The 57,671-nt window shown below is 62.2% G+C and carries 46 protein-coding genes (1 of these 46 running past the window's edge); 25 read left to right on the forward strand and 21 right to left on the reverse strand.

From position 1 onward, the window contains the following. Positions 1-312 precede the first annotated feature (312 nt). Positions 313-753, reverse strand: coding sequence for a hotdog fold domain-containing protein (locus tag HYE77_RS01110; protein WP_008435232.1), 441 nt, complete (start codon positions 751-753; stop codon positions 313-315). 145 nt (positions 754-898) lie between these two features. Here HYE77_RS01110 and HYE77_RS01115 point away from each other — a divergent pair, with 145 nt between their 5' ends. Further along, entirely contained in the window at positions 899-1,516 is a 618-nt protein-coding gene (locus tag HYE77_RS01115; RefSeq protein ID WP_032899370.1) for a TetR/AcrR family transcriptional regulator, read from the forward strand. A 13-nt stretch (positions 1,517-1,529) separates the two neighbouring features. Here HYE77_RS01115 and HYE77_RS01120 read toward each other — a convergent pair whose 3' ends face one another. Then, a complete protein-coding gene (locus tag HYE77_RS01120) occupies positions 1,530-1,979 on the reverse strand; it encodes an Rrf2 family transcriptional regulator (RefSeq protein WP_008435227.1) in 450 nt (149 codons plus the stop codon). Positions 1,980-2,123: 144 nt separating this feature from the next. Here HYE77_RS01120 and HYE77_RS01125 point away from each other — a divergent pair, with 144 nt between their 5' ends. Beyond that, the gene (locus HYE77_RS01125) at positions 2,124-3,011 is read left to right on the forward strand and encodes an NAD(P)/FAD-dependent oxidoreductase (protein ID WP_177068277.1); all 888 of its coding nucleotides are present in this window, start codon (positions 2,124-2,126) and stop codon (positions 3,009-3,011) included. 2 nt (positions 3,012-3,013) lie between these two features. Here HYE77_RS01125 and gudD read toward each other — a convergent pair whose 3' ends face one another. Both gudD and HYE77_RS01135 read right to left on the reverse strand, forming a co-directional pair. Next, positions 3,014-4,363 carry a glucarate dehydratase gene (gene gudD, locus HYE77_RS01130; RefSeq protein ID WP_003207434.1) on the reverse strand — a complete coding sequence of 450 codons (1,350 nt, stop codon included), beginning with the start codon at positions 4,361-4,363 and terminating at the stop codon, positions 3,014-3,016. Between the two features lie 10 nt (positions 4,364-4,373). After that, entirely contained in the window at positions 4,374-5,723 is a 1,350-nt protein-coding gene (locus HYE77_RS01135) for an MFS transporter (RefSeq protein WP_177068278.1), read from the reverse strand. A 287-nt stretch (positions 5,724-6,010) separates the two neighbouring features. On the opposite strand from HYE77_RS01135, the gene HYE77_RS01140 reads away from it, so the two are divergent. Continuing rightward, on the forward strand, positions 6,011-6,721 hold the full coding sequence (locus HYE77_RS01140) for a FadR/GntR family transcriptional regulator (RefSeq protein WP_008435219.1): 711 nt from the start codon (positions 6,011-6,013) through the stop codon (positions 6,719-6,721). A 6-nt stretch (positions 6,722-6,727) separates the two neighbouring features. Here HYE77_RS01140 and HYE77_RS01145 read toward each other — a convergent pair whose 3' ends face one another. Then, positions 6,728-7,570: an alpha/beta fold hydrolase gene (locus tag HYE77_RS01145; protein ID WP_177068279.1), complete on the reverse strand. Its 843-nt coding sequence runs from the start codon at positions 7,568-7,570 to the stop codon at positions 6,728-6,730. Positions 7,571-7,858: 288 nt separating this feature from the next. Here HYE77_RS01145 and HYE77_RS01150 point away from each other — a divergent pair, with 288 nt between their 5' ends. Next, complete coding sequence (locus HYE77_RS01150; RefSeq protein ID WP_177068280.1) at positions 7,859-8,446, forward strand: LysE family translocator; 588 nt, start codon at positions 7,859-7,861, stop codon at positions 8,444-8,446. 1 nt (position 8,447) lies between these two features. Here the strand turns inward: HYE77_RS01150 and HYE77_RS01155 are convergent, their stop codons facing one another. The 6 genes from HYE77_RS01155 to HYE77_RS01180 all read right to left on the reverse strand — a co-directional run bounded on the left by HYE77_RS01155 (position 8,448) and on the right by HYE77_RS01180 (position 17,995). After that, positions 8,448-9,272, reverse strand: coding sequence for an AraC family transcriptional regulator (locus HYE77_RS01155; RefSeq protein WP_177068310.1), 825 nt, complete (start codon positions 9,270-9,272; stop codon positions 8,448-8,450). Between the two features lie 63 nt (positions 9,273-9,335). Continuing rightward, positions 9,336-12,779 carry a hypothetical protein gene (locus tag HYE77_RS01160; RefSeq protein WP_177068281.1) on the reverse strand — a complete coding sequence of 1,148 codons (3,444 nt, stop codon included), beginning with the start codon at positions 12,777-12,779 and terminating at the stop codon, positions 9,336-9,338. Positions 12,780-12,935: 156 nt separating this feature from the next. After that, on the reverse strand, positions 12,936-15,404 hold the full coding sequence (locus HYE77_RS01165) for a TonB-dependent siderophore receptor (protein ID WP_371316560.1): 2,469 nt from the start codon (positions 15,402-15,404) through the stop codon (positions 12,936-12,938). Between the two features lie 96 nt (positions 15,405-15,500). Next, positions 15,501-16,460, reverse strand: coding sequence for a FecR domain-containing protein (locus tag HYE77_RS01170; RefSeq protein WP_177068282.1), 960 nt, complete (start codon positions 16,458-16,460; stop codon positions 15,501-15,503). After that, positions 16,457-16,987: a sigma-70 family RNA polymerase sigma factor gene (locus tag HYE77_RS01175; RefSeq protein WP_177068283.1), complete on the reverse strand. Its 531-nt coding sequence runs from the start codon at positions 16,985-16,987 to the stop codon at positions 16,457-16,459. The genes HYE77_RS01170 and HYE77_RS01175 overlap by 4 nt, the downstream gene beginning before the upstream one ends. Before the next feature lie 96 nt (positions 16,988-17,083). Next, positions 17,084-17,995, reverse strand: coding sequence for a LysR family transcriptional regulator (locus HYE77_RS01180; RefSeq protein ID WP_134326410.1), 912 nt, complete (start codon positions 17,993-17,995; stop codon positions 17,084-17,086). A gap of 110 nt (positions 17,996-18,105) precedes the next feature. Between HYE77_RS01180 and HYE77_RS01185 the strand changes: the two genes are divergently transcribed. Continuing rightward, complete coding sequence (locus HYE77_RS01185; RefSeq protein ID WP_177068284.1) at positions 18,106-18,951, forward strand: oxidoreductase; 846 nt, start codon at positions 18,106-18,108, stop codon at positions 18,949-18,951. A 71-nt stretch (positions 18,952-19,022) separates the two neighbouring features. Here HYE77_RS01185 and HYE77_RS01190 read toward each other — a convergent pair whose 3' ends face one another. From HYE77_RS01190 to gloB, 7 genes are all read right to left on the reverse strand, one after another. Further along, positions 19,023-20,627, reverse strand: a complete 1,605-nt coding sequence (locus HYE77_RS01190; protein ID WP_003207458.1) for an ABC transporter ATP-binding protein — start codon at positions 20,625-20,627, stop codon at positions 19,023-19,025. A gap of 1 nt (position 20,628) precedes the next feature. Then, positions 20,629-21,648, reverse strand: coding sequence for an ABC transporter permease (locus tag HYE77_RS01195; protein ID WP_003207460.1), 1,020 nt, complete (start codon positions 21,646-21,648; stop codon positions 20,629-20,631). Between the two features lies 1 nt (position 21,649). Next, positions 21,650-22,723 carry a microcin C ABC transporter permease YejB gene (locus HYE77_RS01200; RefSeq protein WP_008435207.1) on the reverse strand — a complete coding sequence of 358 codons (1,074 nt, stop codon included), beginning with the start codon at positions 22,721-22,723 and terminating at the stop codon, positions 21,650-21,652. A gap of 1 nt (position 22,724) precedes the next feature. Then, positions 22,725-24,563, reverse strand: coding sequence for an extracellular solute-binding protein (locus HYE77_RS01205; protein WP_134326414.1), 1,839 nt, complete (start codon positions 24,561-24,563; stop codon positions 22,725-22,727). After that, positions 24,560-26,389: an extracellular solute-binding protein gene (locus HYE77_RS01210; protein WP_008435204.1), complete on the reverse strand. Its 1,830-nt coding sequence runs from the start codon at positions 26,387-26,389 to the stop codon at positions 24,560-24,562. The genes HYE77_RS01205 and HYE77_RS01210 overlap by 4 nt, the downstream gene beginning before the upstream one ends. 168 nt (positions 26,390-26,557) lie before the next feature. Continuing rightward, positions 26,558-27,970, reverse strand: coding sequence for a lytic transglycosylase domain-containing protein (locus HYE77_RS01215; protein ID WP_008435202.1), 1,413 nt, complete (start codon positions 27,968-27,970; stop codon positions 26,558-26,560). 98 nt (positions 27,971-28,068) lie between these two features. Next, positions 28,069-28,836, reverse strand: a complete 768-nt coding sequence (gene gloB, locus HYE77_RS01220) for a hydroxyacylglutathione hydrolase (RefSeq protein ID WP_003207471.1) — start codon at positions 28,834-28,836, stop codon at positions 28,069-28,071. A 65-nt stretch (positions 28,837-28,901) separates the two neighbouring features. Here gloB and HYE77_RS01225 point away from each other — a divergent pair, with 65 nt between their 5' ends. The 3 genes from HYE77_RS01225 (at position 28,902) to dnaQ (ending at position 31,025) form a co-directional block, all read left to right on the forward strand. After that, complete coding sequence (locus HYE77_RS01225) at positions 28,902-29,660, forward strand: class I SAM-dependent methyltransferase (protein ID WP_003207473.1); 759 nt, start codon at positions 28,902-28,904, stop codon at positions 29,658-29,660. 101 nt (positions 29,661-29,761) lie between these two features. Continuing rightward, entirely contained in the window at positions 29,762-30,214 is a 453-nt protein-coding gene (rnhA, locus tag HYE77_RS01230; protein ID WP_003207474.1) for a ribonuclease HI, read from the forward strand. A 70-nt stretch (positions 30,215-30,284) separates the two neighbouring features. Next, complete coding sequence (gene dnaQ, locus HYE77_RS01235; protein ID WP_177068311.1) at positions 30,285-31,025, forward strand: DNA polymerase III subunit epsilon; 741 nt, start codon at positions 30,285-30,287, stop codon at positions 31,023-31,025. A gap of 3 nt (positions 31,026-31,028) precedes the next feature. Here dnaQ and HYE77_RS01240 read toward each other — a convergent pair whose 3' ends face one another. Then, positions 31,029-31,889 carry a LysR substrate-binding domain-containing protein gene (locus tag HYE77_RS01240; protein WP_003207477.1) on the reverse strand — a complete coding sequence of 287 codons (861 nt, stop codon included), beginning with the start codon at positions 31,887-31,889 and terminating at the stop codon, positions 31,029-31,031. 239 nt (positions 31,890-32,128) lie between these two features. Between HYE77_RS01240 and HYE77_RS01245 the strand changes: the two genes are divergently transcribed. The 17 genes from HYE77_RS01245 (at position 32,129) to HYE77_RS01325 (ending at position 55,771) form a co-directional block, all read left to right on the forward strand. Next, positions 32,129-32,965: a transporter substrate-binding domain-containing protein gene (locus tag HYE77_RS01245; RefSeq protein WP_177068285.1), complete on the forward strand. Its 837-nt coding sequence runs from the start codon at positions 32,129-32,131 to the stop codon at positions 32,963-32,965. A 3-nt stretch (positions 32,966-32,968) separates the two neighbouring features. Beyond that, positions 32,969-33,775 (forward strand): transporter substrate-binding domain-containing protein, encoded by an 807-nt coding sequence (locus HYE77_RS01250; protein ID WP_177068286.1) that lies wholly within the window; start codon positions 32,969-32,971, stop codon positions 33,773-33,775. Then, positions 33,768-35,189: an FAD-binding oxidoreductase gene (locus tag HYE77_RS01255; protein ID WP_177068287.1), complete on the forward strand. Its 1,422-nt coding sequence runs from the start codon at positions 33,768-33,770 to the stop codon at positions 35,187-35,189. The genes HYE77_RS01250 and HYE77_RS01255 overlap by 8 nt, the downstream gene beginning before the upstream one ends. Further along, positions 35,186-36,397 (forward strand): aminotransferase class I/II-fold pyridoxal phosphate-dependent enzyme, encoded by a 1,212-nt coding sequence (locus tag HYE77_RS01260; protein WP_177068288.1) that lies wholly within the window; start codon positions 35,186-35,188, stop codon positions 36,395-36,397. The genes HYE77_RS01255 and HYE77_RS01260 overlap by 4 nt, the downstream gene beginning before the upstream one ends. After that, positions 36,394-37,128 (forward strand): amino acid ABC transporter permease, encoded by a 735-nt coding sequence (locus tag HYE77_RS01265; RefSeq protein ID WP_177068289.1) that lies wholly within the window; start codon positions 36,394-36,396, stop codon positions 37,126-37,128. The genes HYE77_RS01260 and HYE77_RS01265 overlap by 4 nt, the downstream gene beginning before the upstream one ends. Continuing rightward, the gene (locus tag HYE77_RS01270) at positions 37,118-37,810 is read left to right on the forward strand and encodes an amino acid ABC transporter permease (RefSeq protein ID WP_003207487.1); all 693 of its coding nucleotides are present in this window, start codon (positions 37,118-37,120) and stop codon (positions 37,808-37,810) included. The genes HYE77_RS01265 and HYE77_RS01270 overlap by 11 nt, the downstream gene beginning before the upstream one ends. Further along, positions 37,797-38,621: an amino acid ABC transporter ATP-binding protein gene (locus tag HYE77_RS01275; protein ID WP_003207489.1), complete on the forward strand. Its 825-nt coding sequence runs from the start codon at positions 37,797-37,799 to the stop codon at positions 38,619-38,621. The genes HYE77_RS01270 and HYE77_RS01275 overlap by 14 nt, the downstream gene beginning before the upstream one ends. A 16-nt stretch (positions 38,622-38,637) precedes the next feature. After that, a complete protein-coding gene (locus tag HYE77_RS01280) occupies positions 38,638-39,234 on the forward strand; it encodes a cysteine dioxygenase (RefSeq protein WP_008435185.1) in 597 nt (198 codons plus the stop codon). Between the two features lie 135 nt (positions 39,235-39,369). Next, the gene (locus HYE77_RS01285; protein ID WP_032899376.1) at positions 39,370-40,017 is read left to right on the forward strand and encodes a glutathione S-transferase family protein; all 648 of its coding nucleotides are present in this window, start codon (positions 39,370-39,372) and stop codon (positions 40,015-40,017) included. A 25-nt stretch (positions 40,018-40,042) separates the two neighbouring features. After that, a complete protein-coding gene (gene metC / locus HYE77_RS01290; RefSeq protein WP_177068290.1) occupies positions 40,043-42,757 on the forward strand; it encodes a cystathionine beta-lyase in 2,715 nt (904 codons plus the stop codon). A 108-nt stretch (positions 42,758-42,865) separates the two neighbouring features. Continuing rightward, positions 42,866-43,366 carry a thiol peroxidase gene (gene tpx / locus HYE77_RS01295; protein WP_177068291.1) on the forward strand — a complete coding sequence of 167 codons (501 nt, stop codon included), beginning with the start codon at positions 42,866-42,868 and terminating at the stop codon, positions 43,364-43,366. 230 nt (positions 43,367-43,596) lie between these two features. Next, on the forward strand, positions 43,597-44,907 hold the full coding sequence (locus tag HYE77_RS01300; RefSeq protein ID WP_102605667.1) for an MdtA/MuxA family multidrug efflux RND transporter periplasmic adaptor subunit: 1,311 nt from the start codon (positions 43,597-43,599) through the stop codon (positions 44,905-44,907). Next, positions 44,904-48,005, forward strand: a complete 3,102-nt coding sequence (locus HYE77_RS01305) for an MdtB/MuxB family multidrug efflux RND transporter permease subunit (protein WP_177028185.1) — start codon at positions 44,904-44,906, stop codon at positions 48,003-48,005. Before HYE77_RS01300 ends, HYE77_RS01305 begins: the two co-directional genes overlap by 4 nt. Further along, positions 48,002-51,109, forward strand: a complete 3,108-nt coding sequence (locus HYE77_RS01310) for an efflux RND transporter permease subunit (protein WP_003207502.1) — start codon at positions 48,002-48,004, stop codon at positions 51,107-51,109. The genes HYE77_RS01305 and HYE77_RS01310 overlap by 4 nt, the downstream gene beginning before the upstream one ends. Beyond that, complete coding sequence (locus HYE77_RS01315) at positions 51,106-52,584, forward strand: efflux transporter outer membrane subunit (RefSeq protein WP_003207503.1); 1,479 nt, start codon at positions 51,106-51,108, stop codon at positions 52,582-52,584. The genes HYE77_RS01310 and HYE77_RS01315 overlap by 4 nt, the downstream gene beginning before the upstream one ends. Before the next feature lie 274 nt (positions 52,585-52,858). Further along, positions 52,859-54,952 (forward strand): bifunctional diguanylate cyclase/phosphodiesterase, encoded by a 2,094-nt coding sequence (locus tag HYE77_RS01320; RefSeq protein WP_003207505.1) that lies wholly within the window; start codon positions 52,859-52,861, stop codon positions 54,950-54,952. A gap of 72 nt (positions 54,953-55,024) precedes the next feature. Beyond that, entirely contained in the window at positions 55,025-55,771 is a 747-nt protein-coding gene (locus tag HYE77_RS01325) for an SDR family oxidoreductase (protein ID WP_177068292.1), read from the forward strand. Positions 55,772-55,820: 49 nt separating this feature from the next. Here the strand turns inward: HYE77_RS01325 and HYE77_RS01330 are convergent, their stop codons facing one another. Continuing rightward, complete coding sequence (locus HYE77_RS01330) at positions 55,821-56,192, reverse strand: hypothetical protein (RefSeq protein WP_008435173.1); 372 nt, start codon at positions 56,190-56,192, stop codon at positions 55,821-55,823. A gap of 188 nt (positions 56,193-56,380) precedes the next feature. After that, on the reverse strand, positions 56,381-57,671 hold the 3' portion of the coding sequence (gene mapR, locus HYE77_RS01335) for a GntR family transcriptional regulator MpaR (protein WP_003207510.1). Its footprint extends 119 nt past the window's final position; only the last 1,291 of its 1,410 coding nucleotides appear in the window; its start codon lies beyond the right edge, outside the window; it ends in the stop codon at positions 56,381-56,383.

Below are 57,671 nucleotides of genomic sequence, written 5' to 3' on the forward strand. Positions count from 1 at the left end.
GGTTTCGCTCTTACAGCGAGTCACTTTGCAAAAGCCGGAATGCCGGCCCAACCCAAAGTAAGTAAAGGGAGCTGCCTCCGCCGCTTTATGTGGGAGCGGGCTTGCTCGCGAAAAACCTGAGAGCGCCACGTTGAATCAGGATACCCACGTCATCGTTAACGACCTTCGCGAGCAAGCCCGCTCCCACATTTGGACCGTGTCCGCCTTTGATTTTGCGGTTGCTTCACCCCACTCAAGTCGGCTGGTAGGCCGCTGTGAGAGCGCAACCCGATAGCGGCCATAACCGCAGCAACGGATATGCCCCCAACCCCATCACCCCAATTTCACATTCATAATAATCCGCGCGGTAAACACCAATTTCCCCTCCGCATCCAGCATCTCCACCGGCACCACCTTGTCACCCGCCGTTTGCCAGTCGATACCTTCGCCATTGGCCGTCGCCGTCACGCTGCTCTTGGCCTTGGCCAGATACTCCACCGTCATCCCCTTGGGAATCCACCGCGCACCCGCCGGCACGGAAACGTCCGTCATGGTACCCGCCGCCAACTCCGCAGCGTTGCACATGGCAATGGCATGCACGGTGCCCAGGTGGTTGGTGATGGCCTTGCTGAACGGCACTTCCACCGAGGCAAACCCCGGACGCAACTGGGTCATCAACGGATTGATGGTGCTGAAGTAGGGCGCCATCTGGCACGCCAGTTTGCTGAACGCTTCGGGGCCAACGCTGTTGAACATGCTCAGGGCCTGACTCATGGTGCTGCCTCGCTGATTAAATGAATTTTACGGAATATTGTTCCGTTACAGAATAATTTTCTGTAACGGAACAGTATTCTGCCCATGGGAAATCTGTCAAGCTGCCCGGGCTTGTTCTTCTTCACTGACTGAGTTCCTGTTCAGCATGCAAACCCCGGATCTGCTTCAGCGTTGCTTCCCTGGCCGAAGGGCCGAATTGAAGCGCGATATCTTCAAGGCAGCCCTGGACCTGTTCAACGAGCAGGGCCTTGAAGCCACCACCATCGAGATGATCCGCGCGCGCTGCGATACCAGCGTCGGCGCCATTTATCATCACTTCGGCAACAAGGAAGGCCTGGTCGCCGCGCTGTTTTTTACCGCGCTGGAGGATCAGGCCGAATTGCGTGGGCGCTACCTTGAATCGGCCAAAACGGCGAAGGAGGGGGTGTACGCACTGGTCCACAGCTATGTCGATTGGGTAGACAGCGAACCGCAGTGGGCGCGCTTCCAGTACCACGCGCATTTCGCGGTGACCAAGGGCCCGTTCGCCGCTGAACTGGAAAGCCGCAATCAGGCGCGCAATGCGTTGCTGAAGGAGTGGATGGTGCTGCCTGGACGGGGTGATCAGCTCAGCCAGGTGCCCGCCGAACTCTTGCCATCACTGATCATCGGCCAGGCCGACAGCTACTGCCGTGCCTGGCTGGCCGGGCGCTCGGCCAGCAGCCCTCGGGTGTACCGGGAAACCCTGGCCGAGGCAGCGTGGCGCTCGGTGGGCGGCGCTTAGGGCGTCGCGTGCATCACGCACAGGGTGCGGGCGTTATCGCCACCCGATAGCGCTCGTCAAAATCATCCGCCAACTGTGCCAGCGTCACCTCTCCCAAACGCTGCAGCAGCAACGCCTGGGCATCGTCAAACGCCTGGTTCAGCGCCGCATTGACGGCCTGTTCCACCAGGCATTGCGGATGATCGGTGGACAGGCCGACGGCAAAGATCGACGACGTGCCAAGGGCATTGTGGATGTCCAGCAGGGTGATTTCACTCAGCGGCTTGCCCAGCATCCAGCCGCCCTGATGGCCTTTTTCCGAACGCACATAACCTTTCTCCTTGAGCAGGCCCAGAGTGCGGCGTACCACCACCGCGTTGGTACCAAGCATCTGCGCGATGGTCTCCGAGGTGGCGCGTTCCTCGTGGCGGCCCATGTGGATCAGCACATGGAGCATGCGCGAAAGCCGGGTGTCGTTTCTCATCTGCAAGCCTTTGGATTTCCTGCTCGAAAGTATCGTTCGTAACGATTGGAGTTGCGAGACGCTTGACGAGGTATTTTTATGTAACTTATGGTGTGTCGTGAGTGCCCGGCAACCGATGCAAGGGCCACCAGAGAGGTCATCTTCATGGTTTACGACGTGATTATCGTCGGCGGCAGCTACGCCGGAATGTCCGCCGGGCTGCAACTGGCGCGGGCTCGGCGCAAGGTGCTGGTGATTGACGCCGGGCAGCGGCGCAACCGGTTTGCGGCCACTTCCCACGGTTTCCTCAGCCAGGATGGCCAGCCGCCGGAGCTGATCGCTGCCGAAGGGCGAGGGCAGTTGATGGAATATCCGACGGTGACCTGGGTGCAGGACACCGCCGTTGAAGCGACTCGAAACCAGGATGGCTTCGTGGTGCAAACCCGTTGCAAGGGTGAGTTCAACGCTAAACGCTTGATTCTCGCTACCGGCGTGGTGGATGAGTTACCCGAGGTCGAGGGGTTGAAGGAGCGCTGGGGCAAGCATGTGTTCCATTGCCCGTATTGCCACGGCTATGAACTGGATCAAGGCCGCATCGGCGTGCTGGCGACGTCGCCACTGGCCATGCATCACGCGATGCTGCTGCCGGACTGGGGCACCACCACGCTGTTTACCAACGGCGCATTTGTGCCGGATGCCGAGCAGCAGGCGCAACTGGATCGGCGCGGGGTCAGCGTCGAAAGCTCGGCGGTGCGGCGGATTGTCGGTGAGCGGGCGGATGTGGAATTGGCAGACGGGCGGATGATCGTGCTGGACGGTATTTTCACCCTGTCCCGTACGCGCATGGCCAGCCCATTGGCCGAGCAGTTGGGCTGTGAGTTTGTCGACGGGCCGACCGGGCCCTACCTGCTGACCAACGAGACGCGCCAGACCACCGTGCCCGGTGTGTTTGCCTGCGGCGATGCCAACCTGGCCGGCGGCTCGGTGGCGCTGGCGGTCGGCGAGGGTGTGCGCGCCGGGGTGGGCGCGCACTTTTCGATGATCTTCAACTGAGGTCAGCGCACCAGGCACGGCCGCTTGTTATCGAACGTCCAGCCCGGAATCATGAACTGCATCGCCACGCTGTCATTGCGCGCACCCAGGCCCATGCCTTTGTACAGTTCATGGGCGTGGGCCACGGCGTCCATGTCGATGTCCACGCCCAGGCCCGGTTTGGCCGGCACCTTGATGTGGCCGTCGACAATCTTCAGCGGAGCCTTGGTCAACCGCTGGCCGTCCTGCCAGATCCAGTGGGTGTCGATGGCCGTGATTTCCCCCGGCGCGGCGGCGGCCACCTGGGTGAACATCGCCAGGGAAATGTCGAAGTGATTATTGGAGTGCGAGCCCCAGGTCAGGCCCCATTCGTGGCACATCTGCGCCACGCGCACCGAGCCCTGCATGGTCCAGAAGTGCGGGTCGGCCAGGGGAATATCCACGGATTGCAACTGGATCGCATGCCCCATTTCACGCCAGTCGGTGGCGATCATGTTGGTGGCGGTGGGCAGCCCGGTGGCACGGCGGAATTCGGCCATGACTTCGCGCCCGGAGTAACCGTTTTCCGCGCCGCAAGGATCTTCGGCATAGGCCAGCACATGATGCTGGTCGCGGCACAGGGCGATGGCTTCTTTCAGTGACCAGGCGCCGTTGGGGTCCAGGGTGATGCGCGCATCGGGGAAGCGTTCGGCCAGTGCAGTCACCGCCTCGATTTCGTCGCCGCCGCGCAGTACGCCGCCTTTGAGCTTGAAGTCATTGAAGCCGTATTGCGCCTTGGCCGCCTCTGCCAGACGCACGATGGCTTCGGGCGTCATGGCCTGTTCATGACGCAGGCGGAACCAGTCTTCGGCATCGTCTTCACTGCGATAGGCCAGGTCGGTTTGCTGGCGATCACCGATGTAGAACAGGTAGCCGAGCATCTTCACCGCGTCGCGCTGCTGGCCTTCGCCGAGAAGGGCCGCCACCGGGACTTCGAGGAATTGGCCGAGCAAATCCAGCAGTGCGGCTTCCATCGCCGTGACGGCATGGATGGTGATGCGCAGGTCAAACGTCTGCAAACCCCGGCCCGCCGAATCCCGCGCGGCGAAGGTCTGGCGCATGGCATTGAGAATGCTCTGGTACTGGCCGATGGGCTTGCCGATCACCAGGCTGCGGGCGTCTTCCAGGGTCTCGCGGATGCGTTCGCCGCCGGGTACCTCACCGACGCCGGTACGGCCGGCGCTGTCGGTAAGGATCACGATGTTGCGCGTAAAAAACGGCCCGTGGGCACCGCTGAGGTTGAGCAGCATGCTGTCGTGGCCGGCCACCGGGATGACTTGCAGGCCGGTAACGACCGGGGCGCTGTTGGCGTGGTGCTGGTGTTCTGTGTTCATCGTGTAGTCCTTATTTGCTCAAGACGGGGGCGGGTTGCAGCACGCTGCTGGTGGTCGGGCCGGGCAGTGTCCTGGCGAAAAACACCAGGATGGCCGCAAGGATCGAAGTGCCCGCCAAGCCATACAAACCGCCCTGGATCGAGCCGGTGGTCTGTTCCAGGAAACCAAAGGTGGTGGGCGCGACAAACCCGCCGAGGTTGCCGATGGAGTTGATCAATGCGATCACCGCCGCGGCGATGCGTGCATCCAGGTAACCCTGGGGAATCGGCCAGAACAGCGAGGACGCCGACTTGAAGCCGATCGCCGCGAAGCAGATGGCGATAAAGGCAAAGATCGGCCCGCCGGTAGTGGAAAGGAACATGCCGACGGCGGCGATCAACAGTGCCGCAGCGACCCAGGCTTGCTGGAACTTGAATTTGCCCGCCAGTGCCGCGAAGGCGTACATCGCGATGATCGAGATCAACCATGGGATGGAGTTGTAGAAACCCACCTGGATGTCGCTCAGGTCGCCCATCTTTTTAATGATGCTCGGCAACCAGAAAGTGGCGGCATAGATCGTCAGTTGGATGCAGAAATACAGGGCGCAGAACAGCATGATCTGACGGTCCTTGAGCAGCTTGCCCAGGGTCGGCTTGACCGTGGTGGCGGCGTCACGCTCGCGCTGTTCGCGGTCGATCTCGCCCACCAGCGCATCCTTTTCTTCAAGGCTGAGCCACTTGGCGTCGTGGGGCTTGGAGTCCAGCCAGAACCACACGAAAAAGCACAGCAGCACCGACGCCATGCCTTCGATGATGTACATCCACTGCCAGCCATGCAGGCCCAGCCCGGTGATTTGCAGCAGCACGCCGGACAAGGGGCCGGAGATCAGCGAGGCGAGGGCCGAGCCGCTGAGGAAGATTGCAATCGCCTTGCCGCGTTCGACGCCGGGCAGCCAGCGGGTGAAGTAGTAGATCACCCCGGGAAAGAAGCCCGCTTCGGCCACGCCCAGCAGAAAGCGCAGGATGTAGAAGTGGGTTTCGTTCTGGATGAAGGCCATCAATGTGGCGGTGATGCCCCAGGTGAACATGATGCGGGTCAGCCAGATGCGCGCGCCGACTTTTTGCAGGAGCATGTTGGACGGCACTTCGAACAGCGCGTAGCCGATGAAAAACAACCCGGCGCCGAAGCCGTAGGCGGCCGCACCAATGCCCAGGTCGTGCTCCATATGGGTACGCACAAAGCCGATGTTGACGCGGTCGATGTAGTTGACGATGAACATGATCACGAACAGTGGGAGCACATGGCTCTTCACCTTCTTGATCGCGCGGGTCAGGACCGGGTCGGTGGCAGGCGCAGCTGTCGCAGGGCTGGAAGGGGTCACGGGTCAAACTCCCACTGATTATTGTTGTGCGGGGACGTATTTGGGTTGTCAGAGATGTCTGACAACTTGATAGACATCATACAACTGCATTTTCAGAGATGGCAACCCTTTGTAGGAGCGAGCTTGCTCGCGAAAATCGTCAACGATTACGAGGTTTTGTGCAATGTTTGCGCTGCGACGGGTTTTTTCGCGAGCAGGCTCGCTCCTACAGGTATTTGTTTGTTGTCATACAAGTAAGGGCTTGCAAGAATGCTAGTATTGCCAGGCGCCCCTGAACGGAATTCCTGATGCAAAACCCCAGCTCGGCACCTCATCGCAAGCGCTCCCCGGGCCTTGCCCACGACATCGTCACCGCGCTGACCCAGCAGATTCTCCTGGGGCAGATGGCGCCGGGTGAAAAGCTGCCGTCGGAGTCGGCCATCGTGGGCGAGTACGGCGTCAGCCGCACGGTGGTGCGCGAAGCGCTTTCCAAATTGCAGGCCGCCGGGCTTGTGGAAACCCGCCACGGTGTCGGCACCTTTGTGCTGGAGCGCGACGAGCGCCACGGCCTGCACCTGACCCACGACACCGCCGCCAGCGTGCGCGGCATTCTTGAACTGCGCATGGGCCTGGAAACCCAGGCAGCCGCCCTGGCAGCCTTGCGCCGTACCGATGAACAACTGCAGCAGATGCGCCAGGCACTGGATGATTACCAGGACTCGCTGGCCAACAACGACAGTGCCGTTGAGCCTGACGTGCGCTTCCATCGCCTGATCGCCCAGGCCACTGGCAATACCTATTTTACCGACGTGATTTATCACCTGGGCCACTCGGTAATCCCACGCACCCGGATCAATGCCGAGGAACGCGGCGACGCGGACCTGATGGAACTGGGGCGCTTGGCGAACCTTGAGCACGAGGCGATCCTGAAAGCCATCCGCCGCCAGGACCCGGACGCGGCCCGGGCCGCCATGCTGTTGCACTTGAGCAACAGCCTGGAGCGGATGACCGGAGAGTAGGCGGGGCTATTTGCTGTCCAGGAAGTCCAGCAGCGCGGCATTGAACAGCGTCGGGTCCTGCAGGAATGCGAAGTGGCTGGTGTTCGGCAGAATCAGCAGGCCCGCTCCCGGAATAGTCGCCGCGATGTATTCGGTGTGTTCACGCTTGATCGCCTCATCGTGGTCGCCGTCGACAATCAGGATCGGAGTCTTGATGGACGCCAGTTGCGCGTCGGTCCAGTTGGGTTGGCTGGCCCACATATGGCTGATCTGCTCGACGAAGGCGTCGTACTCTTTTGGCGTCGGCGAGTGCCTGGCGTACTCCTGGCCGGCGCGTTCGATGAAGGCGGCGAAGGTCGGATTTTTCTCTACGCCATCCTTGACCCCGGAGGTCTGGGTGTTGGCGGCAAAGGCAAACACCTTGCCGATACGGTCGGGATGGCGCAGGGCAAGATCGATACCGATGATTGCGCCGTCGCTCCAGCCGACGATATCGGCGCGGGGGATTTTCAGGCTGTCGAGTACGGCGACCACATCATCGGCCATCAAGTCGTAACCGAAGGGGTTCTCGTCCCGGGAACTGCGCCCGTGGCCACGGCTGTCGAGGCTGATGACCGTGTGTTTGGCGGCCAGCGCCTTGACCTGGTTGCCCCAGTAATCGGAATTGGACAGGCCACCGTGCAGCAGGATGACCGGCGAACCATGCCCGGTCTTGGTGTAGTAGACCTTGATGCCATTGATGGCGGCATAGCCGGTCTTGGCCCCCGCAATCGGCGCCGGGGTGGGCGGAAGGGTTTCCCAGCGTTCCGCGGCCTGAACCCCGGAGAGGGACAGCAACAGGCAGGCAGCTGCCAATAAGCGACGTGACATGGCGATTCCTTTTTTGTGAGCAGGTTGAGGTCATCCGGCCAGATGTGCGCTCGACTCTAGCACCGTGCCTACCTTGGGAAACACGCATTTTTTCCTATCAAAAACGCCCTTTGGAAAGAGAAAAATACAGTTATATCAATGGAATAAATTTGTCTTTTGCAGCGGGTGGGCTAAGGGTTTCAACTGATGGTTTTTTCGGTCATTCCCGGCAGGGGCATTTTCTTCAATACCGCGATCCATCTTCTCCTTAAGGTTCAGCTCATACCCGCACAACAAAAAGGAATTGCAATGAGCTTGATCATTTCCATGGCCGCTTTCGCTTTGGCCACCTCCATCACGCCGGGACCGGTGAATGTGGTGGCCATCAGTTCGGGGGCGCGCTTTGGGTTTGCCGCCAGTCAAAAGCACGTGGCTGGAGCCGCGTTGGGATTCACCTTGCTACTGGTGCTGATTGGCCTGGGGCTGCATGAGGTGCTGGTGCGCTGGCCGCTGCTGACGCAGTTGATTCAATGGGGCGGGGTGGCCTTCCTGTTGTACATGGCCTGGAAACTGGCCGTGGACAATGGGCGCCTGGACGCTGAAGGCACGGCCGCGGCGCCGTCGATGCTCTATGGGGCGATCATGCAATGGCTCAACCCCAAGGCCTGGCTGGCGTGTGTGGCAGGCATGGGGCTGTTTGTCGCCGATGGCGATGCGCAGCAAGTCTGGCTGTTTGCGACGATCTACCTGGTGATTTGCTACTTGTCGGTGGCGTGCTGGGCGTACGCCGGGACGTTCCTGCGCCGCTACCTGAGCAATCCCCAGGGCATGCGCCTGTTCAATCGCTCGATGGCCGCCTTGTTGGTGGCCAGCGTGGGGTATCTGCTGCTGGCCTGAGTCAGCCGCGATATTGCCCGGGCGTCGCCGCCAGGTGCTGTTTGAACGTGCGCTGGAAATGCGCCTGATCAGAAAAGCCGGCCGCCAGTGCGACGTCGGCGATCAACTGGCCGCTGCGCAACTGGGTGCGGGCAAACTGAATGCGGCGATTGACCAGGAATGCGTGGGGCGTCATGCCGTAATACTGCTTGAACGCACGAATCAGGTACGACGGCGACAGTTCAGCCTCCTGGCAAATGTCTTCGAGCTTCAGGGCCTCGGTGCAATGTTCGCGGATATAGTCGGCGGCCCGCTCCAGCTTGTGATTGACCTCGCGCACCGGGGTCTCCGACGGGTTGAGGCGTTGTTGCACCTCGGTGAAAAAACTCACCACCGCACTCTGCTTGTGCAGGTGTTCGGCGTGGTTGTCCACCAGCACCTCATACAGCTCGTTCAGCCCGCGGTACAGCGCGACATCCGTGCTGTGGGTGGCGGTGAACGGACGAAAGTCCTGGTCCTTGCTGAAACCCAGCTGATGCTGCAGGTCGGTCAGCCAGGCCGTATCGATATACAGCATGTGATAGGACCAGGGCAGATCATCAATGGGGTTGCAGGCATGGACATCCCCGGGATTCATCAAGACCACGGTGCCGGTGCTGATCTTGAAGGTCGATGCCCCATGGATGTACAGGCTCTGCCCGGCCGTGATCGCGCCGATGGAAAAGTGCTCGTGGGCGTGGCGGGTGTAGCAGACCTTCCGCCCGTCGGCGATGGTGCGAGCCTCAATGAACGGCAGGCGTTCGTCGCGCCAGAAGGACGGGGCAGTCGGTTCGAGGGGCGGTCGCATCACTACAAGTCTCACCGGGAAACAATGCAGTGAATGATTACACAGAAACCGGCCTGCAACGTTTCATTTCATGGTTTCGGGTTCCATTCTGCGCAGGAAACCGATCCGCGGATCTACGCCGTTGATGGCGTCTGCCAGGGAAAGGGGTTGCTTCGCCGCCGCTCGCGCCTCATCGGCGCCTACCAGCAAGTGCTGGTCAATCACGATGCTGGCAATGGCCAGGCTGCGTGGCGAGGTGAAGGTGTTGGGTACCACAGGGCCCGGCCCATAGACGGCAGGCAGCTCGGCAAAACGTTGGGCAATGACCGTCGCGTGTTGCTGCCCGTTGGGAATGGTGCCGCGCGCGTACGCTGACCAATCGATCGGCAGCGGGCTGCCTTGGGTATTGCCGGTGCGCAGGGCCTGTTCGAATATTTGCAGGGTCAGGCCCGGTAATGGGGCAACCTTCAGTTGCTTTGGGAGAAATTCGTAGAAGCGCTTGTCGCCGGCGTACCTGCACAACACCAGCACCCCGAATCTCCCGATGCCCGATGTCTGCCCGCCAGCACTGGTGCGTGACGTTTGCAGGCGATGGAATTCCAGGCTGCCATATTCCATGCCTTTACGGCTAAGCAGGGGCAGTTGTGACATCCAATACACGATCGACTGTAGCAGCGCGGCGCGCACCGCCGTGTAGCGCTTCTCGAACTCGGCCGCGAAAGTGGAATGGATTGACCCCAACTCATCGAACCGTGACGCCATGCTGGCGAAATCAACGTCCTTGAGGGGCGAGCGCCATTGCGTTGTGCCTTTGGTCAGCTTGCCTGCCATGTGCAACTGAACCAGGGAAACGGCGGTATTGGCGGCGATATCCGGCTCCGAGCGGTTACCAGTCCTGGCCTGCCATTGTATGACCATTCGCTCCAGATCGGTGCTACCGGCAAACACCCGCTGAAGATCCTGCAAGGCTATCTCATACAGGCTGGTATGCCCGTTCTTCTTCAACTCGGAACTGATCTGCAACTGGTTGAGCTGCTCGTTCAACGCGGCAATGGCGCGATTCTTCTGCGTGGTACTGTGCCCATCAACGTTTTTGGCCAGTACTCCGTTGGCCACGGCCCAGTCGACGATCGGCAGACTGCCTCGGCGAACCCGGCGGGAGGGCATGATGAAGTAGATCACCGCCATGAAGTCGGTGAAGCGCATGGCCCGTGATGCACCCGGTGTTTCAGCTTCGATCAGGTCCACGTATTGCTTGAAATGTACCCAGGTATGGGAACTCATGTACGACACCTCATCAGGGATGTCCCGCACCAGGAATTCCGGGGCGATGCCCGCCAGCAACAGGTGCGCGGCCATGGGTACGGCGCTGGTGCGCAGGACCTTGAACTGGACCATGGCTTCTACGGCGTTACGGACTTCATGGAAGGTCAGGCCCCAGTTGTAGGAATCGGTCAGGTCATAGCCGGCGACAGTGGCCCGCTGCTTACCAGCATTCGCGTCCAGGCTGAGAATCAGTGCGGCAAACAACAGTGCGTTTCTGCTGGCACGGGTGTTTGCAGCGCTGGCGTGTTCACCGTACCAGCCCACGGTTTCCGATAGCCGCGCGGCCAGTGCCTGGGCCGGGGGCGATGCCAATAGTTGGTGCAGCAGCAGATCAGCCTCGGCGCGCACCTGGTCACGGTTTTTTTCGCCGACGATTGTTTCGCTCAGGTAGTCGAACAGTTTTACGTCCTGGTTGGGCAGGAAGGCGGCGACGGTCTGCAGCACCTGTTTGCGTTGCGCCGCCAGCAGTGGCATCACCTGCAATGCCCGCCAGTAGTTGCCGTGGCGTGGCTGTTTGGTTGTCGGGATGCGCAGGATGCGTGCCGTGGCATGGGCTTCGTCACGGGTAGCCGGTAGCGCCATCTGGTAGAGGTTGAGTAACTGGCGCAAGCTGACCTGGCCATTGGTGCTGATGCGCCCGCCGGATTGGCGGGCCAGTTCCAACAGGGGGTCGGCCATCGAGGTCAGGCTTGAAAGCGGTGTGTCCGCACGGGTGAGTACCTTGGGCGCATCGTCCAGCGCGTAACCACTGAGTTCGCCGTCCGCGTTCAGTACATACACCCGGGCAAGGTTAAATTGGCGGGTGGCGCTCACGCGTTGAAAGGCCGATTCCTGGCGCAAACCTGCGAGCAGTTGCGCCCCTTTGTCCACCAGCATGGCAAAGGGCGAGTCAGCCGCCAGGTTGAACGTCATGTCCAGGGTGCTAGTGAGCTGCGTATCGAGGGTGATCGACTTGAGTGCTGCTTGCATGGTGTAACGGTCATTGAGGACCGCGATATGGCGCATGTGTTTGCTGACGGCCACCAACGAGTGGGCGGCCGAGCTGACATAGGGAAACGTCGCTGCGCTGGTGGCGCGCAGTTGTTCCACCAGGACCTGAACGTCCCCTGCACTGGCAGGACGGGGTAGCCGATACGCCGTCATCAGCGCGGCCAGGCTGAGGCTGGCGTCCGGCAATATGTCGGTATGGGCGAGATTGGCCAGGCGCTCCAGCTCATCCCATTGCTGATTCAGCGCTGAGTTGTTGGAGCGATCCAGAGGTGAGGTATTGGCCTCGCGGCCGTCGGTCACGGCGATCACTACTTTTTGGTCGACGGAATAGCGGTAAGTGGAGGCAGCGCCTTGACTGGCAGGGTTGAGGCTCGCGAACTCTTCGCCCTGCGTCACGGCGTAAAGCAGCTGTGCCGCGTACTTTAAGGTGCTCGACAACATTGAGTCCGAGTCCAGCGTGCATCGTTGCAGGTAGAGCTGCAGCCAATCGAAAGGCGGGCTGCCGTTTGTACTTTGTTCCAGGAGCGTCTGCAGCGCATCGGCCAGTTGTTGGTAATCCCGCTGCTCTTCGGTCAAGCGCTTGCGCAGGGTGGATTTGAGCCGCCCGCTTTCATCGACACCGGGCAGCGTGTCGAGGGTATGGATCTCTTCGAGAATCACCTGAGCCTGCAAATGATTGGTCGGTAACGGGTAGCCATAGAAGGGCAATACCAGGTTCAGAGGCAGTGTCCTCGAATGAGGTTCGACGAGGTTTTCCATGAATGGCAAGCCGGCGTTGACCGTATCGATAATCTGCACCACCTCCAGGATCGGATTCGCGACGCGCCACCAATCAGAGTCTTTGTCCAGGGTGAAGGTGTACGGTGTTTTGACCGTGCCTTCCAGGATCGTGGCCTGCAGATCGCCGCCCCGAAACACCAGGCTCGCCAGTTCCAGGTCATGGCGTGAGGCCCACTCACGGAAGGCCGGGCGGCCGATGGCGTCACAGAAGAGCCGCACCCAGCGACCGAGCATGGTATTTTCCGGCACGCTGATCAAGATGGGTTCGGTTGCCGGGGTGGTGCCTTGGGCAACCAGTCTGATCAAACCGGCGATCAGTTCGGCGATCAGCACTTGATCGTCCTTGAGGCGCAATGCCTGGTGCTTGATCAGGTCCAGGGCGGAGGGAGAAATATTCTTCAACAGGTGGGACAGAAAGGGTAAGTCATCCATGGCGTTCAGGCTCTGTGCAAGGTCGCCCACGTGCTATGGGCGACCGGAGCCTGCATCGTCGGATGGGCCGGGCCAGAACAAAAGACGTACCTTCCTGACGGGGTGTAGCCCGAGTCGACTGCCGTTGCGGGCGCTACGGCAGTCTGGCGTTTGGGCTCAAAAATCCCAGCGGGTCGCCAATTGCAGGCTGCGCGGCTCGCCGTAGAAACCGGTACCGAAGTTGCCCAGGCCGGTGTAGTACTTTTTGTCGAACAGGTTCTTCACGTTCAACGTGGTGCTCAGGTGCTCGTTGAAGCGGTAGCGCGCCATCACGTCCACCAGGAAGTAGCTGTCCTGGGTAATGCGTGAGTTGTGGCCGAAATTCACCGAGTCGTTGGGATCGGGCTGGAACACATTGCCGAAGAACTCGCTCTGCCAATTCACGCCGCCACCCACGGTCAGGTTCTCCAGGGCGCCGGGCAGCCGATAGGTGTTGAACAACCGCACCACTTGCTGGGGCGTGGTGGTTTGCAGCACAGAGCCATAGACGTAATCGCCGTTGGCGTCACGGCTGTGCTGGTAGGTGTAGCCCGCCGAGACGTTCCAGCCGTCCAGCACTTCACCGGCCAGTTCGACTTCAAAGCCCTTGGTGGTAGCGCCGGCAATCGGGCGATATACCGAGTCGGTCTCAAACCCGGAAACGTACTGCGCAACGTTGTCCTGTTCGATGCGGAATGCGGCGAAGCTGGCGTTCAGGCGGCCGTCGAAGAAAGCGGCCTTGAGCCCGGCTTCGTAGGTGTCGCCTTCAATCGGATCGAGCAACTTGCGGTCGGCGTCCTTGCTGTTTTGCGGTTTGTAGATCTTGGTGTAGCTGGTGTACACCGACCAGATGTCATTCAGGTCGTAGACGATACCGGCATAGGGCGTGACGACGCCGGTCTGGCGGTAGGTGAAACGGTTGTCGGCCTTGGTCGGGTCGTAGAAGTCGGTGTTGTCGGTGCCGCTGAAGTTGCTGACGCGGGTACCCAGGATCACCGACAGGTCATCGGTGGGTTTCAAGCGCGTGGCCAGGTACGCGCCGGTCTGGCGTTGCACGATGTCGTTCTGGCCGCTGCGGGGAATGTCAGGCTTCGGGTATTCGCCGCGCCAGTCGTAAATGCTGCCGCCCACGGGCGGGTAGATCGAGCCGTACACCGGCACGTCCTGCTTCGAGCGGGTGGCCATGAAGCCCATGATCAATTCATGCTCGCGCCCGAACAGGCTGAAGGGGCCATTGAGGTTGATGTCCAGGGTGTTTTGCACCTGGTCACCCTTGTATTTGCCCATGAACATGTACATCCCGTCGCCCGTGACCGGGTCCGGGTTGCCGCCGCTGGCGGAGGCGAGCAGGGTATCGTGCTGGCTGCGCTTGCGGTCAAGGCTGACTTTCAGCGACCAGTCGTTCGCGAGCTTTTGTTGCACCGAGGCAAACAGGGTCTGGTTCTGGAAGTCGCGGCGGCTCCAGTCGGCGGCCGGGTTGAAGGACCGCGAGAAGTCGGTGCGTGAACCGTTGCTGAAGTACATCGGGAAGCCGGTCCAGCTGGCGCCACGGGAGCGGGTGTCCTGCTGGTCGATGCCGAAGGTCAGCAGGGTGTCCGGCGTCAGGTCGGCTTCGAGGATGCCGTAGGCAATGTCCTTGGTGTTCTGGTAGTGGTCCAGGTACGACTGACGATCCTGATACACGCCGACGAAGCGCCCGCGCACATTGCCGGAGTCGGTCAGTGGCCCGGAAATATCGCCTTCGGTGCGGTAGTTGTCCCACGAGCCGAAGGTCTGTGTGACGGAAGCCTTGAAGTCCCGGGTGGGCTTTTTGCGAATCAGGTTGACCGTGGCCGAAGGATCGCCGGAGCCGGACATCAGGCCGGCTGAGCCCTTGATGATTTCCAGGCGGTCATACACCGCCATGTCGGTGCTGGTGGTGCCGTAGTCATACACGCCGTCGTAGGTGGAGTTGACCCCGTCGTACTGGAAGTTGGTGATCGGCAGGCCGCGGCTGGAAAACTCCCAGCGTTCGCTGTCGTAATTCTGTACGCTCACGCCCGGTGCACGGCGCAGGGTGTCGGCGATGCTGGTGGAGCCTTGGTCGTCCATTTGTTGGCGGGTGATCACTGTTACCGACTGCGGCGTCTCGCGCATCGACAGCGCCAGGCCGGTGGCCGAAGCCATGGCGCCGGTGGTGTAGGAGTGCGTATCTTCGGTGGTGGCGCCCAGGCCTTCGCCGGAGATGGTGGTGGCGCCCAGTTCCAGGGCGCCGGTGTTGGCCGGGACCAACTCCAGCACGTAGCCGTTGTTGCCCTGGGGCACGGCCTGCAAGCCGCTGCCTTGCAACAGCCGTTGCAAACCGCTGGCCGGGGTGTAGCTGCCGTTGAGGCCCGGGCTGGTTTTGCCGCTGGCCAGGCTGTTGTGGCCGGCGAAAAAGATCCCGGACTGCTCGGCGAAGCTGTTCAGCACGTTGACCAACGAACCCGCGGCGATGGTGTAGTGGCGGGCCGTTTCCTGAGTCGACGGTGACTCGGCGGCTTGCGCGTCGAGCGCGCCCAGGCACAACAAGGTAGCAGTAACGGCCAGCGCCAGCGGGCGCAAAGTGAAGCGAACGGGTTGCGACATGAACATTCCCTTTGGATCAAATCGATCGGCGAATTGAAAGCATCTGCAGGGTTTACCGAACGAGTTTTGGAAAAGGGAACTGACGGCTGAAAGTTTTTATGCGCCTGGGTGTTTGGGCCTGACCGTGACCCACCACGGCATGAGCGTGTCGACCTGAATCGGCAGCGCGGCCTGTAGCAGGCGCAGTGCGTGGTCGCTGTCTTTGAGGGGGAACGAACCCATTACCGGCAATTGCGCCACGGCTGGATCACAACCCAGGTGGCCGGGGCGAAAACGATTGAGTTCGGCGACCAGTTGGCCAAGCGGCAGGTTGTCGGCCAGCAGTACGCCACGGCTCCAGGCCTCACGGGTGGCGGATGCGGGTGAATGGAGATTGAACCCATCGCGGGTGAAGGCCACTTGTTGCCCGGCCTCGATGATTCGTTGTTGCCGGCTGGCGGCGGTGCGCACTTCAACCCTGCCTTCAAACACATTGAGCAAAGTGCTGTCGCCGTCCTGCAACACGCTGAAGCGGGTGCCGAGTGCCCGCAGGCGACCCTGCTCAGTCTCCACCAGAAACGGGCGGTTCGGGTCCTTTGCGGTCTCGATCAGCACTTCGCCGAAACGCAGGTGCAGCAAGCGCTGGACCCGGTCAAAACGTACATCCAGGGCGCTCAAGGCGTTCAGCCACAGGCGGCTGCCATCGTCCAGCAGCGCTTCGCGGGTTTCACCGCCGGCGGTTGCGTAATCCGCACTCCAGGCTCCCACCAACCGGGGCAGGGCGGTGTTGCGCCAGGTGCCCCAGGCCAGCGTTGAACCGGCACACAGCACCAGCAGGGTCTTGAGCGTCTGGCGCCGAGAGCTGCGCAACGCACGGCTGGCGCTGTGGGATTGCTCGGCCAACGGCGCAAAGCGTTGGCTGACCCGCTCTACATAACCCCAGGCGGCCTGGTGTTCCGGACTTTGCCCGAGCCATGCCTGCCAGTGCTGGGCAGCCTCTGGCTGATCCTGCAGGCGTACGTACCATTGGGCCGCTTGCTCAAGGCTGGCATGGCTGAGCTTTCCGGGGCTGTTCACTCCACGAGCATCCCGTCCAGTTCGGCTTCCAGCACCGCACAATGCAGCAGCGCCTGGGCCAGGTATTTTTTCACCATCCGTTCGCCTACCCCGAGCTGTTCGCCGATCTGCTTGTAGGGCGTACCGTGCAACTGCGCCAGCAGGAACGCTTCGCGCACCTTGTGGGGCAGCCGCGCGAGCATGGCGTCCACTTCGTACAGGGTTTCGACAATGATTGCCCGCTGCTCCGTCGACGGTTGCAGGGCTTGCGGCCGGTCCGCGAGGCTTTGCAGCCACGCTTGTTCCAGTTGGCGCCGACGCCAGTGATCAATGCACAACCCCCGGGCGATGGTGGCCAGGTAGGAGCGCTCCCGCGTCTCATCGGCGCCGGCCGGCGGGCGCTTGAGTACCCGGATGAAGGTGTCATGGGCCAGGTCCGCCGCATCCCAGCGATTGCTCAGGCGCCGGCGCAGCAGCCCCAGCAGCCAGGAATGGTGATTGCCGTAGAGGTCGCTGAACGAGGTGGACGGGGTCGACACAGTATCCATGTGGCGCAGAAGCCTTGGCGTAAATAAGAATTGGTCGCGATTAAACCAAAGGGCCGGGCACTGCGCAAATGATATTGGTTTGCTTTTGCGGCGTTGTCAGCGCCCACGCTTTTCGGCAATCCATGCGGTGGCCAGGTCGATAAAGGCCCGCAGTTTCGGTTGGCTCTGGGTTCGGGCGGGGAAATACAGGTACAGCCCGCTGCTTGGCGGTACGAAAGATTGCAGCACGGGCTCCAGTGCGCCTGAAGCCAGGTCCTCCATGACCTCGAAATCACTCACGTACGCCAGGCCCTGGCCGGCCCGCGCGGCGGCGATCATCAGGTTGCGGTCATTGACGATCAACCCGCCTTGAACGCCGACCGTAAATTCCCGGCCCGCCCGCTCGAATTCCCAGCGGTGTGCCATGCCCGAGGTCAGGAAGCGATAACCGATGGTTTGATGGGTCGTGAGCGCTTCCGGCGTTGTCGGCTTGCCGGCCTTGGCAAAGTAGGCGGGAGAGCCCACCACCGACCAGTTCAGGTCCGGGGTCAGGCGCACGGCAACCATGTCTTTGTCGATGGATTCCCCCAGGCGAATACCGGCGTCGAAGCCCTCGGTCACCAGGTCCACCGTGGCATCGTCGAGGGAAATATCCAGCACCACATCGGGGAAGGCCTCGCGAAAACGCGGGATCAACGGCTCGATCAGCAACTTGCCCGACAACCTTGGCACCGTCAGCCGCAGGGTGCCCATGGGCCGGTCGCGGTAGCCACTGAGGGCCGCCAGCGCTTCGTCAATCTCCCCGGCGGCGGGGCGCAGGCGGCTGTAAAGCGTCATGCCGGCCTCGGTCAGCGCTACCCGGCGCGTGGTGCGCTGGAACAGCACCACACCCGTGCGCTTCTCCAGGGTCTTCACCGCATGGCTGACCGCCGTCGGTGTTACGCCGAGGCGTGCAGCGGCCTGGGTGAAGCTCTTCAGTTCGGCCACGGCGAGAAATTCGGTCAAGCCATTGAAGGGATCAAGGTTCATCGGTCAGCCATTATGAAATTCTGTTTCAGAGTGCTTGTAGCACGAGACGGTTTTTCAGGCTAATGCCTCAGCGTACCTTGGCTCCACATTCACTCCATCAGGTACGGATCATGACAACGGCACATTCCTTCAAGCGTGTTTGGCTGGTAACCGGGGCTTCCCGGGGCATCGGCGCGAAAATCGTCGCGGCAGCTCTGGCCCACGGTGATGCGGTGGTGGCGACGGCCCGCAACGCCCATACCGTTACCGAACGCTTCGGTGAGCAACCCGGGCTGCTGGCGGTGCAACTGGACGTGACCGACGAATCCCAGGCTGCCGACGTTGCCCGTGCCGCCATTGAGCACTTCGGGCGCATTGATGTGTTGGTCAACAATGCCGGTTTTGGCCTGCTGGGCGCGGTGGAGGAGGCGTCTGCCGATGAGGTTCGCCGCTTGTATGAAACCAACGTGTTCGGGCTGCTCAATGTCACTCGCGGTGTATTGCCGTTCATGCGCCAGGCGCGCAGCGGGCACGTGATCAATATTTCGTCGGTGGGCGGCTTCCGTTCGGGTGCGGGGTTCGGCACGTACTGCTCGACCAAGTTTGCCGTTGAAGGGTTGAGCGAGGCGCTGCACGCAGAGCTGGCACCCTTGGGCGTCAAGGTGACGGTGGTGGAGCCGGGTTATTTCCGTACCGACTTCCTGGATGGCAACTCCCTGGTGGAGTCGCCCTTGATCATCGACGACTACGCCGCCACGTCCGGCGAGGTGCGCAAGCTGGCCAAGGTCTACAACCAGCAGCAACCGGGTAACCCGGAGCTGCTGGCAGTGGCCATGATCAAGCTGGTGGAAGCGCTGCATCCGCCGATGCGCCTGGCCCTGGGCACCGACACGTTGCAGGCGATTGAGGACAAGCTGGCCTACGTCAAGGAAGAGACCGCTGCCTGGCGTGAATTGTCGGCCTCAACCGATTTCTAACACCCAATGGCGTAGCAGCTGTCGAGCCGCCGCTTCGCTGGGGCTCGACAGCTGCTACGGTGGTTCTACTGCTAGGGGCCGGGCACCAAAAACGCCGCCTCCAGCAGCTGCCGGGTGTAGGCATGCTGGGGGTTGGCGAAGATCGCGGGTGCATCTCCCTGTTCAACCGCCTGCCCGTGTTTTACCACCATCAGTTGGTGACTCAAGGCCTTGACCACCGCCAGGTCGTGGCTGATGAACAGGTAGGTCAGGTTGTACTTGGCCTGCAGGTTGCGCAGCAGTTCCACCACCTGGCGCTGCACGGTACGGTCGAGGGCCGAGGTCGGCTCATCCAGCAAAATCAGCCGGGGCTTGAGCACCAGTGCGCGGGCAATAGCGATGCGCTGGCGTTGGCCGCCGGAGAATTCGTGGGGGTAGCGATTGCGGGTTTCCGGGTCCAGGCCCACTTCCTTCAGCGCGGCGATAATCGCCGCTTCCTGCTCGGCGGCAGTGCCCATCTTGTGAATACGCAGGCCTTCGCCGACGATCTCGCTCACGCACATGCGCGGGCTCAGGCTGCCAAACGGATCCTGGAACACCACCTGCATTTCCCGGCGCAGCGGGCGCACTTGTTGCTGGCTGAGCTTGTCCATCTGATGGCCTTCGAAGCGAATGCCGCCCTTGCTCGCAATCAGCCGCAAAATTGCCAGGCCCAGGGTGGATTTGCCCGAGCCGCTTTCACCAACGATGCCCAGCGTCTGGCCCTGGGGCAGGCTGAAGTTGATGCCATCCACCGCCTTGACGTAATCGACGGTATTGCGCAGGAAGCCTTTCTTGATCGGGAACCAGACCTTCAGGTCATCGACTTCCAGCAACGGTGGGCCGACTTCATTGGTGGCGGGGCCGCCGCTGGGTTCCGCTGCCAGCAGCTCCTGGGTGTAAGGGTGCTGCGGCGCCTGGAACAGGCTTTCGCATTCGGCCTGCTCGACGATGCAGCCTTTTTGCATCACGCATACCCGGTGGGCGATGCGCCTTACCAGGTTCAAGTCGTGGCTGATCAACAGCAACGCCATGCCCAGGCGCGCCTGCAATTCCTTGAGCAGCTCCAGGATCTTCAGCTGCACGGTGACGTCGAGTGCCGTGGTCGGTTCGTCCGCAATCAGCAACTCCGGCTCATTGGCCAGGGCCATCGCAATCATCACCCGCTGGCGCTGGCCGCCGGACAGCTCGTGGGGCAGGGCCTTGAGGCGTTTATGGGGCTCGGGGATGCCCACCAGTTCCAGCAGCTCCAGGGTGCGTTTGGTGGCCACCTTGCCGGTAAGCCCCTTGTGCAGGCCGAGCACTTCGTTGATCTGCTTCTCGATGGAGTGCAGCGGGTTCAGCGAAGTCATCGGCTCCTGGAAAATCATCGCAATCCGGTTGCCGCGGATATGCCGGATAGTCTTTTCTTTCAGGGTCAGCAAATCGTGGTTGGCGTACTGGATCGTCCCCGACGGGTGACGCGCCAGGGGGTAGGGCAGCAGGCGCAAAATCGAGTGCGCCGTGACCGACTTGCCCGAGCCGCTTTCGCCCACCAGTGCCAGGGTTTCGCCGCGCTTGATATCGAAGCTGACGTTGTTCACCACCCGCTGGTGGCTGTTGCCTACGACGAACTCGACGGAGAGGTCGCGGACTTCGATCAGATTGTCCTGATTCATCTCATTTCCTCGGGTCGAAGGCATCGCGAGCGGACTCGCCGATAAACACCAGCAGACTCAACATGATCGCCAGCACGGCAAACGCACTCATGCCCAGCCACGGCGCCTGCAGGTTGGATTTGCCCTGGGCCACCAGTTCACCCAGGGACGGCGAGCCGGCCGGCAGGCCAAAACCCAGGAAGTCCAGCGCGGTGAGGGTGCCGATCGCCCCGGTCAGGATGAACGGCATGAAGGTCATGGTGGAGACCATGGCGTTGGGCAGGATATGGCGGAACATGATCGCGCCGTTCTGCATTCCCAGCGCCCGGGCCGCCCGCACATATTCCAGGTTACGCCCGCGCAGGAACTCGGCGCGCACCACGTCCACCAGGCTCATCCAGGAAAACAGCAGCATGATCCCCAGCAGCCACCAGAAGTTGGGTTGCACGAAGCTGGCGAGGATGATCAACAGGTACAGCACCGGCAAGCCGGACCAGATTTCCAGGAAACGCTGGCCGGCCAGGTCGACCCAACCACCATAGAAGCCCTGCAACGCGCCGGCGATCACGCCGATGATCGAGCTGAGCACGGTGAGCGTCAGGGCAAACAGCACGGAAATCCTGAAGCCGTAGATCACCCGCGCCAGCACATCGCGGCCCTGGTCATCGGTGCCCAGCAGGTTGTCCCGTGACGGCGGGGCGGGGGCCGGAACTTTCAGGTCGTAGTTGATGCTCTGGTAGCTGTACGGAATCGGCGCCCACAAGGTCCAGGCATTCTTGGCCTTGAGCAGCTCCTGGATATACGGGCTCTTGTAGTTGGCTTCCAGCGGGAATTCGCCGCCGAAGGTGGTCTCGGGGTAGCGCTTGAGCGCCGGGAAATACCAGTCGCCGTCGTAGTGCACCGCCAGCGGCTTGTCGTTGGCGATCAGCTCGGCGCCCAGGCTCAGGCCGAACAGGATCAAAAACAGCCACAGCGACCACCAGCCACGCTTGTTGGCCTTGAAACGCTCGAACCGGCGACGATTGAGGGGGGATAGATTCATCTCAATGCTCCCGGCTGGCGAAGTCGATGCGCGGATCGACCAGGGTGTAGGTGAGGTCGCCGATCAGCTTCACCACCAATCCCAGCAGGGTGAAGATAAACAGGGTGCCGAACACCACCGGGTAGTCGCGGTTGATCGCCGCTTCAAAGCTCATCAGGCCCAGGCCGTCGAGGGAGAAGATCACTTCCACCAGCAACGAGCCGGTGAAGAAGATGCCGATAAAGGCCGACGGGAAGCCGGCAATCACCAGCAGCATCGCGTTGCGAAACACATGGCCGTACAGCACGCGGTGGTTGGTCAGGCCCTTGGCCTTGGCGGTGACCACGTACTGCTTGTTGATCTCGTCGAGGAAGCTGTTTTTGGTGAGCAGGGTCATGGTGGCGAAGTTGCCGATCACCAGGGCGGTCACCGGCAGGGCAAGGTGCCAGAAGTAATCGAGGACCTTGCCGCCCCAGCTCAATTCATCAAAGTTGTTGGACGTGAGCCCGCGTAACGGAAACCAGTCGAAGTAACTGCCGCCGGCGAACACCACGATCAGCAGGATCGCAAACAGGAACGCCGGGATCGCGTAGCCGACGATGATCGCCGAGCTGGTCCACACGTCGAAGTGGCTGCCGTGCCGCGTAGCCTTGGCGATCCCCAGGGGGATCGACACCAGGTACATGATCAGGGTGCTCCATAATCCGAGGGAGATGGACACCGGCATCTTTTCCTTGATCAGGTCGATGACCTTCGCATCGCGAAAGAAGCTGTCGCCAAAATCCAGCCGGGCGTAGTTCTTGACCATGATCCACAAGCGTTCCGGCGCCGACTTGTCAAAGCCGTACATCTTCTCGATTTCCTTCACCAGCGCCGGGTCCAGGCCCTGGGCGCCGCGGTAGCTGGAACCGGCCACCGAGACTTCGGCACCGCCCCCGGCAATCCGGCTGGTGGCGCCTTCAAAGCCTTCGAGCTTGGCGATCATCTGCTCCACCGGGCCACCCGGGGCGGCCTGGATGATCACAAAGTTGATCAGCAAAATGCCGAACAGGGTCGGGATGATCAGCAGCAGTCGACGAAAAATATAGGCCAGCATCTCAGTCGCCCCCGCTCGCCGGATCGGCGCTCTGGTTGGTGTCCACGGTTATCGCAGGTTTCACGTCGGGTTTGCTCCACCAGGTGGCGGTGCCGACGTCATACCGTGGCGAGACCTTCGGATGGCCGAGGTGGTCCCAATACGCCACGCGGAAGGTCTTGATGTGCCAGTTGGGGATCACGTAGTAGCCGAACTGCAGCACGCGGTCCAGGGCCTTGGCGTGGGCCACCAGGCTCTTGCGCGAGTCGGAGTCGATGAGTTCTTCCACCAACTGGTCGATGGCCGGGTCTTTCAGGCCGATGTAGTTGCGGCTGCCGGGCTTGTCGGCGCTGGATGACTTCCAGTACTCGCGCTGCTCGTTACCGGGCGATGAGGATTGCGGGAAGCTGCCCACCACCATGTCGAAGTCCCGGGAACGGATGCGGTTGATGTACTGCGAGATGTCGACCCGGCGAATCACCAGGTCGATCCCCAGGTCTGCCAGGTTACGCTTGAACGGCAACAGGATGCGTTCGAACTCGGTCTGTGCCAGCAGGAACTCGATGGTCACTGGCTTGCCGGTGGTGTCGACCATCTTGTCGTCGACGATCTTCCAGCCGGCCTCTTGCAGCAGTTGATAGGCCTCGCGCTGCTGGGTGCGGATCATGCCGCTGGCATCGGTCTTCGACGGCTCGAAGGCTTCGGTAAACACCTGGGGCGGGATCTTGTCCCGCAGCGGTTCAAGAATCGCCAGCTCATCCGGGCCGGGCAGGCCGGTGGCGGCCATCTCGGAGTTTTCGAAATAGCTGCGGCTGCGGGTGTAGGCGCCGTTGAACAGTTGCTTGTTGCTCCATTCAAAGTCCAGCAACAGGCTGATGGCCTTGCGCACTCGCACGTCCTGGAACATCGGCTTGCGGGTGTTGAACACGAAGCCCTGCATGCCGGTGGGGTTGCCGTTGGGAATTTCTTCCTTGATCAGGCGGCCCTGGGTGACGGCGGGGGTGTTGTAGGCATTGGCCCAGTTTTTCGCGCTGATTTCCAGCCAGTAATCGAACTGCCCGGCCTTGAGGGCTTCGAGGGCCACGGTGTTGTCGCGGTAGTAATCGGTGACCCGGTTATCGAAGTTGTAGAAGCCCTTGTTGATCGGCAGGTCCTTGGCCCAGTAGTCCTTGACCCGCTCATAGCGGATCGAGCGCCCGGCCTTGACCTCGGCCACCTTGTACGGGCCGCTGCCCAGTGGAATCTCCAGGTTGCCCTTGGAGAAGTCGCGGCCCTCCCAGTAATGCTTGGGCAACACTGTCAGTTGCCCAAGGATCAGCGGCAGTTCGCGGTTGTTGGTGCGCTTGAACTTGAACAACACCCGCAGCGGGTCTTCGGCGATCACTTCGTCGACATCGGCGTAGTAGGTCTTGAAGATCGGCGAGCCGTCCTTCATCAGTGTCTGGAAGCTGAACACCACGTCTTCGGCACGGATCGGGTGGCCGTCGTGGAAGCGCGCTTCGGGGCGGATGTAGAAGCGCACCCAGCTGTTGTCCGGGGCCTTTTCGATCTTGCCGGCCACCAGCCCGTATTCGGTGATGGGTTCGTCCAGGCTTTGCTGGGCGAGGGTGTCGTAGATCAGGCCGATATCATCTGCCGGCACGCCCTTGCTGATGAATGGGTTGAGGCTGTCGAAGCTGCCCATGCTGGATACGCGGAAGGTACCACCCTTGGGGGCATCCGGATTTACGTAGTCGACGTGTTTGAAATCGGCGGGGTACTTGGGCGGTTCGTTGTAGAGGGTCAGGGCATGTTGCGGGGCCGCATTGGCCGCGGCGCAAAACAGCAGGCTGCCAAGGATCGCAGTACGCAAAGGTATCATTGGGCTTTCTCCGAAGCTTTCAGCCACCATGCGCTCAGGCCCAGGCTGTAGGGCGGCGTGGTGACGAAGGCGAACCGGTTGCGGTACGCCAGGCGATGATAGTTGAGGTACCAGTTGGGAATACTGTAGTGCTGCCACAGCAGGACGCGGTCCAGCGCCCGGCCGGCGGCCAACTGTTCTTCACGGGTTTGCGCCGCCAGCAGTTGGTCCAGCAGGTGGTCGACCACCGGGTTGGCGATGCCTGCGTAATTCTTGCTGCCCTTGATCCCCGCCTGGCTGGAGTGGAAATACTGCCACTGCTCAAGGCCGGGGCTGAGGGTCTGGTTGAGGGTCATCAGAATCATGTCGAAGTCGAACTGATCGAGGCGTTGTTTGTACTGTGCGCGGTCTACCGTGCGCAAGCGGGCATCGACGCCGATGCTTGTCAGATTCTCGACATAGGGCTGCAGGATGCGCTCCAGGTTCGGGTTCACCAGCAGAATCTCCAGCCTCAGCGGCTGCCCGTCACTGTTGAGCAAGCGTTGCCCGGACAGCTTCCAGCCGGCGTCCGCCAACAATGCGAGGGCGCGGCGCATCGTGTCGCGAGGAATGCCGCGACCGTCGGTCTGGGGCAGGCTGAAGGGCTGGGTAAACAGGTTGGCCGGCAGTTGGTCGCGATAGGGCGACAGCATCAGCCACTCATGGCCGGTCGGCACGCCGGTGGCGGAGAATTCGCTGTTGGGGTAATAGCTGAGGCTGCGTTTATAGGCGCCGCTGAACAGGGTGCGGTTGGTCCACTCGAAATCGAACATCAGCCCCAAGGCTTCGCGGACCTTGGCCTGGCTGAAGGCCGGGCGCCGGCTGTTCATGAACAGGCCCTGGCTCTGGGTCGGTATCTGGTGGGCGATCTGCGCCTTGATCACATCGCCGCGGTTGACCGCCGGGAAGTTGTAGCCGTTGGCCCAGTTCTTCGCCTGGTGCTCGATATAGATATCGAACTCGCCGGCCTTGAACGCTTCGAAGGCCACGTCGCTGTCGCGGTAGAACTCCACCTCGACCTTGTCGTAGTTATACAAACCACGGTTGACCGCCAGGTCCTTGCCCCAGTAATCCTTGACCCGCTCGAACACCAGTTGTCGCCCGGGGCTGACCTTGCTGATGCGGTAAGGCCCACTGCCCAGCGGCGGCTCGAAGGTGGTGGCCTTGAAATCGCGGTTTTTCCAGTAATGCTGGGGCAATACCGGTAGCTCGCCCAGGCGCAGGATCAGCAACGGGTTGCCGGCGCGCTTGAACACAAAACGAATGCGATGCCGGTTAAGAATGTCGACCCGGGCCACTTCCTGCAGGTTGGTGCGGTACTGCGGGTGGCCTTCGGTCAGCAGCGTGCGATAGGAAAACGCCACGTCGTAGGCGGTGATCGGCTTGCCATCGTGAAACCGCGCTTCAGGGCGCAGGTTGAACACTACCCAGCTGCGGTCCTCGCTGTATTCCACCGATTGGGCAATCAGGCCGTAGCTGGAAGTCGGCTCATCGCCAGAGGGGGCGTACTGGCCGGTGCCTACCATCAGCGGCTCATTGAGCTCGTTGACGCCATATTGCAGGAAATTGGCGGTGGAAACCGGGCTGGAACCCTTGAAGGTATAAGGGTTGAGGGTGTCGAAAGTGCCAAACGCCATGACCCGCAAGGTGCCGCCCTTGGGCGCTGCGGGGTTTACCCAGTCGAAGTGGGTGAATTTGGCCGGGTACTTGAGCGTGCCGAACTGCGCATAACCGTGGCTCTCGGTGATGGTCGCGTTCGCGGAAAAGCTCAAGGCCAGACTTATTAGTAGAAGGAGGGGACGCTTCAAGTCAGGGATCCGATCCAGGCGGCTTGGGCTTTATGAACCGTACAGTAACAGCTTGTTCCGATTGGAAAAAGGCTGGCGCCGCAGGAGGGAGACTACAGGCTTGGATGGGGGTTGGCAGGGTGAAGAACAAAGGGGGAGCTGTTGCCAGTTCCCCCTCGTGTTTGCTGCTTAGCGCGGCCCGGAAACCACCAGCATCTGCCCAGGTTTCAGGGCCTGGCCAGTGCGTGGGTTCCAGCGCTTGAGATGTTGCATCTCGACGTTGAAGCGCTTGGCGACGATGTACAGCGAATCGCCTTTCTTGACCTTGTATTGCACCGGCTTCTTGCTGTCGGCCTTGGCCACCAGCTTGCGGGTGTCCTGCATCACCAGGGTCTGGCCGACCTTGAGCGCCTGCCCGTTGAGCTTGTTCCAGCGCTGCAGGTCATGTACATCGACCTTGTTGGCCTTGGCGATCAGCGTCAGGTTGTCGCCGCTGCGCACCTTGTAGTTGCGGGTGCGACCGGCAATGGCCTTGTGCTCAACGTCGTCGAACACCGGCTTTTTCGGGCGCATGCTCAGCAATTCTTCGGGCTTCATCGCCGAAAGGCTGCTGGCCAGCAACTGCGCCTTGGACGTCGGCACCAGCAAATGCTGCGGGCCGTCCAGGGTGGTGCGCTGTTTCAAGGCCGGGTTGAGCTGGAACAGCTCGTCTTCGTCGATCTCGGCCAGCGCGGCGACCCGTGACAGGTCCATGCTGGTCTTGATTTCTACCACTTCGAAGTACGGCGTGTTGGCGATCGGGTTCAGGTTGACGCCATACGCCTCGGGGGCCAGCACCACCTGGGACAGCGCCAGGAACTTGGGCACGTAGTCCTTGGTTTCCTGGGGCAGTGGCAGGTTCCAGTAGTCCGTCGGCAAACCGAGCTTCTCGTTACGCTCGATGGCCCGGCTGACCGTGCCCTCACCGGCGTTGTAAGCCGCCAGGGCCAGCAACCAGTCGCCGTTGAACATGTCATGCAGGCGAGTCAGGTAGTCGAGGGCGGCGGTGGTGGAGGCGGTGATGTCGCGGCGGCCGTCGTAGGCGCGGGTCTGGCGCAGGTTGAAATAGCGCCCGGTGGCGGGAACGAACTGCCACAGGCCGACCGCATCGCTGCGGGAATAGGCCATTGGGTTGTAGGCACTTTCAATCACTGGCAGCAGCGCCAGCTCCAGGGGCATGTTGCGTTCTTCAAGGCGTTCGACGATGTAATGAATATAGAGGCTGCCGCGTTCGCCGGCGTTCTCGAGGAAGGATGGGTTGCTGGCAAACCACAATCGTTGCTGTTCAATGCGCGGGTTGACGCCTAACCCGTCCTGCAATTGAAAGCCCCGGCGCATGCGTTCCCAGACATCCTGGGGCACTTCCGGGCTTGGCTTCTCTGATAGCCAAAGGGGTTTTTGCTTGATCTTGGCGGTAAGGTTTGGCTTGGGTTGCACGGTGGATTGTGCGGCAAAATGGGTCGATTGGCAGCCCGCCAGAGTAGCGGACACAGCCACCGCCACGGCTTGAGCCAGGCGGGTCAATGCGTCTGAATGGTTGGTTTTACGAATAGATGACGACATTGGCTGGAAGTAAGTTCCGGGCAAAAATGTCGGGCGATTCTAGAAAGCGCGTGGGTTGCGGTCAACCATTCAGAAATTACGTACTAAATTCCGCGCGCTTAGAACGTATCTTTCCACGACCTCAAGCTAGCAAACACCTCACTCCCGGCCCGGTTATCGCGGCCATTCCGTTCGTCCGCTTTTTCTTTAACGGATGTTTCAGAGGTCCGCAGAAAAGGGTTGGTGCGTTTTTCCAGGGCCAAAGTCGAAGGCAATGTTATCTGGCCGTTCGCCCGCAGTTGCCGCACGTTCTCCACCCGTTCGGCGATATCCGCGTTATGCGGTTCCACGGCCTGGGCGAATTTCAGGTTACTTTGTGTGTATTCGTGGGTGCAGTACACCAGCGTGTTGGCCGGCAAGGCCGCCAGGCGCTCCAGCGAGGTGTGCATTTGCTGCGGGGTGCCTTCGAACAGGCGGCCACAACCGGCGGCGAAGAGGGTGTCGCCACAGAACAGCACGCCCTCGTGATAAAAGGCGATGTGCCCCAGCGTGTGGCCGGGTACGGCAAACACCTCGAAGTCCCAACCCAGCACGTTGATGCGGTCGTTATCCTGGAGTGCCACGTCCCGCGCCGGGATCTTTTCATTTGCCGGGCCGTAGACCGTGGCGCCTGAAACACTTTTAAGTTGCTCGACGCCGCCTACATGATCATGGTGATGGTGAGTCACCAGGATGTCGCTGAGGGTCCACTCGGGATGCTGCTGGAGCCAGGCCAGCACGGGCGCGGCATCACCGGGATCGACCACCGCGCAGCGCTTGTTCGGCTGATCCTGTAACAACCAGATGTAGTTATCGGTGAAGGCGGGCAGGGCACTGATCTGTATCATTCTTTGATTCGCCAAGCTGAACACATTGGTGCATCTTAGAGCTTCTTGGCGCGTTGGAGAATGCAATGACTGATAAAGCGTTCGCCCAGGCCGATCCCGAGTGGCTGGCACTGATCAGTGCCGCCCGTGAATGGCTGTCCGGGCCTGTCGGGCAATTTTTACTGGATGAAGAACGGCGCATGCTCGAAGACGAGCTGGGTCGGTTCTTTGGTGGTTACCTGGTGCATTACGGGCCGTCGGCACAAACCCCGCCGTCGGCACCCCAGGTGCAACGCAATGTGCGCCTGGGGGCGCCGCTGCCGGGGGTTGAAATCGTCTGCGAGGAGCAGGCCTGGCCGTTGAGCGAGCATGCGGCCGATGTGGTGGTGATGCAGCATGGCCTGGATTTCTGCCTGTCGCCCCACGGTTTGCTGCGCGAAGCGGCCAGCAGCGTGCGCCCTGGTGGCCATTTGCTGATCATTGGCATCAACCCCTGGAGCAGTTGGGGCTTGCGCCATGTGTTCGCCCATGACGGGCTGCGCCAGGCGCGCTGCATCTCGCCGTCGCGAGTCGGCGACTGGTTGAACCTGCTGGGCTTTGCGCTGGAGAAACGCCGCTTCGGGTGCTATCGTCCGCCGCTTGCGTCTGCCAAGTGGCAAGGCCGGCTGGCCGGCTGGGAACGCAGGGCCGGTGCCTGGCAATTGTCCGGCGGGGGGTTCTACCTGTTGGTGGCGCGCAAGATCGTCGTTGGCCTGCGCCCGGTGCGCCAGGTGCGTCGCGAGCCGATGGGCAAGCTGGTGCCGATGCCGATGGCCAAGGTCAATCGCAAGCAGAGCGAACAGTAAACATACCTTTTTGATTTCAGGTCGAGCCTCTCGACCTCGGGCACTTGTCGGTCGATTATCGGCAACCCGCTTTGATGGATCCCGCTTTAATGGACAGTGAAATGACCGATACCGTAGAACTCTTCACCGATGGCGCCTGCAAGGGCAACCCCGGCCCCGGCGGATGGGGCGCCTTGCTGGTGTGCAAGGGCGTGGAGAAGGAACTGTGGGGCGGCGAAGCCAACACTACCAACAACCGTATGGAACTGATGGGCGCGATCCGTGGCCTGGAAGAGCTCAAGCGCCGTTGCGACGTATTGCTGGTGACCGACTCCCAGTACGTGATGAAGGGCATCAACGAGTGGATGGTCAACTGGAAGAAGCGCGGCTGGAAGACTGCGGCCAAGGAGCCGGTGAAAAACGCCGACCTGTGGCAATTGCTCGATGAGCAATGCAATCGCCACAACATCACCTGGAAATGGGTGCGCGGGCACATCGGCCATCCCGGCAACGAGCGGGCCGACCAACTGGCCAACCGCGGTGTGGATGAAGTGCGCGGCTACAAACAGAGCTGATGCCGTCTGACGTGTTAAGATCCCGCCCCTTGAAATGTACCAAACCGTTGAGAGCTGAACCCTGATGGCCATCCGATCTGTTGTACTCGATACCGAAACCACCGGCATGCCGGTGACCGACGGCCACCGGATCATTGAAATCGGCTGTGTCGAACTGATGGGCCGCCGCCTCACCGGCCGGCACTTCCACGTCTACCTGCAACCGGATCGGGAAAGTGACGAAGGCGCCATCGGCGTCCACGGCATCACCAACGAATTCCTGGTGGGCAAGCCACGGTTTGCCGAAGTGGCGGATGAGTTCTTTGAGTTCATCAACGGCGCGCAACTGATCATCCATAACGCGGCGTTCGACGTTGGCTTCATCAACAACGAATTCGCGCTGATGGGGCAGACCGACCGGGCTGATATTACCCGGCACTGCTCGATCCTCGACACCTTGATGATGGCGCGTGAGCGTCACCCGGGCCAGCGCAACAGCCTCGACGCATTGTGCAAACGCTATGGCGTCGACAACTCCGGCCGTGAACTCCACGGCGCGTTGCTCGACTCCGAGATTCTCGCCGACGTCTACCTGACCATGACCGGTGGCCAGACCAGCCTGTCCCTGGCCGGTAATGCCTCGGACGGCAATGGTTCGGCGGAAGGCTCGGGCAATCGTCCTTCGGAAATCCGCCGCCTGCCAGCGGATCGCCGGCCCACTACGATCATTCGTGCCAGCGAGCAGGACATGGCCGAGCATGCAGCGCGCCTCGAGGCGATCGCCAAGTCTGCCGGCGCACCCGCGCTATGGACCCAATTGACCCAGCAATAACCGTCACCCCAGCGCCAGCCCCTGGCTGGCCCTGATTAGGTCATATGCCTTGCGCGCAATCGGGTTCGCCGTGTTCGGACGGATCCACAGGTAGTACGTGACCTCCGGCATCCTCGGCAATCCATCGTTTTCTCCCAATACCCGCATATCCGGCCCGAGCATCTCCATGCTTCGTGGGGTCACGCCGAGCCCTGCGCGGGTTGCCGCCTTGATCCCGATCAGGTTCGATGCCAGGTACGCCTGGCGCCACGGGATATTCGCCCGTTCCAGCGCCTCAAGGGCGTAGCGCCGATAAATGCTCGGCTCATCCACCAGAATCAATGGCAGCGGCTCGCTTGGCGAGTGAATGTATTGCGCCGAACAAATCCACCACACCGGCGAGGTCCGCAGCGCAAAGCCCTCCAGGTTGGCATCGGCGCGGGTGGAAATCACCATGTCGACCTTGCCCCGATGCAGGTCATCCATCAGGAACGGGCTGCGCCCGACGTCGATCTCCAGGCGCAGGCGCGGTGCCGAGCGGGCGATGTGGCTGAGGATCGGCGGCAGGATGGTGTCGGCGATGTCGTGGGGCGAGCCGATGCGCAGTACGCCGCTGAGGCTGCTTTCCCGCAGGGAATTGAGTGCATCGTCATTCAGCGAGAGCATCTGCCGCGCATGCCGCAACAGCTGCATCCCGGGTTCTGTCAGTTGTTTTTGCCGGCCACGTTTTTCAAACAGGCTGACGCCCACTTGTTGTTCCAGGCGCTGCATATGCTGGGTGACGGAAGATTGTGTGCGTGCCAGGTGAGTGCCGGCTTCGGCAAAGCTGTGGTGGTCGACCACGGCGATAAAGGTGCGGAGCAGTTCAAGATCGAGGGTCGACATGGCCATTCCAGGGCGTTTTTATATCAAGGGTGCGAAGATAAACATTACAGATGTTTATGTTTTGTCGCGCCGGGTTTTTACGAGGGCTAATGAATTCGAGTATATGGCCAAAAGTCAGCGCGTCCATATACGGGAAGTTATAACGATATTAGATATTTGAATTTCCGTTAGCCCGGCACTCTCCCTAGCATGCCCCCACATCAGGTCGGGGTACGCCGATCGCTAATGAGGGGAGTTCCATGGGGTTTGTGCGCGCGGCGGTAAAACGAAGGTTGCCTGTGGTCCTGGGCGCGTTGATCGCCCTGGGCGGCAGTGCAGTGGCTCAGGCCGATGCGACCCTGGACAAGATCCAGCAGCGCCATGTGCTGGTGGTCGGCGTGCTGCTGTCTGGCGGGCCGTTTGGCGGCATCGACCCCACCACCCAGAAGCCCAGGGGCTTGAACGTCGACCTGGCCAACGAGCTGGGTCGTCAGTTGGGCGCCGAGGTGCAGCTGGTGCCGGTATTGCCGGCCAACCGTGTGCAGTTCCTGCAACAGGGCAAGGTCGACCTGCTGATCGCCAATATGGAATGGACCGCCGAGCGTGGCGAGATCCTCGGGTTCGTGCCGACGCCGTTCTACAAGATCGGCGGCACTGCTGCCGTACTCAAGGACAGCAAGATCACCCGCTGGGAAGATCTCAAGGACCAGCCGGTGTGCACCTCCCAGGGCAGCAGCTACGTCAAGCCGCTGACCGAACTGGGCGCGCAGATCAAGGCCTTCAAGAGCTCTTCGGAATCCCTGCTGGCCCTGCGCGGCAACAACTGCGTCGCTGCGGTGCATGACTCCACCCTGGTCAACCCGCTGATCAACGACAGCGCCGAATGGAAGGATTACCGCACCCTCAGTCCCGAGCTGAACCCTGCGCCATCGGTGATCTGGACCCGCCGTGGCGAGAACGACACCCAGGCCAAACTCGACCCCATCGTCAAGGACCTGCACCGCAGCGGCTGGCTGATCGAAGCCCAGACCCGCAACCACATCACCCCGGCGTCCCCGGCGCTGGTGGAGTTGCAGAAACAGTTCAAGGGCGCCTGACACATGACATTGAGAACCCTGACTGCCTTGGGCCTGGCACTGTGCGCCAGCCTGGCCCACGCCGACGCCACCCTCGACAAGATCCAGCAACGCCACGCCATCAGCGTCGGCGTGATCCTCAGCGGTCCGCCGTTTGGCACCATCGACCCCAAGACCGGCGAACACCTGGGCTACAACGTCGAACTGGCCAAGGGCCTGGGCCAGGCGCTGGGTGTGGAGACCAGGACCGTTTCGGTACTGGCGCCCAACCGCGTGCAGTTCCTGCAACAGGGCAAGGTCGATGTGTTGATCGCCAACATGCAGTACACCGACGAACGCGCCGAGATTCTCGACTACGTGCCCACGCCCTATGAAGAAGTCGGCGGCGCGGCGTTGATCCGCAAAGGCGCCGGCATCACCCAGTGGGCCGACCTCAAGGACAAGCCGGTGTGCGTGTCCCAGGGCAGCAACTTCATCAAGCCGTTGCAGGAAATCTACGGCGCGCAGATCAAGGCGTTCCGCAGCCAGTCCGAATCCCTGCTGTCGTTGCGCGGCAATGGCTGTGTGGCGGCGGTGCACGTCAGCCCGACCATGCACGCGCTGCTCGGCGATGCCGAATGGTCCGGCTACGAGATCCCGTTGCCGGGGGATTTGATCCCGTCCAAATCCGTGATCTGGATCCGTAAAGGCGAACACGACACCCAGGCCAGGCTCGACGCCATCGTGCGCGACTGGCATCGCAGCGGCTGGTTGATCGCCCTCGGCGAACGTACCGGCATGGCTCCGTCCCAAGCCCTGCGTGATCTGCACGAGCAGTACAGCCATGAGTGAAGCGCTATTCGCCACCCTGCAACAACTGCTCGGCGCCGCCCATGTGCAGCGCAGCGAAGACGCCGCCCAGTACCTGACCGACAAACAGGGCCGCTATACCGGCCAGGTGATCGCCGTGGTGCACCCGGCCAACACCGAGGAAGTGGCCGCCGTGGTGCGTGCGTGTGTCGCCCTGGAAGCGCCCATCGTGGTCCAGGGCGGCAACACCGGCCTGATGGCGGGTGCCACACCGGATGCCAGCGGCCGCGCGGTATTGTTGCTGCTCGACCGCATGAACCGGGTGCGCGTGATCGATACCGACAACGACACCCTGACCGTCGAAGCCGGCTGCATCCTGCAAAACATCCAGGACGTGGCCCGTGAAGCCGATCGCCTGTTTCCATTGAGTCTGGGCGCCGAAGGCAGTTGCACCATCGGCGGCAACCTTGGCACCAATGCAGGCGGCACGGCCGTGCTGCGTTATGGCAACACCCGCGAGTTGACCCTGGGCCTGGAAGTGGTGACCGCCGAAGGCGAAATCTGGAATGGCCTGCGAGGGTTGCGCAAGGACAACACCGGCTACGACCTGCGGGATTTGTACGTGGGCAGCGAAGGTACCCTCGGGATTATCACCGCCGCGACCCTGAAGCTATTCCCGCTGCCCAAGGCCCAGGCGACAGCGCTGCTGGCGTTTGACGAGTTGGCCCAGGCGGTGGCGTTCCTGTCCCATGCCCGCGCCGGTTTTGGTGCAAACCTCACGGCATTCGAATTGCTCAGCGCCGATTGCCTGGCGTTGTTGCGCGAGCAATTTCCCGAGGGCCCGCAACCGTTTCTCAACGCCAGCCAACCCTGGTTTGCCTTGCTGGAGCTGTCGGATAACCACGGTGAAACCCACGCCCGCGAAGCCTTCGAAACGGTCCTCGGTGAAGCCTTCGAACAGTCACTGCTGGCTGACGCACTGATCGCCGAAAGCCTGGCGCAAAGCGAAGCGCTATGGCTGCTGCGGGAGAACATGAGCGAAGCGCAGAAGCGTGCCGGACGCAATATGAAACACGATATCTCGGTGCCCATTTCGCAAATCGTCGCCTTCGTCGCCCATACCGATGCGCTGTTGCAGACGCATTTCCCCGGTGTTCGCAACTTCACGTTCGGGCACCTGGGGGACGGCAACCTGCATTACAACGTGGCCCATCCGCTGGATTCAACGGTCGACGAGCACATGCGCAACTACGCCGAATTGAGCTTGCTGGTACATGACAGCGCCCATGCCCATGGCGGCTCCATCAGCGCCGAACACGGGATTGGCCAGCGCAAGGTCGGCCTGCTGGGCCGCTACAAAAGCCCGGTGGAACTGGACCTGATGCGCCGCATCAAGCGGGCCCTCGACCCGAAAAACCTGCTCAATCCCGGCAAAGTCATTGAGGTGCAGCCATGACCGTTCGCTTGTCCAAGCGGGTGCAGCGCGTGTCGCTGTCGGCCAATGCGGCGGCCAAATCCCGCGCCACGGAACTGCGTGACGCCGGCCGCGACATCCTGGACCTGACCACCGGCGAGCCGGATTTCGATACCCCGGAGCACATCAAGCAAGCCGCCTGCGCAGCCATTGCTGCGGGCGCCACCAAGTACACGCCGACACCCGGGGTAAAAGCCTTGCGCGTGGCCGTGCAGCGAAAACTGGCCGAAGAAAACCACCTGGACTATTCGCTGCCGAATATCGTGATCGCCAACGGCGCGAAACAAATCATCTTCAACGCCTTCGCCGCAACCCTCGACGACGGCGATCAAGTGCTGGTGCCGACGCCTTACTGGCCGTCGTTCCCCGACAGTGTGCGCTTCAACGGTGGCGAGCCGGTTTTTATCGAGTGCGGGCTGGAGCAGGGCTGCAAACTGCTGCCCGCCCAGCTGGAGCAGCACATCAATCAATGCACCCGCTGGCTGATCCTTAACGGCCCGGGCAACCCGAGCGGTGCGGTGTATAGCGAGGCTGAACTGCACGCGCTGGCCGAGGTGCTGCGTCGCCATCCCCAGGTGCTGGTGCTGCTGGATGAACTCTACGAACACATCCGCTTCGACGGTCGCCCGGCCCAGAGCCTGCTGAACGTCGCGCCGGATTTGCAGGACCGTTGCCTGCTGGTGGGCGGCGTGTCCAAGACCTACGCCATGACCGGCTGGCGCATCGGTTTCGGCGCCGGGCCGCAGGCCTTGACCCATGCAATGGCGGTTGTTCAGTCGCAATCCACCTCCGGTGCTTCCTCCGTGGGCCAGGCCGCTGCATTGGCTGCATTCACCGGCGGGCTGGGCTTTTTGGCCGAGCAGGTAGCGGCCTATCAACTGCGCCGGGACCTGTTGATGATGGCCCTCGGCACCGTCGAGGGCCTGGAAGTACTCGAACCCCAGGGCGGCTTTTTCGTGTTCGTGCGTTGCGCCGGGTTGCTTGGCCGCTATCGCCCGGACGGTCAGCGCCTGGACGATGATGGCGATGTCGTCGCGTACTTGCTGGAGGAGGGCGTCGCCGGAGTAGCGGGCAGTGCCTACGGCCTGTCGCCGTGGTTTCGCCTGTCCATCGCCACGGCGACCGACAGCGTGGCCGAGGCCGGCCGCCGTATCGCTGTCGCCTGCGGCAAGCTGCGGGGCGTCGAATGAGTCATTGGCTGGAGCTTTTTGTGCACTGGGCCGCCGGTATCGGCCTCAACTACAGCTTCCTGCTGGATGCCTATCAGCGCGGCACCCTGGAGCAGGGCGCGCTGACCACGGTGCTGTTGTGCCTGTTCACCATCGTCGGCAGCCTGCTGGCCGGGATCAGCCTGGCAGCGCTGCTGACTTCCGGCAACCCGTGGCTGGTCAAACCGGCGCGGGTGTTTATCGAAGTCACCCGCAACACGCCGACCCTGGTGCAGCTGTACTGCGCATTCCTGGTGTTGAACATGCTGCTGACCCAGGCCGTCGGCGCGGCCAACCCGCTGACGCCGTTTGCCTGGGTGGTGATCGTGATTTCGCTGCACAAGGGCGCGTTCCACGCCGAAGCCCTGCGCGCCGGCATCGAGGCGGTGCCCGCCGTGACCCTGGAAGCCGCCAGCTCCCTGGCGTTCAGCAGTCGGCAATTGCTGTGGAATGTGCAGTTGCCGTTGGCCCTGCGCTTCGCGCTGCCGTCGCTGATCAACAACCTGATCGACCTGGTGAAAATGACCGCCGTGGCCTCGGCCATCGCCGTGGGCGACATCACTTACGCCTCGATCATGATCTGGACCCAGAGCGATAACGTGCTGGAGCTGATGATTCTGATCCTGAGCTTTTTCGGCTTGCTGAGTTTTACCGTCAATTGTGTGGGGCGCTGGCTGGAAGCGCGCCTGAGGATGCCCGGCTATGGCCATTGATTCATTCCCGGTGCTGTCGGCGTTGCTGCAATGGTCGCCGGCGCTGGTGACTGGTTTCGGCCAGAACATCCTGATCAGCCTGGTGGCGATTGGTCTTGGTTCGCTGCTGGGGCTGATGGTGGGCGCGTTGGCCCTGTCACCCCTGCGCCTGCTGCGGTTGCCCGCGCGGATCTGGGTGCAGGTTTTCCGCAATGCACCGTGGCTGGTGCTGATCTATTTCACCACCTACGTGTTCCCGTTCGAGATCCATATCGGCAGCAGCTACGTGTCGTTCCCGGACTGGGTCAAGGTGACGATTGGCCTGGCATTGCCGGCCAGCGCCAACGTGGCGGAGATCTTTCGCGGCGCCATCGGCTCGATCCCCAGCACCCAATGGGAAGCGGCGCGCTCACTGGCATTCACCCGCGGCCAGATATTCAGCTCGATCATCCTGCCCCAGTGCTTCAAGCGCATGTTGCCGCCGTGGATGAACCTCTACGCGGTGGTCACCATGGGCACCGCCCTGGCATCGCTGGTGGGCGTGCACGACGTGATCGATACCGCACAGATCGCCAGCAACACTGTGAACATGACCGGCTTTACCGTGGTGATCTACCTCAGCCTGTTGGTCCTGTTCTTCGCCTACTGCTACCCGATTTCCCGTTTGACCCAACGCCTGGAGCGCCGTTATGCCTTCTATTGAACCCCTGGTCAGCCTGCGGGATTTGCAGCTGTCGTTCGGTGACAACCGGGTGCTCAAGGGCATCGACCTCGACGTGCATCGCGGCCAGGCGGTGTCGATCATCGGCCCGTCGGGCTCGGGCAAGTCGACCATCCTGCGTTGCATCACCGGCCTGTTGCAGCCTCAGCGCGGCACCATTCGCGTGGGCGAAACCCGGGTCGATACGCTGACCCAGGAAGCCCAGCGCATCGAGTTGCGCAAGCGTGTGGGTTTTGTATTCCAGCAATACAACCTGTTCCCGCATTTGTCCGTGCTGGAAAACCTGGTGATCGCCCCGCGCAAGGTGCTCGGTCGCAACCGTGCCGATGCCGAGAAAGATGCCCGGGCGCTGTTGGCCAAGGTGCGCATGGAGCACAAGGCCGATGCCTATCCGGGCCAATTGTCCGGCGGCCAACAGCAGCGGGTGGCGATTGCCCGGGCGTTGGCGATGCGCCCCGAGCTGATCCTGTTCGATGAAGTGACCTCGGCCCTGGACCCGGAAACCGTCGGTGAAGTACTGACGGTGATTCGCGAGCTGACCGAAGAAGGCATGACCTGCGTGCTGGTGACCCACGAAATGCGCTTTGCCGAAGAGATCAGCGACATCGTCTATTTCACCGAAAACGGCGTGATCGTCGAGCACGGCAGCGCCGAGCAGATCTTCCAGCGCCCCACCAGTGAACGGACCCAGGAGTTCCTGCGCCATGCCTTGGGCGATCCCGGCCGTCGGCCACCGATCGCCAATGATCCGTACCTGTTGACCAACCTGAGCCGCTACACCCTGTCCGTCTAACAAGAGGAACCTCGTCATGAGTACCGCAAACCGTGCCGCCGTTATCGAAGACTTCCTGCAGCAGATCCGCGTCATCAACCAGCGTGGCGTAGACCGCGCGGCCCTGGTGGAAATCGTCGGGCTGCTGGAAACCCTGGCCGAGCGCCGGGACCTGTTCAACTTCAGCGAATTCCCCGCGCCGGTGCCTGGCCAGGGCAGTACCGCGTTCCGCTATCGCCTGAACGACGACGGCGACACGCCCACCCTGTACCTGAACTCGTTGCTGCCGGGCAAAAGCACCCTCCCGCACAACCACGAAACCTGGGCGATCATCAGTGCCGTTGAAGGCCAGGAAATCAACTACGTGTATGGCCGCAACGATGAAGGGCGTGAGGAAGGCTTCACCACCCTGACCCTTGAGAAAGAAGTCGTCGTGCAGCCGGGCACCTCTATCTCGTTCCTCGGTGAAGACCTGCACGGGATTCGCGTTGAGGGTGAGCAGGCGACCTTGCATTTCCACCTGTACGGCTTGCCGCTGGAATCCCTCAATGGCCGTTACGGCGTTGAAGCAGACGGCCGGATCCTCAACTACAACGCCTCGCAGATGGCGCCTTCAATCCGGGCCTATTCCTGAGCACAACACACATCAAATGTGGGAGCGGGCTTGCTCGCGAATGGGGTGTGTCAGCCAATGAATGCGTTTCTGACCCACCGCATTCGCGAGCAAGCCCGCTCCCACAATTGGATCCGCGTTCATCCAGGGTTTTTTATGATTGATCTGTATTACTGGCCTACGGGCAACGGCCTGAAAGTCGGCATCCTGCTGGAAGAGCTGGAGGCGGAGTACCGCCTGATTCCGGTCAACATCCGCGAAGGCGCGCAGAAGCAGGAAAGCTTCCAGCGCATCAGTGCGAATGGGCGGATTCCGGCGATTGTCGACCACCGCCTTGAAGCACCCCTGAGCCTGTTCGAGTCCGGGGCGATCCTGAACTACCTGGCGGACAAGGCCGGGCGCTTCCTGCCGCCCGCCGGCACCGCCGAGCGCCAGAAGGTCCAGGAATGGCTGTTCTGGCAGGTAGGGCATATCACCCCGTACCTGAGCCAGTTGCAGCTGTTCAAGGAGAAGGCCCCGGAACCGATTCCCTTTGCCCTGGACCTGCTGAACGCCGAAGCCACGCGCCTGTATCGGGTGCTGGAGCAGCGCCTGGCCGAGGTGCCGTATGTGGCGGGCGAATACTCGGTGGCCGACATGGCGATCTTCCCGTGGATCCAGCCCCTGCGCCAAGGCCAGGACCTGGCGGACTACCCGAACATCCAGGCCTGGCGTCTGCGCATCAAGGCGCGCCCGGCAGTCCAGCGGGCCTATGCCAAGGGCCGTGAAGTGGCCGCCGGCGAGCGTTCGCTGGCCTTGCAGTAACCCATCTATTTTTTGCGGGACTTCCATGAGCCAGACCATCACACCCGGGCAATTGCAACAATGGCTGTTTGACGGCCAGGAAATCGCCCTGTTCGACGTACGCGAGCACGGCCAATACGGCGAGGCCCACCTGTTTCACGGGGTGAACCTGCCCTATAGCCGCCTGGAACTGGAGGTGCAGCGCCTGGCACCGAATCCCCGGGTGCGCCTGGTGATCTACGACCAGGACGGCGGCGATGTGGCTGCGCGCACGGCACTGCGTTTGCAAGCGCTGGGCTACCGCCATGTGCATGTACTGGAAGGTGGTGCGAACGCTTGGCAGGCGGCGGGTCTGCAGTTGTTCGCCGGGGTGCATGTGCCGTCGAAAGCCTTTGGCGAATTGGTGGAAGAGGCCAGCCACACGCCCCACGTCACCGCGCAGCAACTGGCGGACTGGCAGGCCACGGGCGAGCCGCTGGTGGTGCTGGACGGTCGGCCGTTCGATGAATACCGCAAGATGACCATTCCCGGTTCCATCTGCTGCCCCAATGGTGAGCTGGGCTACCGCGTGCACGACCTGGTGCCGGATGAAACCACGCCGATCGTGGTCAACTGCGCCGGGCGTACCCGCAGCATTATCGGCGCCCAGACGTTGATCAACCTCGGGGTGAAGAACCCGGTTTATGCCCTGGAAAACGGTACCCAGGGTTGGTACCTGGCGGATTTCAAGCTGGAGCACGGCAGCACCCGGCGTTATGCCGACCAGGTCTCGACGGATCTGGGCCGGCAGCGCGAGGCTGCCCGGCGGTTGGCGGAGCGGGCAGGGGTGGTCAGTGTCAAGGCGGAGCAGGTCCGGCAATGGGCGGCGGACCCGGCCCGTAGCCTGTTCCTGTGCGATGTGCGTACCGCTGAAGAATTTGCCGCCGGCAGTTTGCCGGGGGCGCAACACACGCCGGGCGGGCAGTTGATCCAGTCCACCGACCTGTACATCGGCGTGCGTCAGGCGCGGGTGGTGCTGTTGGACAGTGATGGTGTGCGTGCGCCGATTGTCGCCAGTTGGCTGCGGCAGTTGGGGCATGAGGCGTATGTGCTCGAGGGTGGCGTCCACAGTGGATTGGCGCTGGAGGTCAAGGAGGCCGTGCCCTTTGACGCGCTGCCGCTGATCTCGGTGCAGGCGCTGGCCGAGGCGCTGAAGGACGGCACCGTGGACCTGGTGGACCTGCGCCCGAGCATGATCCATCGCAAGGGCCGGATTGTCGGTTCGCGCTGGTCGATTCGTTCGCGGTTGACCGCGGGCGGGCGTCCACTGGTGCTGTTGGCTGATGATCCGGCGCTGGCCGCTTTTGCTGCGTTGGGCTTGGGCGGCGATGTGCGTTTGCTCGACGGCAGCTATGCCGCGTGGGTTACGGCCGGTTTGCCGGTGATCGAAGATGCGCAAACGCCTCCGGACAACCAGTGCATCGACTTCCTGTTCTTCACCCACGACCGCCACAGCGGCAACAAGGACGCTGCCCGCCAATATCTCGCCTGGGAAATTGGCCTGTTGGCACAGATGAGCGAAGCGGAAATCGCCAGTCTCAAGCCGTTGTTGCCCGCGTCACGGGTGCGTACCCGGCTGATTCACGCGGCGCGTACCGAAGGCGGCAATGGTGGTCGGGCGGTGAACGTACCGATCACCCGCCTGAGCACCGTGCTGTTCGACAACCTGGCCCAGATGCGTGACGCGCGCTCCCGACGCGACAGTGAGCGGGTCCTGAGTTACGGCGCACGCGGCAATCCCACCGCTTTTGCCCTTGAAGACCTGGTCACCGAACTTGAGGGGGGCTATCGCACACGGCTGTATGGCACCGGGCTCGCCGCCGCGGCGCAGACGTTCCTGGCCTACCTGCGGCCCGGCGACCATGTGTTGATCACCGACGCCGTCTATTCGCCGGTGCGCAAACTGGCCCGGGAGTTCCTCCAGCCATTCGGCATCGAAGTCAGCTATTTCGCCCCGGACGGCAGCGGCCTGGAAGCGCAACTGCAGGCCAACACCAAAATGGTCTACGCCGAAGTGCCGGGTTCGCTGCTGTATGAGCTGTGTGACCTGCCCGCGCTAGCCGCACTGTGCAAGCCGCGGGGCATTCTGTTGGCGGTGGACAACACCTGGGGCTCGGCGTACCTGTACCGCCCGCTGGCGCTGGGTGCCGACATCTCGATCATGGCCTTGACCAAGTACCTTGGCGGCCACAGTGACGTGATGATGGGCAGCGTCTGCGCCACCGAAGCGGCATGGCCGGCCCTGGCGAAAATGAGCGATACCTTTGGCAATGCAGTGAGTGCCGACGATGCCTACCTGATCCTGCGTGGCGCACGCACCCTGGCTTCCCGGCTGGACGTGCACGAGCGCCAGGCGTTGAAGATTGCCCAGTGGTTGCAGGCGCAGCCGCAGGTCAGGCGGGTGTTTCATCCGGCACTGGCGGAGCATCCTGGCCACGCGCTGTGGAAGCGTGACTTCAGCGGGAGCAACGGTTTGCTGTCCTTCGAACTCGACCGCGCGGATGCCGGCTACGTCGAACGGTTTATCGACGGCCTGCAGCTGTTTGGCCTGGGCGCATCCTGGGGCGGCTTTGAAAGCCTGGTGACCCTGGCCGATACACAGGATCGCCAGAACGCCGCCGACCGTGGATTGAACCCGGTGGTGCGCCTGCATGTGGGGCTGGAGGATGTGGAGGCGTTGATCGAGGATCTGCAGCGCGGGTTCGTGGCGGCGGGGCGTTGAGCCTTGCACCATGACAATTTGCGTCCGCCCATAGGTGCCCATCGAACTTTGTGTTTAACTTCGGCACCTGAAATTCGTTTCACTACCACCACTAGAAGGATTCCGTTCATGGCTCAAGTTACCCTCCGAGGCAACCCTGTCCAGGTCGAAGGCGATTTGCCGAAAGTCGGCGCCAAGGCGCCAGACTTCACCCTGACTGCCGGCGACCTGTCTGACGCGACCCTGGCGACTTTCGCCGGCAAGCGCAAAGTGCTGAACATTTTCCCAAGCGTTGATACCCCGACCTGCGCCACTTCGGTTCGCAAGTTCAACGCTCAGGTCAACGACGTGAACAACACCGTAGTGTTGTGCATTTCCACCGACCTGCCATTTGCCCAGGCGCGTTTCTGCGGTGCCGAAGGCCTGGAAAACGTGAAGAACCTGTCGGACTTCCGTGAGGCAGCCTTTGCTGTCGACTACGGTGTAGCGCTTGCTGATGGCCCGCTCAAAGGCCTGACCGCCCGTGCCGTCGTGGTACTGGACGAGAACGACAACGTGCTGCACAGCGAACTGGTCAGCGAAATCGGCCAAGAGCCGAACTACGAGGCAGCCCTGGCTGTTTTGAAGTAACTGTTACTACGCATTACTGTCGTTTTGCAGTAACACGCGTGATGCAGTATTACGGCCTGGCCTAGTCCAGGCCGTTTTTATTTGTGCTTCAGAGGCTTAGCCAGATAGCGAATGGACTAAGCACAGAAGTTAAAAGTTGTAATCCAAGGTAAATAGCCGGTAAAGGCGCTTTTCTTAACGCGCCCCAGTGCTTATCTTTCAGCCTCCCGAAGAAGAAGCTCTCGCACCCAATGGTTGATCACTCCATGCAATCCACCCCTCGTCACTCCCGCCGCTGGCTGTTCGGCCTCCTTGTGCTGCTGGTCATTGCCGGCCTGTGCTGGAAGTTCTGGCCTGGCACCAGCCACAAGGACAGCGCCGAGAAGAAGCCCGCCGGGCATGCCGGCAAGTCGGGGATGATGCGCCCGGGCTTTGGGGGTTCTACCGGCCCGGTGCCGGTGCGTGTGGCGCCGGCGGTGCTGGGCGAATTCCCGGTGTACTACAAGGCGCTGGGTACGGTGACGGCACTCAACACCATCAATGTGCGCAGCCGGGTTGGCGGAGAGCTGGTCAAGATCGCCTTTGAAGAGGGGCAGATGGTCAAGGCCGGTGACCTGCTGGCGGAAATCGACCCGCGCAGTTACCAGAATGCCTTGCTCCAGGCCCAGGGCACGTTGCTGCAGAACCAGGCCCAGCTGAAAAACGCCCAGGTCGACGTGCAGCGTTATCGCGACCTGTATGCCCAGGACAGTATCGCCAAGCAGACCCTGGACACCGCCGAAGCACTGGTGTTGCAGTACCAGGGCACGGTCAAGACCAACCAGGGCGCGGTGGATGACGCCAAGCTGAACCTCGAATTCACCAAGATCCGCGCCCCGATCACCGGTCGTGTCGGCCTGCGCCAGGTAGACGTGGGCAACCTCGTCGCCGCCAACGACACCACCTTCCTGGCGGTGATCACCCAGACCCAACCCATCAGCGTGGTCTTCACGTTGCCGGAAAACACCCTGGAAACCGTGCTGGCGCGTTATCACGCCGGCAACAAGCTGCCGGTGGAAGCCTGGGACCGTGGCGATGTCGCGGTGAAAGCCACGGGCGTGCTGCAAAGCCTCGATAACCAGATCGACGTCACCACCGGCACCCTGAAATTCAAGGCGCGGTTCGATAACAAGGACCAGGCGCTGTTCCCCAACCAGTTCGTGAACGTGCACTTGCTGGCCGACACCCTGCACAACGTGGTGCTGGCGCCGTCGGCGGCGATTCAGTTCGGCAATACCGGCACCTTCGTCTACGTGCTCGATGGCGACAAGAAGGTCAAGGTGCGTCCGCTGGTGATCGGTGATTCCGACGGCGACAACACCGTGGTCAAGCAAGGCCTGGCCGCCGGCGACCGCGTGGTGCTGGAAGGCACCGACCGCCTGAAGGACGGCAGTGACATTGAAGTGGTCAACGACAGCGCTGAAGTGCCGACCACGCCGACCGAACACCTCCAGGGTCAACCGGCAGCCAAGACGCAACAAGGCCCGGCTGATGCCGCCAAGGCGCAAAAGGGCGGCGCATGAACCTCTCGCGGCTGTTCATCCTTCGCCCGGTAGCCACTACCCTGAGCATGCTGGCCATTGTCCTGGCCGGCGTGATCGCTTATCGCCTGCTGCCGGTCTCGGCCTTGCCCCAGGTGGATTACCCGACCATCCGGGTGATGACCCTGTACCCCGGCGCCAGTCCGGACGTAATGACCAGCGCGGTCACGGCGCCCCTTGAGCGTCAGTTCGGGCAGATGCCCGGCCTGACCCAGATGGCGTCCACCAGCTCCGGCGGCGCCTCGGTGCTGACCCTGCGTTTCAACCTCGACATCAACATGGATGTCGCCGAGCAACAGGTGCAGGCCGCGATCAACGCCGCCACCAACCTGCTGCCCAAGGACCTGCCGGCGCCGCCGGTGTACAACAAGGTCAACCCGGCGGATACCCCGGTGCTGACCCTGGCCATCACCTCCAAGACCATGTTGCTGCCCAAGCTCAATGACCTGGTCGACACGCGCATGGCGCAGAAGATCGCGCAGATCAGCGGCGTCGGCATGGTCAGCATCGCCGGCGGCCAGCGCCAGGCGGTGCGGATCAAGGTCAACCCCGAGGCCCTGGCGGCCAACGGCCTGAACCTGTCGGATGTGCGCACCCTGATCGCCGCCTCCAACGTCAACCAGCCCAAGGGTAACTTTGACGGCCCCACGCGGGTGTCGATGCTCGACGCCAACGACCAGTTGGTCTCGCCCAAGGAATACGCCGAACTGATCCTCGCCTACAACAACGGCGCGCCGTTGCGGCTCAAGGATGTGGCGCAGATCGTCGACGGCGCCGAGAACGAACGCCTCGCGGCCTGGGCCAACGAAAACCAGGCGGTCCTGCTGAACATCCAACGCCAGCCCGGGGCCAACGTCATCGAGGTGGTGGACCGGATCAAGGCGCTGTTGCCAAGCATCACCGACAACCTGCCGGCGGGCCTGGACGTGACGGTGCTTACCGACCGTACCCAGACCATCCGGGCCTCGGTCAAGGATGTACAACACGAATTGCTGATCGCCATTGCCCTGGTGGTGATGGTGACGTTCCTGTTCCTGCGCCGCTTCAGCGCGACCATTATTCCGTCCATCGCCGTGCCGCTGTCCCTGGTGGGCACCTTCGGCGTGATGTACCTCGCCGGTTTCTCCATCAACAACCTGACGCTGATGGCGCTGACCATCGCCACCGGTTTTGTGGTGGACGACGCCATCGTGATGCTGGAGAACATTTCCCGCTACATCGAGGAAGGCGATACACCGCTCAATGCGGCGCTCAAGGGCGCCAAGCAGATCGGCTTCACCCTGATTTCCCTGACCCTGTCGCTGATCGCGGTATTGATCCCGCTGCTGTTCATGGCGGACGTGGTGGGGCGGCTGTTCCGTGAATTCGCGATCACCCTGGCGGTGGCGATCCTGATTTCCCTGGTGGTGTCCCTGACCCTGACGCCGATGATGTGCGCGCGGTTGCTCAAGCGTGAGCCGAAAGAGGACGAGCAGGGCCGTTTCTACAAGGCCAGCGGCGCCTGGATCGACTGGCTGATCGAGGCCTACGGGCGCAAGTTGCAGTGGGTGCTCAAGCATCAGCCGCTGACCCTGCTGGTGGCCATCGCCACCCTGGGCCTGACCGTGGTGTTGTACATGGTGGTGCCCAAGGGCTTCTTCCCGGTGCAGGACACCGGCGTGATCCAGGGCATTTCCGAAGCGCCACAGTCGATTTCCTTTGCGGCGATGAGCCAGCGCCAGCAGGAACTGGCGAAGATCATCCTCGAAGACCCGGCGGTGGAGAGCCTGTCGTCCTATATCGGGGTAGACGGTGATAACGCCACCCTCAACAGTGGTCGCCTGCTGATCAACCTCAAGCCCCACGGCGAACGGGACCTGAGCGCGGCACAGATCATCACGCGCCTGCAGCCGCAACTGGACAAGCTGGTGGGGATTCGCCTGTTCATGCAGCCGGTGCAGGACCTGACCATCGAAGACCGCGTCAGCCGTACCCAGTACCAGTTCAGCATGTCCTCGCCGGACGCCGAGCTGCTGGCCTTGTGGAGTGAAAAGCTGGTACACGCCCTCAGCCAGTTGCCGGAACTCTCCGACGTCGCCAGCGACCTGCAGGACAAGGGCTTGCAGGTGTACCTGGTGATCGACCGTGACGCCGCATCGCGCCTTGGTGTGTCGGTGTCGACCATCACCGACGCGCTGTACGACGCGTTCGGCCAGCGGCAGATATCCACCATCTACACCCAGGCCAGCCAGTACCGCGTGGTATTGCAGGCCCAGTCCGGTGAAACCCTCGGCCCGGACGCCCTGAACCAGATCCATGTGAAAACCACCGACGGCGGCCAGGTGCGGCTGTCGAGCCTGGCCCATGTGGAACAGCGCCAGGCCCAGTTGGCAATCGCGCATATCGGTCAGTTCCCGGCGGTGATGATGTCGTTCAACCTGGCCCCCGGCGTGGCGCTGGGCAAGGGCGTCGAACTGATCAACCAGACCCAGAAAGACATCGGCATGCCGGTGGGCGTGCAGACCCAGTTCCAGGGCGCGGCCCAGGCATTCGAGGCTTCGCTGTCGAGTACCTTGCTGCTGATCCTGGCGGCGGTGGTGACCATGTACATCGTGCTCGGGGTGCTCTACGAGAGCTACATCCACCCGATCACCATCCTCTCCACCCTGCCGTCGGCAGCGGTGGGCGCCTTGCTGGCCTTGCTGCTCAGTGGCAACGACCTGGGGATGATCGCGATCATCGGCATCATCCTGCTGATCGGCATCGTGAAGAAGAACGCGATCATGATGATCGACTTTGCCCTCGACGCTGAGCGCAACCAGGGTCTGGACCCGCAAACCGCGATCTACCAGGCGGCGCTGTTGCGCTTCCGGCCGATCCTGATGACCACCCTGGCGGCGCTGTTCGGTGCCGTGCCGTTGATGCTCGCCACCGGCTCCGGCGCCGAGTTGCGCCAGCCGCTTGGCCTGGTGATGGTGGGCGGGTTGCTGGTGAGCCAGGTGTTGACCCTGTTTACCACCCCGGTGATCTACCTGTATTTCGACCGCCTCGGCCGTCGCTGGCGCAAAGAACCCGTGCGCCTGGAGCCGGTTGAGTCATGAACCTGTCCGGACCTTTCATTCGCCGGCCGGTAGCCACCATGCTGCTGAGCCTGGCGATCATGCTGCTGGGCGGCGTCAGCTTCAACCTGTTGCCGGTGTCGCCATTGCCGCAGATCGATTTCCCGGTGATCGTGGTGTCGGCCAGCTTGCCGGGGGCCAGCCCCGAGGTGATGGCGTCTACGGTGGCCACGCCGCTGGAGCGTTCCTTCGGCGCGATTGCCGGCATTACCACCATGAGCAGTTCGTCGAGCCAGGGTTCGACCCGGGTGATCCTGGCGTTCGACTCCAATCGCGACATCAACGGCGCGGCGCGGGAAGTGCAAGCGGCGATCAACGCCTCGCGTAACCTGCTGCCCAGTGGCATGCGCAGCATGCCCACCTACAAGAAGATCAACCCGTCCCAGGCGCCCATCATGGTGCTGTCCCTGACTTCGGACGTGTTGCCCAAGGGCCAGCTGTACGACCTGGCCTCGACCATCCTGTCCCAGAGCCTGTCCCAGGTGCCGGGCGTGGGTGAAGTGCAGATCGGCGGCAGCTCCTTGCCCGCCGTGCGTATCGAACTGGAACCCAAGGCCCTCGACCAGTACGGCGTGGCCCTGGACGATGTGCGTAATACCATCGCCAATGCCAACGTGCGCCGGCCCAAGGGTTCGCTGGAGGACAGCCAGCGCAACTGGCAGATCCAGGCCAACGACCAGCTGGAAAAGGCCAAGGACTATGAACCGCTGCTGATCCGCTACCAGAATGGCGCGGCCTTGCGCCTGGGGGATGTGGCGAAGATCAGCGACGGCGTCGAGGACCGCTACAACAGCGGCTTCTTCAACAATGACTCGGCGGTGCTGCTGGTGATCAACCGCCAGTCCGGCGCCAACATCATCGAGACGGTGAAGCAGATCAAGGCACAACTGCCGGCCTTGCAGGCGGTGTTGCCGTCCAGCGTCAAGCTGAACCTGGCCATGGACCGTTCGCCGGTGATCACCGCCACCTTGCACGAAGCCGAGATGACCCTGCTGATTGCCGTGGCCCTGGTGATCCTGGTGGTGTACCTGTTCCTCGGCAACTTCCGCGCCTCGCTGATTCCCACCCTGGCGGTGCCGGTGTCGCTGGTGGGCACGTTTGCAGTGATGTACCTGTTCGGCTTTTCCCTGAACAACCTGTCGCTGATGGCGCTGATCCTCGCCACCGGCCTGGTGGTGGACGATGCCATCGTGGTGCTGGAGAACATTTCCCGGCACATCGACGAGGGTGTGCCGCCGATGAAGGCGGCGTACCTGGGGGCCCAGGAAGTCGGCTTCACCTTGCTGTCGATGAACGTCTCGCTGGTGGCGGTGTTCCTCTCGATCCTGTTCATGGGCGGTATCGTTACCAGCCTGTTCCGCGAGTTTTCCATCACCCTGGCAGCGGCGATCATCGTCTCGCTGGTGGTGTCGCTGACCCTGACCCCGATGCTCTGCGCCCGCTGGCTCAAGCCGCATGTCAAAGGCCAGGAAACAGGCTTGCAGCGCTGGAGCCAGAAGATCAACGACCGCATGGTGGCAGGCTACGCCCGCAGCCTGGACTGGGTGCTGCGCCACAAGCGCCTGACGCTGCTCAGCCTGTTGGTGACCATCGGGGTCAACGTCGCGCTGTATGTGGTGGTGCCGAAAACCTTCATGCCCCAGCAGGACACCGGGCAACTGATCGGCTTTGTGCGTGGCGACGACGGGCTGTCATTCAGTGTGATGCAGCCGAAGATGGAAATCTTCCGCAAGGCGGTCCTGCAGGACCCGGCGGTGTTGAGCGTGGCAGGCTTTATCGGCGGCAACAGCGGCACCAACAACGCGGTGATGCTGGTGCGGCTCAAGCCCATCAGCGAACGCAAGATTTCTGCCCAGGCGGTGATCGAGCGCATGCGCAAGAATGTGCCACTGGTGCCCGGCGGGCGCCTGATGCTGATGGCTGACCAGGACCTGCAATTCGGCGGCGGCCGCGACCAGACCACCTCGCAGTATTCCTACATCCTGCAGAGCGGCGACCTGGCGGCCTTGCGCCTGTGGTACCCGAAAGTGGTTGCCGCGTTGCGTGAGCTGCCGGAGCTGACCGCCATCGATGCCCGTGAAGGACGTGGGGCGGCCCAGGTGACGTTGATTGTCGACCGCGACCAGGCCAAGCGGCTGGGCATTGACATGGACATGGTCACTGCCGTGCTCAACAACGCCTACAGCCAGCGGCAGATTTCCACCATCTACGACAGCCTCAACCAGTACCAGGTGGTGATGGAGGTCAATCCGAAGTACGCCCAGGACCCGATCACCCTCAATCAGATGCAGGTGATCACGTCCACCGGTGCGCGCGTGCCGCTGTCGGCCATCGCTCACTATGAGAACAGCCTGGCGGACGACCGGGTCAGCCATGAAGGCCAGTTCGCCTCGGAAAACATTGCCTTTGATATGTCGCCCGGCGTCACGGTGGAGCAGGGCACGGCTGCCATTGAGCGGGCGATTGCCAAGGTCGGCCTGCCGGAAGAGGTGATCGCGAAGATGGCCGGTACGGCCGACGCCTTCGCCGCCACCCAGAAAGGCCAGCCGTTCATGATCCTCGGTGCACTGGTAGCGGTGTACCTGGTATTGGGGATTCTGTATGAGAGCTATATCCACCCGCTGACCATTCTGTCGACCTTGCCGTCGGCGGGGGTGGGCGCCTTGCTTTCGATTTACCTGCTGGGGGGCGAGTTCAGCCTGATCTCGCTGCTGGGACTGTTCCTGCTGATCGGGGTGGTGAAGAAAAACGCGATCCTGATGATCGACCTTGCGCTGCAACTGGAACGCAAGGACGGCATGAGCCCGCTGGAATCGATCCGCGCCGCCTGCCTGGTGCGGCTGCGCCCGATCCTGATGACCACGCTGGCGGCGATTCTTGGCGCCGTGCCGCTGCTGCTCAGCACGGCCGAAGGCGCGGAAATGCGCCAGCCTCTGGGCCTGACGATTATCGGCGGGCTGGTGTTCAGCCAGATCCTGACCCTCTACACCACGCCTGTGGTTTACCTTTATCTCGACCGCCTGCGCCACCGTTTCAACGGTTGGCGCGGAGTGCGTACCGATGCTGCCCTGGACACTGCGCTATGACCGATTCAACGTTTCCCACCGTGCAACGTCTGGCGATGACTCGCGGCTCAAAGCTGCTGAGCCTGGCCCTGTGCGGCGTGATGCTCAGCGCCTGCGCCGTCGGCCCGGACTACAAACGCCCCGAATTGACCGAGCCTGCCCAGTACAAAGAGGCCCAGGGCTGGCGCCAGGCCGCGCCCAGCGACTCGCTGGCCCGGGGCGCCTGGTGGGAGCTGTACGGCGACAAACAACTCAATGAGCTGGTAGAAAAACTCAACAGCTCCAACCAGACCGTGGCCCAGGCCGAGGCGCGTTATCGCCAGGCCGCCTCGCAGGTGCGCAGTGCCCGTGGGGCGTTCTTCCCCACGGTTGACCTGAGTGCCTCGAAAAGCCGGGCCAGCCAGGGTACCGGCAGCAGTAACGCCAGCCTCAGCAGCTCCAGCAGCGGTATTCGCGACACCCTCAACACCCAGTTGGGCGTGAGCTGGGAAGCCGATATCTGGGGCAAACTGCGCCGGGGCCTGGAAGCCAATGAAGCCAGCGCCGAAGCCAGCGCGGCGGATCTTGCGGCGATGCGCCTGAGCCAGCAATCGGAACTGGTGCAGGATTACCTGCAACTGCGGGTCATGGACGAACAGACCCGTTTGCTGCAGGCCACGGTGGACACCTACCAGCGCTCCCTGCAGATGACCCAGAACCAATACCGCGCCGGTGTCTCGGGCAAGGACGCCATCGCCCAGGCCCAGACCCAGCTGAAAAGCACCCAGGCCAGCATGATCGACCTGATCTGGCAGCGGGCGCAGCTGGAAAACGCAATTGCCGTGCTGATCGGTGTGCCGCCGGCCAACTTCAACCTGGCGGTGAGCAAGGACATTCCGGCGCTGCCGCAGATTCCGGTGAGCCTGCCGTCGCAACTGCTGGAGCGCCGCCCGGATATCGCCCAGGCGGAGCGCTCGGTGATCGCGGCCAATGCCAACATCGGCGTGGCCAAGACCGCTTACTACCCGGACCTGACCCTGAGCCTGGCCGGCGGCTATTCCAGCAGCACCTACGCCGACTGGATCAGCCTGCCGAACCGCTTCTGGTCGGTGGGGCCGAAACTCGCCATGACCCTGTTCGACGGGGGCCAGCGTTCGGCCGAAGTTGACCGCGCCGAGGCGTCCTACGATGAAACCGTGGCCAAGTACCGCCAGACCGTACTCGACGGTTTCCGCGAGGTGGAAAACTACATGGTCCAGCTCAAGGTCCTGGAAGACGAGGCGGTCGTGAGTAACGAGGCCCTCGAAGCGGCCCGGGAATCCCTGCGCCTGACCCAGAACCAGTACAAGGCCGGGTTGATCGCCTATCTCGATGTGGTCACCGTGCAAGCCACCGCCCTGAGCAACGAGCGTACGGTGCTGACCCTGCTGCAAACCCGGCTGGTTGCCAGTGTGCAACTGATCGCTGCACTGGGCGGTGGTTGGGATGGCCAAATGCAGCTGAGCGACAAGAAGTAAACCCCGCTCTGGCTGGTGTACGGGCTTGTGTGGGAGCGGGCTTGCTCGCGAAAACGGCGGGTCAGTCAACTGTGTATGAACTGACCCGCCGCTTTCGCGGGCAAGCCCGCTCCCACAAGGGTTCTGCGGTGTTTTTGAGCCAGCGGATTGGCGTCAAATTTTGAATGATGGCTATACGACAATATTTCAGGTGTACAAGATTTATTCTCGCTACAATCCCTGACTTTTCAGCCCGGCACGGATGCCGTTCGGCCCATAGGTCACGAGAAGTCCCATGCTCACCGGTAGTTATTCCCCCGCCCTGGTCCTGATTTCCCTGTTCGTCGCGATCCTCGCATCCTATACGGCGTTGGACCTGACCGGCCGCATCGCCACTGCCAGGGGCCGCGCGGTGTACCTGTGGATGGGCGGCGGCGCGCTGGCGATGGGCGTGGGGATCTGGTCGATGCACTTTATCGGCATGCTCGCCTTCCGCCTGCCCATCAGCCTTGGCTATGACGTCGGCATCACGGCGCTGTCGTTGTTGATCGCGATCCTGTCCAGCGGTTTTGCCTTGTGGCTGGTGAGCCAGCCGCGTTTGCCGGCGTGGCAACTGGCATTTGGCGCATTGATCATGGGCGCCGGCATCAGCGCCATGCACTACACCGGCATGGCCGCCATGCGCATGACCCCCGGCATCGACTACGACCCCACGCTGTTCACCGCCTCGTTGCTGATTGCCGTGGGTGCGTCGGCGGCGGCGTTGTGGATTGCCTTCAACCTGCGGCGCAACACGCCGTATGTGCGGTTGGCCCGAGGCGGGGCGGCGATGGTGATGGGTGTGGCGATTGTCGGCATGCACTACACCGGCATGGCCGCCGCGCGTTTCGCCGATGGCAGCTTCTGCGGCGCGGCCCTGGACGGCTTGAGTGGCAAGGGCCTGGATAACCTGGTGCTGGTCACCACCCTGGCAGTGTTGATCATCGCGCTGCTGACCTCCCTGGCCGACGCCCGCCTGGAAGCCCGCACCGCGGTGTTGGCCGACTCCCTGACCCAGGCCAACCAGGAACTCACCCACCTGGCCCTGCACGACATGCTCACCGGCTTGCCCAATCGCACCCTGCTCGCCGACCGGATCCAGCAGGCGATACAGCGGGTGAACGAAGAGGGCGGCTGCTTCGCGCTGATGTTTATCGACCTGGACGGCTTCAAGCCGGTGAACGACGCTTTTGGTCACCACATGGGCGACCAGCTGTTGCAGCAAGTCGGCCTGCGCCTGCGCGAAGACTTGCGCAGCCAGGACACCCTGGCCCGCATCGGCGGTGACGAGTTTGTATTGCTGGTGCAGTTGGGCCAGCCCGACGATGCGTTGCGCCTGGCCGAGCGCCAGGTGGGCATGATCAACCAGGCCTTCCACGTCGCCGAGCATGAGCTGAAAATCTCCGCCAGCATCGGCATCGCACTGTTCCCCGGCAACGGCGCCACGCCCCAGGAACTGCTGATGAACGCAGACGCGGCGATGTATCACGCCAAGGGCATGGGCAAGAACGGCTACAGCTTTTTCGACGTGTCGATGAACACCAATGCGCGCAAGCAACTGCAACTGCTGCAGGACTTGCGCAATGCCGTGGAGCACGAGCAGTTCCGGCTTTATTACCAGCCCAAGTTCGACGCCATCAGCGGCCGCCCGGTCGGTGCCGAGGCGCTGCTGCGCTGGGAGCACCCGCAACAAGGCCTGTTGTTGCCGGACAAGTTTATCGAGCTGGCGGAAAAGACCGGGCTGATCATCCCCATCGGCGAATGGGTACTCAACGAAGCCTGCCGCCAGATGCAGGTGTGGTATGCCCAGGGCTATCACGACTGGCGCATTGCCGTGAACCTGTCGGCGTTGCAGTTCTGCCACGCCGGGCTGGTCAAGAGTGTCGCCGCTGCCCTGGAACGCCACCGCTTGCCAGCCAACAGCCTGACCCTGGAAATCACCGAAACCACCGCCATGAGCGATGCCGACGCGAGCATGACGGTGTTGCAGAAGCTTTCGGACATGGGCGTCGACCTGTCCATCGACGACTTCGGTACCGGCTATTCGAGCCTGATGTACCTCAAGCGCCTGCCGGCCAATGAGCTGAAGATCGACCGGGGATTTGTGCGTGACCTGGAGCACGACAGCGACGACGCCGCCATCGTCTCGGCCATCGTTGCCCTCGGTCAGGCCCTGGGCCTGCGTATTGTGGCCGAGGGTGTAGAGACCGACTCACAGCAGAGCTTCCTCACCCGGCTGGGCTGCGATTCGCTTCAGGGGTATCTGCTGGGGCATCCGTTACCGGCCGAGGGTTTCATGGCCGACATCCAGCGCGCCGAGCAGGTGGTGAGTGTGCATTCGGTGATGTGAGCCCATGCAAAACCTGCAGGGCGCAGGTAGTATTGGATCCATCAGCTCACGTTGAACCAGGAGACCTTACACATGGACAAAGTCGTCGTCATCACCGGTGGCAGTCGTGGGATCGGCGCCGCCACGGCGCTGCTGGCCGCCGCCCAGGGCTATCGCATCTGTATCAATTACCAGGCCGATGAAGACGCCGCCCACCGCGTACTTGAGCAAGTGCGTGCCCTCGGCGCCCAGGCGATTGCCGTGCGGGCTGATGTCAGCATCGAAGACGAAGTGATTGGCCTGTTCCACCGGATCGATACCGAACTGGGCCGGGTGACGGCACTGGTCAACAACGCAGGTACCGTCGGGCACAAGTCGCGGGTCGATGAGATGTCCGAGTTCCGCATCCTGAAGACCCTCAGGACCAATGTGTTGGGGCCGATCCTGTGTGCCAAGCATGCGCTGCTGCGCATGTCGCCCAAGCATGGCGGGCAGGGCGGCAGCATCGTCAACGTTTCATCGGCCGCCGCCCGGTTGGGCTCGCCGGGGGAATATGTGGATTACGCCGCGTCCAAGGGCGCGCTGGATACCTTCACTCTCGGGCTCTCCAAGGAAGTGGCGGGCGAGGGGATCCGGGTCAATGGCGTGCGTCCCGGGTTTATTTTCACCGACTTCCACGCCCTGAGCGGCGACCCGGATCGGGTCAGCAAGCTTGAACCGGGCATCCCCATGGCCCGTGGCGGGCGTGCAGAGGAAGTCGCGGAAGGGATTATCTGGCTGCTCTCGGACAAGGCGTCCTATGCGACGGGAACCTTTCTTGACCTGGCGGGCGGTCGGTAGTTTTGTACCGCCTGTGGCGAGGGGCACGCCGCTCGCCACAGCCCAGGTATCAGGCGCCGCGCAGCGCTTCATAGCCCCTGAGGGAAAACGCCTTGAGCAGGCTGGCCTCCGAGTCTGGATGAATGGCGTAGCCGTGATTCGAAAAACCGTCCAGGACACCGTTGCGGCTATGGCTGGCGCTTAATTTGAGATCGTCCACATTGTCGATAAATCGCAGTACCTTATCCAGGTTGTAGGTGGCGTCGGCGCGAGAGTCCGGGTCTTGGTTGGCCGCGCTCCAGTCACCCACCTGGCGCTTCAGGTCATCGCTCACTTCGTAGTGGTCGCGGTTATCCAGGAAGTTCTTCAGCACAGGGCTTTGTTCGGTAATCTGGTCACTCGATCGATGATCTCCCGCGGGGCGCCCGGTAGCGCCTGTCATTTCGCGCACCTGTTGCTGCTCTGCGGCACGCATATAGTGGGGAGGAACGGGAAGGGGTCGCAGGCCGGCAGCTGAAGAAATAGTCATAAGGCATCTCTGATGTGAACCAAGTGAATGCGCTCTTTCTATCGTAAGAAATAGCGCACTCCTGTGTGGTTCTTAGCCCGGCTACGGTTCCCATCCGTAGGTTAAAACGACCGCACAATCTTCCCCAGCGTCTCCATCGCCTTCTCACACGACTCATCCCACGGGCTGCCGTAGTTCAAGCGAATGCAGTTCCTGAAGCGCTGTGTCGGCGAGAAGATCGGCCCCGGTGCAATGCTGATGCCCTGGGCCAGCGCCATCTGGAACAACTTCAACGAGTCGGTCTGCTCCGGCAATTCCAGCCACAGGAAGTACCCGCCGGCAGGCTGGCTGACCCGTGTCTGCGCCGGGAAATAGCGCGCGATGGCGGCGAGCATGGCGCTTTGCTGTTCTTCCAGCGCGTAACGCAATTTACGCAGGTGCCGGTCGTACCCGCCGTGTTGCAGGTAATCGGCAATCGCCGCCTGGGCGGGCATCGAGGCACACAGCGACGTCATCAACTTCAGCCGCTCGATCTTCTGCGCATAACGTCCGGCGGCGACCCAGCCGATGCGGTAGCCCGGAGCCAGGCTCTTGGCGAACGAGCCGCAATGCATCACCAGGCCTTCTGTGTCGAACGCCTTCGCCGGTTTGGGCGCCTGTTGACCGTAGTACAACTCGGCGTACACGTCGTCTTCGATCAGCGGCACCTGGTGGCTGCGCAGTAACTCCACCAGTTCCTGTTTCCGGGCCTCGGGCATGGTTGCGCCCATCGGGTTCTGGAAACTGGTCATGCACCAGCAGGCCTTGATCGGGTAGCGCTCCAGGCTTTGCGCCAGCACCTTGAGGTCGATGCCATCGCGTGGGTGTACGGGGATTTCCACCGCCTTGAGTTTCAGGCGCTCGAGGATTTGCAGGCTGGCGTAGAACGCCGGTGCTTCGATGGCCACCAGGTCGCCCGGCTCGGTCACGGCTTGCAGGCACAGGTTCAGTGCTTCAAGGGCGCCGTTGGTGATCAACAGTTCTTCCATGGGCAACATCAGCCCGCCCACCATGTAGCGCAAGGCAATTTGCCGGCGCAGTTGCGGGTTGCCCGGCGACATGTCGGTGACCACCATGCGCGGGTCCATTTCCCGGCTGGCGCTGGCCAGGGAACGGGCCAGGCGTTGCAGCGGGAACAGCGTCGGGCTGGGGAAGGCCGAGCCGAAGGGCACGGTTTGCGGGTCCTTGATGGAATCGAGCACCGAGAACACCAATTCGCTGACGTCCACCTCGGTGGACTCGTGCACATGGGCACTCACCACCGGCTCGGAAAACGGGCTGGGCGCATGGGTGTTGACGAAGTACCCGGAGCGCGGGCGGGCGCGGATCAGCCCGCGTCGCTCCAGCAGGTAGTACGCCTGGAACACCGTGGAC

It is taken from the genome of Pseudomonas sp. IPO3774 (assembly GCF_013386835.1).
In the GTDB taxonomy this organism is placed as follows: domain Bacteria; phylum Pseudomonadota; class Gammaproteobacteria; order Pseudomonadales; family Pseudomonadaceae; genus Aquipseudomonas.

Excerpts from the sequence above, each read along its gene's own strand:
- gudD (WP_003207434.1), bottom strand. The coding sequence starts at position 4,363 with ATGAACACAGAACACCAGCACCACGCCAACAGCGCCCCGGTCGTTACC.
- HYE77_RS01275 (WP_003207489.1), top strand. The coding sequence starts at position 37,797 with ATGCCTTCTATTGAACCCCTGGTCAGCCTGCGGGATTTGCAGCTGTCG.
- HYE77_RS01180 (WP_134326410.1), bottom strand. The coding sequence starts at position 17,995 with ATGAACCTTGATCCCTTCAATGGCTTGACCGAATTTCTCGCCGTGGCC.
- HYE77_RS01150 (WP_177068280.1), top strand. The coding sequence starts at position 7,859 with ATGAGCTTGATCATTTCCATGGCCGCTTTCGCTTTGGCCACCTCCATC.
- HYE77_RS01305 (WP_177028185.1), top strand. The coding sequence starts at position 44,904 with ATGAACCTCTCGCGGCTGTTCATCCTTCGCCCGGTAGCCACTACCCTG.
- gloB (WP_003207471.1), bottom strand. The coding sequence starts at position 28,836 with ATGATACAGATCAGTGCCCTGCCCGCCTTCACCGATAACTACATCTGG.
- HYE77_RS01300 (WP_102605667.1), top strand. The coding sequence starts at position 43,597 with ATGGTTGATCACTCCATGCAATCCACCCCTCGTCACTCCCGCCGCTGG.
- HYE77_RS01125 (WP_177068277.1), top strand. The coding sequence starts at position 2,124 with ATGGTTTACGACGTGATTATCGTCGGCGGCAGCTACGCCGGAATGTCC.
- HYE77_RS01120 (WP_008435227.1), bottom strand. The coding sequence starts at position 1,979 with ATGAGAAACGACACCCGGCTTTCGCGCATGCTCCATGTGCTGATCCAC.
- HYE77_RS01115 (WP_032899370.1), top strand. The coding sequence starts at position 899 with ATGCAAACCCCGGATCTGCTTCAGCGTTGCTTCCCTGGCCGAAGGGCC.
- HYE77_RS01195 (WP_003207460.1), bottom strand. The coding sequence starts at position 21,648 with ATGAATCTATCCCCCCTCAATCGTCGCCGGTTCGAGCGTTTCAAGGCC.
- HYE77_RS01320 (WP_003207505.1), top strand. The coding sequence starts at position 52,859 with ATGCTCACCGGTAGTTATTCCCCCGCCCTGGTCCTGATTTCCCTGTTC.
- HYE77_RS01110 (WP_008435232.1), bottom strand. The coding sequence starts at position 753 with ATGAGTCAGGCCCTGAGCATGTTCAACAGCGTTGGCCCCGAAGCGTTC.
- metC (WP_177068290.1), top strand. The coding sequence starts at position 40,043 with ATGAGCCAGACCATCACACCCGGGCAATTGCAACAATGGCTGTTTGAC.
- HYE77_RS01270 (WP_003207487.1), top strand. The coding sequence starts at position 37,118 with ATGGCCATTGATTCATTCCCGGTGCTGTCGGCGTTGCTGCAATGGTCG.
- HYE77_RS01310 (WP_003207502.1), top strand. The coding sequence starts at position 48,002 with ATGAACCTGTCCGGACCTTTCATTCGCCGGCCGGTAGCCACCATGCTG.
- HYE77_RS01205 (WP_134326414.1), bottom strand. The coding sequence starts at position 24,563 with ATGATACCTTTGCGTACTGCGATCCTTGGCAGCCTGCTGTTTTGCGCC.
- HYE77_RS01260 (WP_177068288.1), top strand. The coding sequence starts at position 35,186 with ATGACCGTTCGCTTGTCCAAGCGGGTGCAGCGCGTGTCGCTGTCGGCC.
- HYE77_RS01265 (WP_177068289.1), top strand. The coding sequence starts at position 36,394 with ATGAGTCATTGGCTGGAGCTTTTTGTGCACTGGGCCGCCGGTATCGGC.
- HYE77_RS01225 (WP_003207473.1), top strand. The coding sequence starts at position 28,902 with ATGACTGATAAAGCGTTCGCCCAGGCCGATCCCGAGTGGCTGGCACTG.
- HYE77_RS01330 (WP_008435173.1), bottom strand. The coding sequence starts at position 56,192 with ATGACAGGCGCTACCGGGCGCCCCGCGGGAGATCATCGATCGAGTGAC.
- rnhA (WP_003207474.1), top strand. The coding sequence starts at position 29,762 with ATGACCGATACCGTAGAACTCTTCACCGATGGCGCCTGCAAGGGCAAC.
- HYE77_RS01190 (WP_003207458.1), bottom strand. The coding sequence starts at position 20,627 with ATGAATCAGGACAATCTGATCGAAGTCCGCGACCTCTCCGTCGAGTTC.
- HYE77_RS01175 (WP_177068283.1), bottom strand. The coding sequence starts at position 16,987 with ATGGATACTGTGTCGACCCCGTCCACCTCGTTCAGCGACCTCTACGGC.
- HYE77_RS01160 (WP_177068281.1), bottom strand. The coding sequence starts at position 12,779 with ATGGATGACTTACCCTTTCTGTCCCACCTGTTGAAGAATATTTCTCCC.
- HYE77_RS01155 (WP_177068310.1), bottom strand. The coding sequence starts at position 9,272 with ATGCGACCGCCCCTCGAACCGACTGCCCCGTCCTTCTGGCGCGACGAA.
- HYE77_RS01245 (WP_177068285.1), top strand. The coding sequence starts at position 32,129 with ATGGGGTTTGTGCGCGCGGCGGTAAAACGAAGGTTGCCTGTGGTCCTG.
- HYE77_RS01250 (WP_177068286.1), top strand. The coding sequence starts at position 32,969 with ATGACATTGAGAACCCTGACTGCCTTGGGCCTGGCACTGTGCGCCAGC.
- HYE77_RS01255 (WP_177068287.1), top strand. The coding sequence starts at position 33,768 with ATGAGTGAAGCGCTATTCGCCACCCTGCAACAACTGCTCGGCGCCGCC.
- HYE77_RS01140 (WP_008435219.1), top strand. The coding sequence starts at position 6,011 with ATGCAAAACCCCAGCTCGGCACCTCATCGCAAGCGCTCCCCGGGCCTT.
- HYE77_RS01280 (WP_008435185.1), top strand. The coding sequence starts at position 38,638 with ATGAGTACCGCAAACCGTGCCGCCGTTATCGAAGACTTCCTGCAGCAG.
- HYE77_RS01315 (WP_003207503.1), top strand. The coding sequence starts at position 51,106 with ATGACCGATTCAACGTTTCCCACCGTGCAACGTCTGGCGATGACTCGC.
- HYE77_RS01185 (WP_177068284.1), top strand. The coding sequence starts at position 18,106 with ATGACAACGGCACATTCCTTCAAGCGTGTTTGGCTGGTAACCGGGGCT.
- HYE77_RS01285 (WP_032899376.1), top strand. The coding sequence starts at position 39,370 with ATGATTGATCTGTATTACTGGCCTACGGGCAACGGCCTGAAAGTCGGC.
- HYE77_RS01200 (WP_008435207.1), bottom strand. The coding sequence starts at position 22,723 with ATGCTGGCCTATATTTTTCGTCGACTGCTGCTGATCATCCCGACCCTG.
- HYE77_RS01240 (WP_003207477.1), bottom strand. The coding sequence starts at position 31,889 with ATGTCGACCCTCGATCTTGAACTGCTCCGCACCTTTATCGCCGTGGTC.
- HYE77_RS01325 (WP_177068292.1), top strand. The coding sequence starts at position 55,025 with ATGGACAAAGTCGTCGTCATCACCGGTGGCAGTCGTGGGATCGGCGCC.
- HYE77_RS01215 (WP_008435202.1), bottom strand. The coding sequence starts at position 27,970 with ATGTCGTCATCTATTCGTAAAACCAACCATTCAGACGCATTGACCCGC.
- HYE77_RS01165 (WP_371316560.1), bottom strand. The coding sequence starts at position 15,404 with ATGTCGCAACCCGTTCGCTTCACTTTGCGCCCGCTGGCGCTGGCCGTT.
- HYE77_RS01145 (WP_177068279.1), bottom strand. The coding sequence starts at position 7,570 with ATGTCACGTCGCTTATTGGCAGCTGCCTGCCTGTTGCTGTCCCTCTCC.
- tpx (WP_177068291.1), top strand. The coding sequence starts at position 42,866 with ATGGCTCAAGTTACCCTCCGAGGCAACCCTGTCCAGGTCGAAGGCGAT.